The sequence below is a fragment of the Thiomicrorhabdus aquaedulcis genome, assembly GCF_004001325.1.
GTDB lineage: Bacteria > Pseudomonadota > Gammaproteobacteria > Thiomicrospirales > Thiomicrospiraceae > Thiomicrorhabdus > Thiomicrorhabdus aquaedulcis.
Map to the genome: position 1 here is coordinate 1,207,824 of NZ_AP018722.1, position 57,671 is coordinate 1,265,494.

Annotated in this window: 53 protein-coding genes, 4 tRNA genes and 3 pseudogenes (2 of these 60 cut by a window edge); 33 read left to right on the top strand and 27 right to left on the bottom strand. The window is 42.7% G+C overall.

Annotation, left to right across the window (positions count from 1 at the left end; all coding sequences use genetic code 11):
- On the bottom strand, window positions 1-796 hold the 5' portion of the coding sequence (asd, locus tag EP181_RS05565) for an archaetidylserine decarboxylase (protein ID WP_127470775.1). Its footprint begins 149 nt before the window's first position; only the first 796 of its 945 coding nucleotides appear in the window; its start codon is at window positions 794-796; the stop codon falls past the left edge of the window.
- Between the two features lie 113 nt (window positions 797-909).
- Here asd and EP181_RS05570 point away from each other — a divergent pair, with 113 nt between their 5' ends.
- The 5 genes from EP181_RS05570 to EP181_RS05590 all read left to right on the top strand — a co-directional run bounded on the left by EP181_RS05570 (window position 910) and on the right by EP181_RS05590 (window position 5,043).
- Window positions 910-2,136: an argininosuccinate synthase gene (locus tag EP181_RS05570; protein ID WP_127470776.1), complete on the top strand. Its 1,227-nt coding sequence runs from the start codon at window positions 910-912 to the stop codon at window positions 2,134-2,136.
- Between the two features lie 161 nt (window positions 2,137-2,297).
- Window positions 2,298-2,810 (top strand): phosphatidylglycerophosphatase A family protein, encoded by a 513-nt coding sequence (locus EP181_RS05575; protein ID WP_127470777.1) that lies wholly within the window; start codon window positions 2,298-2,300, stop codon window positions 2,808-2,810.
- Window positions 2,811-2,865: 55 nt separating this feature from the next.
- On the top strand, window positions 2,866-3,162 hold the full coding sequence (locus EP181_RS05580) for a rhodanese-like domain-containing protein (protein WP_127470778.1): 297 nt from the start codon (window positions 2,866-2,868) through the stop codon (window positions 3,160-3,162).
- A 167-nt stretch (window positions 3,163-3,329) separates the two neighbouring features.
- Window positions 3,330-4,592, top strand: a complete 1,263-nt coding sequence (locus tag EP181_RS05585) for a dicarboxylate/amino acid:cation symporter (protein ID WP_172959701.1) — start codon at window positions 3,330-3,332, stop codon at window positions 4,590-4,592.
- 79 nt (window positions 4,593-4,671) lie between these two features.
- Window positions 4,672-5,043, top strand: coding sequence for a hypothetical protein (locus tag EP181_RS05590; RefSeq protein WP_127470779.1), 372 nt, complete (start codon window positions 4,672-4,674; stop codon window positions 5,041-5,043).
- A 20-nt stretch (window positions 5,044-5,063) separates the two neighbouring features.
- Here EP181_RS05590 and EP181_RS05595 read toward each other — a convergent pair whose 3' ends face one another.
- The 3 genes from EP181_RS05595 to EP181_RS05605 form a co-directional block, all read right to left on the bottom strand.
- On the bottom strand, window positions 5,064-5,843 hold the full coding sequence (locus EP181_RS05595) for a UDP-2,3-diacylglucosamine diphosphatase (protein WP_127470780.1): 780 nt from the start codon (window positions 5,841-5,843) through the stop codon (window positions 5,064-5,066).
- Between the two features lie 274 nt (window positions 5,844-6,117).
- A complete protein-coding gene (locus EP181_RS05600; protein ID WP_127470781.1) occupies window positions 6,118-6,621 on the bottom strand; it encodes a peptidylprolyl isomerase in 504 nt (167 codons plus the stop codon).
- Window positions 6,622-6,739: 118 nt separating this feature from the next.
- Window positions 6,740-7,345, bottom strand: coding sequence for a peptidylprolyl isomerase (locus EP181_RS05605; RefSeq protein WP_127470782.1), 606 nt, complete (start codon window positions 7,343-7,345; stop codon window positions 6,740-6,742).
- A gap of 142 nt (window positions 7,346-7,487) precedes the next feature.
- On the opposite strand from EP181_RS05605, the gene cysS reads away from it, so the two are divergent.
- On the top strand, window positions 7,488-8,855 hold the full coding sequence (gene cysS, locus EP181_RS05610) for a cysteine--tRNA ligase (protein ID WP_127470783.1): 1,368 nt from the start codon (window positions 7,488-7,490) through the stop codon (window positions 8,853-8,855).
- Between the two features lie 219 nt (window positions 8,856-9,074).
- Here cysS and EP181_RS05615 read toward each other — a convergent pair whose 3' ends face one another.
- From EP181_RS05615 to EP181_RS05635, 5 genes are all read right to left on the bottom strand, one after another.
- A complete protein-coding gene (locus EP181_RS05615; protein WP_172959702.1) occupies window positions 9,075-11,033 on the bottom strand; it encodes a transglycosylase SLT domain-containing protein in 1,959 nt (652 codons plus the stop codon).
- Between the two features lie 20 nt (window positions 11,034-11,053).
- Window positions 11,054-11,413: a LysM peptidoglycan-binding domain-containing protein gene (locus EP181_RS05620; RefSeq protein ID WP_172959703.1), complete on the bottom strand. Its 360-nt coding sequence runs from the start codon at window positions 11,411-11,413 to the stop codon at window positions 11,054-11,056.
- Between the two features lie 65 nt (window positions 11,414-11,478).
- Window positions 11,479-13,017 carry a LysM peptidoglycan-binding domain-containing protein gene (locus tag EP181_RS05625; RefSeq protein WP_172959704.1) on the bottom strand — a complete coding sequence of 513 codons (1,539 nt, stop codon included), beginning with the start codon at window positions 13,015-13,017 and terminating at the stop codon, window positions 11,479-11,481.
- Between the two features lie 7 nt (window positions 13,018-13,024).
- Window positions 13,025-13,435, bottom strand: a complete 411-nt coding sequence (locus EP181_RS05630) for a hydroxyacylglutathione hydrolase C-terminal domain-containing protein (protein WP_127470787.1) — start codon at window positions 13,433-13,435, stop codon at window positions 13,025-13,027.
- On the bottom strand, window positions 13,387-13,818 hold the full coding sequence (locus EP181_RS05635) for an MBL fold metallo-hydrolase (protein ID WP_127470788.1): 432 nt from the start codon (window positions 13,816-13,818) through the stop codon (window positions 13,387-13,389). The genes EP181_RS05630 and EP181_RS05635 overlap by 49 nt, the downstream gene beginning before the upstream one ends.
- 75 nt (window positions 13,819-13,893) lie before the next feature.
- On the opposite strand from EP181_RS05635, the gene EP181_RS05640 reads away from it, so the two are divergent.
- Entirely contained in the window at window positions 13,894-14,754 is an 861-nt protein-coding gene (locus EP181_RS05640; RefSeq protein ID WP_127470789.1) for a class I SAM-dependent methyltransferase, read from the top strand.
- Window positions 14,755-14,929: 175 nt separating this feature from the next.
- Window positions 14,930-15,373 (top strand): ribonuclease HI, encoded by a 444-nt coding sequence (gene rnhA / locus EP181_RS05645; RefSeq protein WP_127470790.1) that lies wholly within the window; start codon window positions 14,930-14,932, stop codon window positions 15,371-15,373.
- A gap of 147 nt (window positions 15,374-15,520) precedes the next feature.
- Here rnhA and EP181_RS05650 read toward each other — a convergent pair whose 3' ends face one another.
- Window positions 15,521-15,724 carry a YgaP family membrane protein gene (locus EP181_RS05650; protein ID WP_127470791.1) on the bottom strand — a complete coding sequence of 68 codons (204 nt, stop codon included), beginning with the start codon at window positions 15,722-15,724 and terminating at the stop codon, window positions 15,521-15,523.
- Between the two features lie 277 nt (window positions 15,725-16,001).
- On the opposite strand from EP181_RS05650, the gene tig reads away from it, so the two are divergent.
- From tig to EP181_RS05695, 9 genes are all read left to right on the top strand, one after another.
- Window positions 16,002-17,315 (top strand): trigger factor, encoded by a 1,314-nt coding sequence (gene tig, locus EP181_RS05655; protein WP_127470792.1) that lies wholly within the window; start codon window positions 16,002-16,004, stop codon window positions 17,313-17,315.
- Between the two features lie 185 nt (window positions 17,316-17,500).
- Window positions 17,501-18,100 (top strand): ATP-dependent Clp endopeptidase proteolytic subunit ClpP, encoded by a 600-nt coding sequence (gene clpP / locus EP181_RS05660; protein WP_127470793.1) that lies wholly within the window; start codon window positions 17,501-17,503, stop codon window positions 18,098-18,100.
- Window positions 18,101-18,111: 11 nt separating this feature from the next.
- On the top strand, window positions 18,112-19,371 hold the full coding sequence (gene clpX / locus EP181_RS05665; RefSeq protein ID WP_127470794.1) for an ATP-dependent Clp protease ATP-binding subunit ClpX: 1,260 nt from the start codon (window positions 18,112-18,114) through the stop codon (window positions 19,369-19,371).
- Window positions 19,372-19,479: 108 nt separating this feature from the next.
- Entirely contained in the window at window positions 19,480-21,897 is a 2,418-nt protein-coding gene (gene lon, locus EP181_RS05670; protein ID WP_127470795.1) for an endopeptidase La, read from the top strand.
- A 92-nt stretch (window positions 21,898-21,989) separates the two neighbouring features.
- Complete coding sequence (locus EP181_RS05675) at window positions 21,990-22,277, top strand: HU family DNA-binding protein (protein ID WP_269471167.1); 288 nt, start codon at window positions 21,990-21,992, stop codon at window positions 22,275-22,277.
- A 138-nt stretch (window positions 22,278-22,415) separates the two neighbouring features.
- Window positions 22,416-22,491 (top strand) — tRNA-Val (locus EP181_RS05680).
- Window position 22,492: 1 nt separating this feature from the next.
- Window positions 22,493-22,569: transfer RNA gene (locus tag EP181_RS05685), tRNA-Asp, on the top strand.
- 100 nt (window positions 22,570-22,669) lie between these two features.
- Window positions 22,670-22,745 (top strand) — tRNA-Val (locus EP181_RS05690).
- A gap of 8 nt (window positions 22,746-22,753) precedes the next feature.
- Window positions 22,754-22,830, top strand: a tRNA-Asp gene (locus EP181_RS05695).
- Between the two features lie 187 nt (window positions 22,831-23,017).
- Here EP181_RS05695 and EP181_RS05700 read toward each other — a convergent pair.
- The 4 genes from EP181_RS05700 to EP181_RS05710 all read right to left on the bottom strand — a co-directional run bounded on the left by EP181_RS05700 (window position 23,018) and on the right by EP181_RS05710 (window position 27,053).
- The gene (locus EP181_RS05700; protein ID WP_127470797.1) at window positions 23,018-23,818 is read right to left on the bottom strand and encodes a hypothetical protein; all 801 of its coding nucleotides are present in this window, start codon (window positions 23,816-23,818) and stop codon (window positions 23,018-23,020) included.
- A gap of 172 nt (window positions 23,819-23,990) precedes the next feature.
- Window positions 23,991-26,207, bottom strand: coding sequence for an EAL domain-containing protein (locus tag EP181_RS05705; RefSeq protein ID WP_127470798.1), 2,217 nt, complete (start codon window positions 26,205-26,207; stop codon window positions 23,991-23,993).
- Window positions 26,208-26,229: 22 nt separating this feature from the next.
- Entirely contained in the window at window positions 26,230-26,388 is a 159-nt protein-coding gene (locus EP181_RS11910; protein ID WP_172959705.1) for a hypothetical protein, read from the bottom strand.
- Between the two features lie 194 nt (window positions 26,389-26,582).
- Complete coding sequence (locus EP181_RS05710) at window positions 26,583-27,053, bottom strand: Dps family protein (RefSeq protein ID WP_127470799.1); 471 nt, start codon at window positions 27,051-27,053, stop codon at window positions 26,583-26,585.
- Window positions 27,054-27,250: 197 nt separating this feature from the next.
- On the opposite strand from EP181_RS05710, the gene EP181_RS05715 reads away from it, so the two are divergent.
- The 4 genes from EP181_RS05715 (at window position 27,251) to dbpA (ending at window position 31,497) form a co-directional block, all read left to right on the top strand.
- On the top strand, window positions 27,251-27,691 hold the full coding sequence (locus EP181_RS05715) for a hypothetical protein (RefSeq protein WP_127470800.1): 441 nt from the start codon (window positions 27,251-27,253) through the stop codon (window positions 27,689-27,691).
- A gap of 188 nt (window positions 27,692-27,879) precedes the next feature.
- Window positions 27,880-29,550, top strand: coding sequence for a glutamine--tRNA ligase (gene glnS / locus EP181_RS05720; RefSeq protein WP_127470801.1), 1,671 nt, complete (start codon window positions 27,880-27,882; stop codon window positions 29,548-29,550).
- Entirely contained in the window at window positions 29,551-30,000 is a 450-nt protein-coding gene (locus tag EP181_RS05725; protein WP_232023335.1) for a DUF3010 family protein, read from the top strand.
- A 117-nt stretch (window positions 30,001-30,117) separates the two neighbouring features.
- Window positions 30,118-31,497: an ATP-dependent RNA helicase DbpA gene (dbpA, locus tag EP181_RS05730; protein WP_127470802.1), complete on the top strand. Its 1,380-nt coding sequence runs from the start codon at window positions 30,118-30,120 to the stop codon at window positions 31,495-31,497.
- A 108-nt stretch (window positions 31,498-31,605) separates the two neighbouring features.
- On the opposite strand, the gene EP181_RS05735 is transcribed toward dbpA, so the two are convergent.
- The gene (locus tag EP181_RS05735) at window positions 31,606-32,079 is read right to left on the bottom strand and encodes a peroxiredoxin (RefSeq protein ID WP_232023336.1); all 474 of its coding nucleotides are present in this window, start codon (window positions 32,077-32,079) and stop codon (window positions 31,606-31,608) included.
- Window positions 32,080-32,309: 230 nt separating this feature from the next.
- On the opposite strand from EP181_RS05735, the gene EP181_RS05740 reads away from it, so the two are divergent.
- Window positions 32,310-34,874 (top strand): CHASE domain-containing protein, encoded by a 2,565-nt coding sequence (locus EP181_RS05740; protein WP_172959706.1) that lies wholly within the window; start codon window positions 32,310-32,312, stop codon window positions 34,872-34,874.
- Entirely contained in the window at window positions 34,864-36,036 is a 1,173-nt protein-coding gene (locus EP181_RS05745; RefSeq protein WP_127470804.1) for a fused response regulator/phosphatase, read from the top strand. The genes EP181_RS05740 and EP181_RS05745 overlap by 11 nt, the downstream gene beginning before the upstream one ends.
- Window positions 36,037-36,059: 23 nt before the next feature.
- On the opposite strand, the gene EP181_RS05750 is transcribed toward EP181_RS05745, so the two are convergent.
- The 11 genes and pseudogenes from EP181_RS05750 to metG all read right to left on the bottom strand — a co-directional run bounded on the left by EP181_RS05750 (window position 36,060) and on the right by metG (window position 46,373).
- Window positions 36,060-36,569, bottom strand: coding sequence for an RNase H family protein (locus EP181_RS05750; RefSeq protein WP_172959707.1), 510 nt, complete (start codon window positions 36,567-36,569; stop codon window positions 36,060-36,062).
- A gap of 18 nt (window positions 36,570-36,587) precedes the next feature.
- Window positions 36,588-36,890 carry a hypothetical protein gene (locus tag EP181_RS05755; RefSeq protein ID WP_127470806.1) on the bottom strand — a complete coding sequence of 101 codons (303 nt, stop codon included), beginning with the start codon at window positions 36,888-36,890 and terminating at the stop codon, window positions 36,588-36,590.
- 60 nt (window positions 36,891-36,950) lie between these two features.
- Entirely contained in the window at window positions 36,951-37,382 is a 432-nt protein-coding gene (locus EP181_RS05760) for a DUF1841 family protein (RefSeq protein WP_127470807.1), read from the bottom strand.
- A gap of 59 nt (window positions 37,383-37,441) precedes the next feature.
- Window positions 37,442-38,098, bottom strand: coding sequence for an endonuclease III (nth, locus tag EP181_RS05765; RefSeq protein WP_127470808.1), 657 nt, complete (start codon window positions 38,096-38,098; stop codon window positions 37,442-37,444).
- Window positions 38,095-38,760, bottom strand: coding sequence for an electron transport complex subunit E (locus EP181_RS05770; protein WP_127471810.1), 666 nt, complete (start codon window positions 38,758-38,760; stop codon window positions 38,095-38,097). Before EP181_RS05770 ends, nth begins: the two co-directional genes overlap by 4 nt.
- Before the next feature lie 94 nt (window positions 38,761-38,854).
- Window positions 38,855-39,538 carry an electron transport complex subunit RsxG gene (rsxG, locus tag EP181_RS05775; protein WP_232023337.1) on the bottom strand — a complete coding sequence of 228 codons (684 nt, stop codon included), beginning with the start codon at window positions 39,536-39,538 and terminating at the stop codon, window positions 38,855-38,857.
- Between the two features lie 19 nt (window positions 39,539-39,557).
- A pseudogene (locus EP181_RS05780) lies at window positions 39,558-40,591 on the bottom strand (RnfABCDGE type electron transport complex subunit D).
- 12 nt (window positions 40,592-40,603) lie between these two features.
- Complete coding sequence (gene rsxC / locus EP181_RS05785) at window positions 40,604-42,958, bottom strand: electron transport complex subunit RsxC (protein WP_127470809.1); 2,355 nt, start codon at window positions 42,956-42,958, stop codon at window positions 40,604-40,606.
- Window positions 42,955-43,551, bottom strand: coding sequence for an electron transport complex subunit RsxB (gene rsxB, locus EP181_RS05790; protein ID WP_127470810.1), 597 nt, complete (start codon window positions 43,549-43,551; stop codon window positions 42,955-42,957). The genes rsxC and rsxB overlap by 4 nt, the downstream gene beginning before the upstream one ends.
- 57 nt (window positions 43,552-43,608) lie before the next feature.
- On the bottom strand, window positions 43,609-44,184 hold the full coding sequence (rsxA, locus tag EP181_RS05795) for an electron transport complex subunit RsxA (protein ID WP_127470811.1): 576 nt from the start codon (window positions 44,182-44,184) through the stop codon (window positions 43,609-43,611).
- Between the two features lie 33 nt (window positions 44,185-44,217).
- Window positions 44,218-46,373 (bottom strand): annotated as a pseudogene (gene metG, locus EP181_RS05800) (methionine--tRNA ligase).
- Between the two features lie 248 nt (window positions 46,374-46,621).
- Here metG and EP181_RS05805 point away from each other — a divergent pair.
- Window positions 46,622-46,924, top strand: a complete 303-nt coding sequence (locus EP181_RS05805; RefSeq protein ID WP_127470812.1) for an STAS domain-containing protein — start codon at window positions 46,622-46,624, stop codon at window positions 46,922-46,924.
- 31 nt (window positions 46,925-46,955) lie between these two features.
- Here the strand turns inward: EP181_RS05805 and apbC are convergent, their stop codons facing one another.
- Window positions 46,956-48,080: an iron-sulfur cluster carrier protein ApbC gene (gene apbC, locus EP181_RS05810; protein ID WP_127470813.1), complete on the bottom strand. Its 1,125-nt coding sequence runs from the start codon at window positions 48,078-48,080 to the stop codon at window positions 46,956-46,958.
- Between the two features lie 187 nt (window positions 48,081-48,267).
- On the opposite strand from apbC, the gene mutL reads away from it, so the two are divergent.
- From mutL to EP181_RS05855, 9 genes and pseudogenes are all read left to right on the top strand, one after another.
- Window positions 48,268-50,121: a DNA mismatch repair endonuclease MutL gene (gene mutL, locus EP181_RS05815; protein WP_127470814.1), complete on the top strand. Its 1,854-nt coding sequence runs from the start codon at window positions 48,268-48,270 to the stop codon at window positions 50,119-50,121.
- 43 nt (window positions 50,122-50,164) lie between these two features.
- Window positions 50,165-51,220: a tRNA (adenosine(37)-N6)-dimethylallyltransferase MiaA gene (miaA, locus tag EP181_RS05820; protein ID WP_232023339.1), complete on the top strand. Its 1,056-nt coding sequence runs from the start codon at window positions 50,165-50,167 to the stop codon at window positions 51,218-51,220.
- Between the two features lie 376 nt (window positions 51,221-51,596).
- Window positions 51,597-51,869 (top strand): RNA chaperone Hfq, encoded by a 273-nt coding sequence (gene hfq / locus EP181_RS05825; RefSeq protein WP_127470815.1) that lies wholly within the window; start codon window positions 51,597-51,599, stop codon window positions 51,867-51,869.
- Between the two features lie 169 nt (window positions 51,870-52,038).
- Window positions 52,039-53,334, top strand: coding sequence for a ribosome rescue GTPase HflX (gene hflX, locus EP181_RS05830; RefSeq protein ID WP_127470816.1), 1,296 nt, complete (start codon window positions 52,039-52,041; stop codon window positions 53,332-53,334).
- A 212-nt stretch (window positions 53,335-53,546) separates the two neighbouring features.
- A complete protein-coding gene (hflK, locus tag EP181_RS05835) occupies window positions 53,547-54,608 on the top strand; it encodes an FtsH protease activity modulator HflK (RefSeq protein WP_232023340.1) in 1,062 nt (353 codons plus the stop codon).
- Between the two features lie 157 nt (window positions 54,609-54,765).
- Window positions 54,766-55,626 (top strand): protease modulator HflC, encoded by an 861-nt coding sequence (gene hflC / locus EP181_RS05840; RefSeq protein WP_127470817.1) that lies wholly within the window; start codon window positions 54,766-54,768, stop codon window positions 55,624-55,626.
- A gap of 52 nt (window positions 55,627-55,678) precedes the next feature.
- Window positions 55,679-55,866: pseudogene (locus EP181_RS05845) on the top strand (DUF2065 domain-containing protein).
- A gap of 110 nt (window positions 55,867-55,976) precedes the next feature.
- Entirely contained in the window at window positions 55,977-57,164 is a 1,188-nt protein-coding gene (locus EP181_RS05850) for an ATP phosphoribosyltransferase regulatory subunit (RefSeq protein WP_127470818.1), read from the top strand.
- A gap of 205 nt (window positions 57,165-57,369) precedes the next feature.
- Window positions 57,370-57,671, top strand: the beginning of a protein-coding gene (locus tag EP181_RS05855; RefSeq protein WP_127470819.1) for an adenylosuccinate synthase. Its footprint extends 1,018 nt past the window's final position; 302 of the gene's 1,320 nt are visible here — the first part of the coding sequence; its start codon is at window positions 57,370-57,372; its stop codon lies beyond the right edge, outside the window.

A 57,671-nucleotide genomic window follows, 5' to 3' on the forward strand; every position in this document is an offset into this window, starting at 1 on the left:
CAGGCAGTTGGTTGTATGGGGTTAATAATATCACTGTCGACCCCATATTAAAGCGCCCAATTTCATCGCCTTTATCAAATGCTAGGTTTTGCTCGCTGTAATCCCAATGTGCCAAAACAGGTTCATATTCGGGAGTGATTTTTCCAGCCCAAACAGTTTCCATGCTGCCCACAAAGATTGCGCCAACCATAATTAAACAATAAATACCGTACTCGTTTTCAAAGCGAATAATCAAGCGTTCGTTACGCGCAAACAAACCTTCAACGTTACGAACGGTCGCTGGATTAACGGCAAATAAATCACCCGGTACATAGGTCATTGACACCAGTTTACCATCGGTTGGCATGTGCACACGGTGATAATCCTTGGGTGATAAATAAATGACCGCCGCGTCGCCATTGTAAAATTGTTTAGCGTAACTAATATCACCACCCAACAAGGCCTCTAAAGTGTAATCGTGATGCTTGGCTTGAATGATTTTGTTGTCATTTATAGAGGTTGATTGACTTAAAAGGCCATCAGCAGGACTTACCCAAACGTTTACATCGTTGTCAATAGGGCGTGCATCGGCTTTAAGGGCACGCGTAAAAAACGCGTTAAAATGAGCGTAGTTTTCAATGTTTTCATCGGCAGCTTCTTGTAAATTGATACCATAGATTTTAATTAATAATTTAATAACGTTGTTTTTAATCCAAGGCGTTTCAATTTGCATAAACCAATGCATGGCCGATGACAAAAAATGTTTAGGTATAAAGTATTGAGGCGCGACTTTAAAAAAGTCTATAAGTTTTGTCATTTTGGGATGGTTATCTCTTGTTAACTCATGGTTTGAGGTGTTTTAAACAACTAATTTTAATGTATAATTCGCGCAATTCATAGAAATTACAAGAAATTACAAGGAAAACAATCGTGTCTGAGGTTAAAAAAGTTGTTTTAGCTTACTCTGGTGGTTTGGATACCTCCATTATTGTCAAATGGTTGCAAGATGAATACCAGTGTGAAGTGGTTACGTTTACCGCAGACATTGGTCAAGGTGGTGAAGTAGAACCGGCGCGCGTAAAAGCCGCGGCCATGGGCGTTAAAGAAATTTATATTGAAGATTTGCGTGAAGAATTTGCACGTGATTTTGTTTACCCAATGATGCGTGCAAATGCAATGTATGAGGGTGAATACCGCTTGGGCACATCGATTGCGCGGCCATTAATTGCTAAGCGTTTGGTTGAAATTGCACAAGCTGTTGGCGCAGACGCGATTTCGCATGGCGCAACGGGTAAAGGCAACGATCAAGTACGTTTTGAATTAAATTCTTATGCGTTAATGCCCAATGTTAAGGTAATTGCACCTTGGCGCGAGTGGGATTTATTGTCGCGTGAAAAACTTATGGCTTATGCAGCCGAGCATAATATTCCGATTGAAAATAATAAGGGTAAAAAGTCACCTTATTCAATGGACGCCAATTTATTGCATATTTCGTATGAGGGCGGCGTGATTGAAGACCCAGCTAATGAACCCGAAGAAGATATGTGGTTGTGGACGGTTTCTATTGAAAATGCACCTGACGTACCGACCTATTTAGACATCGGTTTTGAAAAAGGCGATATTATTAGCATCAATGGTCAAGAAATGTCTCCGGCCACTGTAATGGAATACTTAAATAAAGTAGGTGGCGCAAACGGAATTGGTCGTGATGACATTGTTGAAAACCGTTTTGTCGGTATGAAAGCACGTGGCTGTTATGAAACGCCCGCTGGCACTATTATGTTAAAAGCGCATCGTGCTATGGAATCGCTAACCCTTGATCGAAATGCAGCGCATCTTAAAGACGATTTAATGCCACGCTACGCTGAGATGATTTACAACGGTTTTTGGTTTGCACCTGAACGTGAAATGTTACAGGCTTTAATTGACGAGTCGCAAACGTTTGTTTCTGGCAATGTGCGGGTTAAGTTGTATAAAGGCAATGTTGTGGTGGTGGGTCGTACTTCAGAAAACAGTTTGTTTGATGAAGCGATTGCAACGTTTGAAGAAGACGGTGGTGCATACAATCATAAAGACGCCGAAGGGTTTATTAAGCTTAATGCATTACGCTTACGGACAGCCGCTAAACGTCGAGCTAAAAATGCGTCTAAAGCTTAATTTTGTGATTTAAATATAAAATAGAAAAAAGCGTATGACCAGGCCTGGTCAAACGCTTAAAGCCTAAATTGCTTAGATATTTTAAACAGCGTTATATTAACGCTGTTTTTTATGTGGCGGTTTAACTGTGTGACTTACCGTGTAAAAAAAGAGATTGTTACATGTCAAAAAAATCACACCATTTTGTAGCCACACCCTCATTAAAACAATTGCTTAAAAATCCTATTTTACTATTAGGGTTTGGATTAGGTTCGGGCTTGGCAAAAGTAGGGCCCGGGACAGCAGGAACCTTACTGGGACTTTTGTTGTTTTTACCCCTGTTGCTCTGGAATGAATACTGGGCATGGGGTGTGTTTATAATGGCGTTGCTTGGTGGTTCTTACATTTGCGCCGAGTCGTCACGCTGGTTGGGTGTGCATGACCACGGCGGGATTGTGTGGGATGAGTTTGTAGGCATTTGGCTGGTACTGTTATGTCTGCCTGAACAAAGCTGGGTTTATTGGTTAGCGGCTTTTGGGTTATTTAGAGTGTTTGACATTTTAAAACCCTGGCCAATTAATTGGATTGATCAACGTGTTTCAGGTGGTTTTGGCATACTGTTAGATGACCTAGTGGCCGCTGTTTTTGCGTTAGGCGCGATTTGGATTGGGTTTTATGTTTTGGCATTTGTATAAAGTTAAGGTATATTACGCCAAAATACTGTGTAAATTTTGGGAGAGAGAATAAAAAATGTTTATTGCATGCGATGACGCTAAGCGTTTAATTAAAGAAAAAAAAGCCCAGTTGGTCGATGTCAGAACCCCGGAAGAGTTTGCTATGAGTAAATTGCCAGGCGCAATGAACATTCCTTTGCAAGACATTGATCGTGTGGGCGAAAGTTTATTAGATAAAGACATTCCAGTGATTGTATTTTGTCGCTCTGGACAACGGTCGCACATGGCCATGCAAATTTTACTGTCGCAAAATTTTGACGAAGTCTATAATTTAGGTTCGTTTATGGCCTGGCACCAATGCCCGGATGTTTAGCGTGCTTTTTATTCTAAGTTGGTTGCCAATTCAAAGAATATAACAAAGCTAAAACCAGTTTAATTGTGATTTAAAAGCGTTTAACACCCAGTGTTTAAGCGCTTTTTTGCTTTTAATACATTAGGGTTAAGCAAATATTACGTGCTCACCGTTTAAAGGATTAGACCATGCGAATTGCCTTGCATTTACAAATTTTTATAGCCTTAATGCTGGCCGCCGCCATGGGCGCTTACACCGGAACCGACAAAACCATTTTGGGTCTTACTTGGTTGTCTGTATACACCTTTATTGGCACAATGTTTTTAAATGCCTTAAAGATGATTGTTGTGCCTTTAGTGATGTCGGCCATTATTGTAGGTATTGCTAATATTGCTGGACACGGTCAGTTTGGACGAATTGGGGCTAAAACTTTTTTATATTACGTATCGACCACCACGATTGCAGTGTTGATAGGATTGGTGTTGGTAAACGCCATTCAACCCGGTGTCACCTCTAATGCCGCGCCTATTTTAGAAGCCAGTCAGGCAGTGCAGCAAGCGGTAGAAGGAAAAACCAGTGGCGATGTGGTGGATGTGTTCTTGCGAATGGTTCCTACTAATGTTGTAGCGGCTGCAGCCGAAGGGCAAATGCTAGGGCTTATTTTCTTTAGTTTATTGTTTGGTTACTTTATGGCCAAACTATCGGGTCGTCCCAAACGCACTGTACTGGATTTTTGGCAGGGTGTTTTAGATGTGATGATGTTAATGACCGCTTGGGTCATGAAGTTTGCACCCATAGGTGTTTTTGGTTTAGTGGCCGCTTCGATAGCAAAAACTGGCTTTGAGCAGTTTAGTCATTTAGCACTGTTTTTTGTCACAGTAACCCTTGCACTTGCCATTCACTTACTGGTGGTCATGCCTTTAATCTTGCGCTTTGTGGGCGGTATAAAAAATCCGTGGTTGCATTATCAAGCCATGTTACCAGCATTATTAATGGCTTTTTCAACCAGTTCATCGTCGGTTACTTTGCCTGTCACTATAAGTTCGTTAGAAAATCGAGCGGGCGTATCTAATCGTATTACCAGTTTTGTTTTGCCTCTAGGCGCCACTATCAATATGGATGGTACAGCTTTATATGAGTGTGTTGCGGTGGTGTTTATTGCGCAACTGTTTGGCATGTCACTTGATTTTTCTACCCAGTTGCTAATTGTATTATTGGCATTGCTTACGTCCATTGGGGTTGCGGGGATTCCGTCGGCCAGTTTGGTGGCCATCAGCATTATTTTACTGGCGGTTGGCTTGCCGGCTGAAGCCATAGGTTTGCTGTTGGTGGTTGATCGTATACTGGATATGATGCGCACTGCGGTTAACGTATTTAGCGATTCGGTAGGCGCTGTTGTGATTGCGCGCTCTGAAGGCGAGAACCAAGTTTTAACGCAAAAATTATTTTAAACGTAATGTTATTACGTAGTTTCAAAGTATTAAAATGACCAGGCCTGGTTAAATCATTTGAGCAAAAAGGAGGTCATAAATGCAGTGGAATTTTGACGATTTACAGGGTTTGACAGAGCGAGCAGCGCATCCTAATCAGTATTCTGAACACGAGAAAGCTCAAAATTGCGCCTTAATTTTGCAGGAGCTTAATCGTGAACTGCATCGGTTTGAGCAAGTCCTTGTTCAAGATTTGTCGCACATCAGCACGGCGGCTATATATGCCGGAAATTTGCGGCTAGAAGCGGTAGTGCATTTAAAAGACAATTTGTATCGCTGTGATTACGGTTACGATTGGCAAATTGGCTGGACGTGTTCGGGTTTGCAAGAGAATGGTAGAGTGTATGAAAAGATGCGTTTTAACCTTGCCAATAATGGTGAGATTATATTTAAGCCTTTGCAATTGGATTAAAGCGGATGAAAAACCGTAGATTACGGTTTAAATTCGATGAGTTCGGGACCGTTATCAGTGACTTTAATAATGAATGCTGCCGGACGCCAGTCGCCCAATACCCAGCGCTTTAACGTAGTATGAGGTGCTTCAATAAGGTGAAGACCTGGTCTGTGTGTGTGCCCATGAATTAGATGTTGGGCGATAGGAAAGGCTTTAAAAAGGTCGCACACCGCATCTTGAGTAACATCCATGAGCGTTTGAGGCTTTTGCAGGCTTGCGTCTTTTGAGCGTTGACGTAATTTTTGCCCCATTGCTGTACGGCGTTTAGGACTTAAGTGCAACATTAAGCGTTTAAACCACGGGTGTCTAAAAACGGTGCGCATACGTTGATAGCCTTTGTCTAGCGTACACAAGGTATCGCCGTGCAACATGACATACGGTTTGTCATATAACGTAACAAGATGGGGCTCATTAATATACTGGATGCCGGTGGCTTGCCAAAATGCATCGCCCATTAAAAAATCTCGATTGCCAAAAAGTAAGTAAAGCTTTACCCCTTGTGTACTGAGCTTTTTAAACTCGGAGATAATTTCCGGATACTGTTTAAGACTAATGTCATCGCCTAGCCAGACTTCAAACAAATCGCCCAAAATATACAAGGCGTCTGCTTTGGGGGCTAAGGTTTTTAAAAATTGCAAAAAGGCATGATTTATAGGGTGTTCTAAAGAGTTTTCACCCGTGTGAGGAAACGATTTAATACTGGGCTGTAAATGCACATCGGCAATAATAAGGGTATGACATGGAGTATGAGCGGTCATTGCAGATTAAACCCATATTAGCGTAAACGGTATAAAGCAAAATTAAGTTGCCTTTAAACAGATTCAAAATTAAACATAAAAGCTTTGCACGAGCGGGGACTGGAAAAAAAGTGAAAAAATTTTACCTAAATAAGTTTAGCGAAAAACATACAGATTAGCGGGCTATTCAACAGTTTTCAAACAAAAATTAGGCAGAATTTAACTATTTTTTTGGCCGTATATCCACACGCGCAACGGTCTCAATAGTATGTTTAAAGGCTTTAAAGGATTATAGTTAATCTTCGATTAAAGTGGTTTTAGTAATAATAATGTCTTCAACTGGAACGTCCTGATGACCGCGTTTGCTGCCAGTTTTAACTTTAGCCATTTCATCAACAATGTCCATACCTTCAACCACTTTACCAAATACAGCGTAACCCCAACCCTGCATGTCTTTTTTACTATGGTTTAAAAAATCATTGTCTTTAAGGTTGATAAAAAATTGAGCTGTAGCCGAATGAGGATCCATGGTGCGTGCATACGCCAAAGTACCGCGCTTATTTAATAAACCGTTGTCGGCTTCGTTTTCTATCGATTCCCCCGATGTTTTCTCTTCCATCCCCGGCATCATGCCACCACCTTGAACCATAAAATTAGGGATAATTCGGTGAAAAATAGTTCCTTTGTAAAAGTTATCCATAACGTAGTGAATAAAATTTTCAGTGCCTAACGGAGCCTTTTCGGCGTCTAATTCTACGGTAATGTTTCCTAAGGTAGTTTCAATAATCACTTTGGGCATGTGAAGTCCTTTTTATTTTGTTAAGTTATTTTTATTGGTGAAGTAAAAGATTCTTTAATAAATCTATGTCTTACATTGATGGCGGTGCATTACGCACAATTTACTATGCATAAATATTTTATTTAATTTGTGTCACTTTTAAAATGACAACTGGGTTAACAGGCACATCTTTAAAACCATTTTTAAAACCAGTTTGTTCAAGGCGAATTTTATTGACTACTTTCATACCATTGGTAACTTGACCAAAAACTGTGTAACCATAAGCGCTAGCGGTTTTTTCACGAAAGTCTAAAAAGGTATTTTGAGCCACATTAATAAAAAATTGAGCCGTGGCCGAATGGGGGTCATTGGTTCGAGCCATGGCGACCGTACCGATTCGGTTACGTAAACCATTATCGGCTTCATTTTGAATGGGCGCGTGGGGAATTTTTTGTTGCATGTCTTCGGTAAAACCACCGCCTTGAACCATAAAATCTGCAATTACACGATGAAAAATAGTACCGTTATAAAAACCTTCATTGACATAACGTAAAAAGTTTTCAACTGTTTTAGGCGCTTTGTCGGCATACAGTTCTAGCATGATGGTGCCATGATTGGTTTCTATTAATACTTGCGGATTGGAAGGAGTGGGGGATGTTTTGGTTTCTGCTTGGGCAAAACCTAAAGGGCTCAACAACGCAGTAAGCAGGGCAGCTTGCAAGTTTAAAAATAAACGACGGTTCATATTTACTCCAAAATTGAGGCATTAATTTAAGTTACAATATCACTATTCTAACACTTGAAAGGCATAATCTTAAGCCTTTTATCAAGTGCTCTTGAGTCAGTTTTGATTAATCAGCCGCTTGTCGCACTTTAAAGAGAACCTTATGAGCTTAAAAATTTACAACACCGAAACGCGTCAAAAAGAGACATTTACTCCAATTCATGCAAATAAAGTTGGCATGTATGTGTGTGGCGTGACGGTGTACGATTTGTGTCATATTGGGCATGCGCGAGTGATGGTGGTTTTTGATACCGTGGTTAGGCATTTGCGAGCCTTAAATTACGACGTGACTTATGTGCGTAACATTACAGATATTGACGATAAAATCATCAAGCGTGCATTAGAAAATGCAGAGTCTATACAGTCATTAACCACTCGCATGATAGCTGAAATGCACGCCGATGAAGCCGCCATGAACGTGGTTCGCCCTGATATTGAACCTAAAGCCACCGATTACATTGGCGAAATTGTCGCGATGATTGAAGTTCTTATAGACAAAGGCTTTGCCTACAAATCGGCCAATGGCGATGTGTATTTTAAAGTCAATTCATACCAAGATTATGGTCGTTTATCGGGTAAAAAGTTAGAAGATTTAGAAGCCGGAGCTCGTATTGAAATCAATGAAATGAAGCAAGATCCTATGGATTTTGTATTGTGGAAGGCTTCTAAGCCCAACGAACCAAGCTGGGACTCTCATTGGGGTCAAGGTCGTCCAGGTTGGCATATTGAATGTTCAGCCATGTCGACTAAGTGTTTAGGAAATCATTTTGATATTCATGGCGGTGGTATGGATTTATCTTTTCCGCACCATGAAAACGAGATAGCGCAGTCAGAATGTGCAACGGGTGAACATTATGTTAATACTTGGATGCATTGCGGTTTTGTGAGAATTGATGATGAAAAAATGTCAAAATCTCTTAATAATTTTTTTACCATTCGTGAAGTATTAAAAAAGTTTCATCCTGAAGTTATACGGTATTTTTTATTGGCAAGTCATTACCGCAGCCCTGTTAATTATTCACAAGAAAATTTAGAGCTGGCTAAAACCAGTGTTATGAAGCTTTACTCAGCCTTAGATGGATTAATGGTCGCTGAACCAAGCATGGATACCGAGTTTGAAGCCGACTTTAGAGCCGCAATGAATGATGACTTTAATACCCCGCAAGCCCTTGCGGTCTTGTTTGAATTGGCTAAAGAAATTAACACCCATAAGTTACCAGGCCTGGTTGGATTGCTGGTTAAACTTGCCAATCAACTTGGTTTATTAGAGCAATTGCCCGAGGTATTTTTTAAATCTCAGCCTACCGACTCAGAATTAACCGAACAAGACATTGAGCAGTTAATTGCCGAACGTAAACAAGCGCGTTTGAATAAAGACTTTAGTCGATCAGATGCAATACGCCTGCAGTTAACAGAGCAAGGGATTGAGTTATTGGACAGCGCGGAAGGAACACAATGGCGCAGAGCTTAAATGCGTTATTAAGCAGATTAAAGTAACTACGTTAAATTAAGTAAAGAATTAAAACTGGCGCTTGACTGGATAAGAAAGCGCTAATATAATCAGTTCATTCATGTTTCTTCAATGAGTATCCTCCTCTGATTATTTCTAATGAGATAATTTATTTAAACCTTAGTTGTCCACTAAGGTTTTTTTTTGCCTTTTTTTGTTACACAGATTGTTTGACAAGGTCTAAGGATGAGCAGGATCAGTGCTTTGAATGGCTTGAATGCCAATATTGGGCATTACATCGTTTAAGCGGTCGTATTGTTGATTCATTATCGACTTGAAAATAGTAGTGTATTCAAGCACCGCTTTAACGTAAGCACGGGTTTCAGAAAACGGAATTGAATCAATCCACTGATCAGCCGGTAAATTTTGATGATTAGCAACCCAAGAGTCAACGCGAGATGGTCCTGCATTATACGCCGCGGTAGCAAGAACTCGATTGCCATTGTATTTTTTGTAAAGCGAACTTAAATACGCGCTACCCAGCTCAATGTTATTGTCGGCTTGCGTTAAATGGTTTTGCAAATACTTTGGATTACCGGTTTTTTTACCAATGTAAGCCGCTGTTTTAGGCATAATCTGCATTAATCCTAAAGCGCCAGTCGGCGATTCAATATCAGCTGAAAAAGCGCTTTCACGGCGTATAATTCCATATACCCAGGCCGGATCAAGATTATTTTTAGCCGCATTTTGCATAACAGGTTCTTTATGAGGGGTTGGAAACCGTAGATCAAGTGCGTCCCAGTAATTGGCTTTTGCTAAGGTTTGAATGGCCTGAGCGTGCAATTGCCATTGATCGGCTAATACAGCAACGGCTTGCAATTCATTATTATCTGCTTTACTTAATAAACTATTCCATTCACGACGCGCACTTAGCGGCCAATCGATGGCTAAAAGTTCTTGAATACGCAATAATTCTGGATATTTTTGAATAAGTTTCGGCTTATCAAAAGGTTGTATGGGTTTGGGATTAAATTGATATTTTAAATTGAGTTTGTCTGCGGCTAAAAAGGCATAAAAATTACGTTGTTTAGCGAGTGATTCAAATAAGGGTTTGGCCAATATGGCTTGATTAGTAGCATCTAACGCGCGTGCTTTCCAATAAATCCATTGTGAGTCTTCACGTTCAGATTTATCCATAAGCTCAATGATGTCAAGCAGGCCTGGCCAATCCGAATTTTTTATGGCAATTTGTGCTTGCCACCGTGTAGTTTCTTCGGTCTTGCTACCCTGAGTGTTTACATCATTTAACAACGCTTTAGCTTCAGGTTTATATCGATAAGCTGTTCTAAGGGCAATTTTTCGTTCAAGAGTTTGATATTGTTCAGTGTTTAAAGCGTAAGTTTTGTGAAATTTATCTAAGGATTGTTTGGCCAAAATAGGCTCTGATGAGGCCAGCTGGGTTATGCCATACGAAAAAATAAGCTTTTTAACGGCGGGAGAAAACGTCTTAGGTAGGTTGTTGACAATTAGTTTTGGATCTTTATGCACCAACAGCCAATAGTCGAGCATTTTAGTTTCTTGAGCCGACAGATATTGAGCAAACGCTTTTGCCTGGGTAAATTGTTTTTTATTGATTGCTAACTCAATACGGCTCCACACCATTTTGGGTGTGAGTTGCTTTTGAGTTGTTAGAAGGGTATCTAATGGTTTACAGGCATTGCTTAAAGTAGTTGATTCTTGCCATATGCTTTGCGCTAATGGGATTGCAACAGTTGATTGTCTAGATGCGGCAAGAGCCTGAATGTTAAAGCATTGTAAATCTTGGCTTTTTTGCGGCGTATACGCTTTTAAAAAGGCATTCCATTGTTTGGTGTTAGCAAGATGCGCCAGCCATCGACGATTGAGTTGCTCACCTAAATGATTATGACCGTTGTCTTTGATAAAGCTTTCAATTAACGCTGGAGGGGTATTTTTAAAATTAAAACTGTAATCATGAAATAAAATGTATGGATACAGTACGTAATTTTTTAATTTAGCTTTATAACTTGCCACACTGGTTCGATCATTTTTTTTAATCGCTTCATAGGCGTCTAAAAAATCTTTTTGAGGTTGCGTTAGGGTGTCTGGATTAACTTGAGCTGCTGAGCTGTTTATTCCTAAACCCAATAGAACCAAAAAACCGATTATGCGTACAAACATTAACAACCTATAGGGCATTTTTAAGCCTGAAAAAATGAATTAAGAGAGTAAAAGCTGACTTCAAGCGGAATTCTAATAACTTGGCCAGGTTTAATTGGAGTATTAACAGTAAATTTATTATAAAGCGTTATTTGCTGAACAGACACACTGTGAGCTTGAGCAATATTCCATAAACTGTCACCCACTTTAACCGTGTATTGTTTGTCTTTTATTGTTTTTGCGGGTTTATTGGACGCAGATGCCACAACAACAGGCGCCGTGCTTGGTTTTATTGCAGGTTGTTGAGTATTTACTTTGCTAACAGGCGATTTAGCAGTGGACTTAATGGATTGAGTACTTTCAACCAATGCACTGGATAATTTGGGCGGTTTAGATTGCATTACGGTTAGTTTCATACCTGGTTTAAGTGGTTTTAAAACACTTAACTTATTCCATTGGGTAAGTTCTATGGTCGATACATTAAATTTTTGGCTAAAGAAGCCAATGTTTCGCCTTTTTTAACCTGGTGATTTACTTTGTAGCTTAATGGATTGCTACGAATTTCAAGTTTTTGACCGGCCTTAAGAGCGCTTTTTGAGCCTAGATTATTCCAAGAACTTAGGTGAGCCACTTCTGTATTGTAGTTATTAGCAATTGACCACATAGACTCGCCCGGCGCGACGGTGTGAATAGTTTTTAATCCAGCGTAGGTTTGCGTTGTTGCTGCCGCAGGTGTGGTTCTAATTTTATGAAAGACCTCAGAGTATTGACTTGGTAACGGAATTAATAATTGACTGCCAAGGGCAACGTTTTGATTTTTCATATTATTAAGCTGTTTTATTACCTGCTCTGAAACATGGTATTTTTTAGCAATTGATTTTAAAGATTCCCCATTACTTACCGCATGTTTAGCCCATTCAATGTTAAACGTACTTTTATCTTGAGCAATGGCGGTTTGAAATATAGCGGCATTTTTGCTTGGTAACAATATATTATGCGGCCCCGTTGGTGGCGTTGTTGGGCGCAAAAATCCAGGGTTTAGCTGTGTAATCATTTCATTGGATACTTGCGATAATTGAGCTACTTTGCTCAAAGAAATAGGCTTTGATAGTCTAACCTCTGAGAAAAAAGGTCTATTATCAATGGGTTCAAGCTCTAAGTTAAACTCTTTATAATGACTTATTGAGTGAGATACAGCGAGTAATTTAGGAACATAGTTTTGAGTTTCTTTAGGTAAATCGTCGCGTACGTTCCAAAAAGTAGCTAAAGAATTTGGATTTTTGTCTTGATATTTTTTTACTGCTTTTTGAATATTACCAAATCCAGCATTGTAAGATGCCAAAGCTAAGAGCCAATCGTTATTGTTAAGCTGATGCAGTTTTTGCAAATAATCTAAGGCGGCTTGCGTGCTCTTAATAACGTCTTGACGACCGTCGTACCACCAGTTTTGGTCTAAATTATATAAGTCTCCAGTGCCTGGAATAAATTGCCATAACCCTGCGGCACTCATGTGAGACCTTGCCTCGGGTTGAAATGCACTTTCAATAATAGGCAATAAGGCAATTTCGTAAGGCATTTTTCTTTTTTTAACTTCGCTTAAAATGTAGTGTAAATAAGGTCTTGCTCGTTCAGACACCTGACTTAAATGTTTGGTATTGTCGCGATAAAAATCGATGTAAGGTTCATATCGCCCAGCATTTTCAGCCGTTAATGGAAGTTGATTGTTGAATTCATCCCACAAAGTAGGTTGATATCCTCGATCATTTTCTGAAAGTATGGTGCTTAGTAATGGATTTTCATGCGTAATGTCTGGTGTATTTAAACGCGATTGATGTGAGCGAGTTTGTAATGAGTGTAACGATTCGGTTTGTGAGTCGTTTGATGAGAAACCTGATGGGTCATCTGTTTTTACCGTTTGTTCAAGACCCGCACAGCCAGACAGTAAAATGCTGAGTGTGATAAGACTGAGTTTTAAAGTAGGTCGGGGTGTTAGCAAACGTTTCATAGTTTTCTCAAATAAGGTTAGGTGCAGTATCAAATTCATCTTTCCATGCGCGTAAAACTGCAAATAAGCTGGCAGGAGAGTCCTTTGCACCACGTTTTAATAGCTGGGATTTAATGTCCGGACTGTCAAAACGTAAAAATGGATTGGTCGCAATTTCAAGCTCTAAAGTAGACTGCGATTGAGTATAAATACTCGGGTATTTAATGTTTGTTTCAGACAGGCGCTGTTTTAACTGAGCGTTATAGGGGTCAACTTTTTGAGCAAAACGTAAATTGTCGACGGTGTATTCATGCGCACTGTAAAACTTGAGTGTGTTTGGAAGATGGCGTAGCTTTAATATCGATTCACTAAACTGCTCGGGGGTACCACCTAAAAGTTTTCCTGCGCCTGCGCTAAATAAAGTATCCCCACAAAACAAAACTTCATTATTAAAAAGCTAATATGGTTCGGAGTATGGCCAGGCGTGTCTAGTACGTTTAATGTGTAGCCAGGGTAAAGCGTGATGCTATCTTTTTCTTGCAGCGCTTTGTATTGCGGATAATAAGCAGACAAAGGGCTGTTTTTAGGGCCATAAATGTTTGACTCTGGACAATGTTTTAACAGTTCACTCACTCCATGAGTATGATCTTGATGGTCGTGGGTGATTAAAATACCGTGTAAATTTAGACTATGCTGCTGTAAAAAGTCGATGACTTGCGATGATTCGCCAGGGTCTATAACCCAGGCCTTATCTTGATGATAAAGAATCCAAATTAAATTGTCATAACTTCCAACCAGTGCTGGTAGGCCAATGATAGTCATATTTTGCCGGTACTTAATTGTTATAATTTTGCCTATTCTAGCAAATAAACGCTTCAAATTTATAGGAAAAGCTCGATGAACCAGGGTTTCCAATCTTTTTTAAAGCAGTGGTACACCACGCAACCCGCCTCAAACCTGCTACGGCAGGAGAAAGTCTTGACTGAAAAAGCGTTGCAAAATTTATTTGGTTATTTTTTAATTCAGCTTGGTAATGCAGCGCCAATTTCTTTTTTAAATGAAAGTCGTATTAAGCATAAAGTCTTGGTTGACGACGCATTTGATACTAAAGACCCTAGTTTTGTGGGAATAAAGTATGTAAAAGCAGATTTAGATTTCTTGCCTATCGCTAATGAATCTACTGACGTGGTGTTTATGCCACATACCTTAGAGTTAGCAGAAGATCCGTATCTGCTATTAAGACAGGTGGACTCGATGCTAGTCCCTCAAGGTCATGTGGTCATTACTGGCTTTAACCCTTATGGATGTGCCGTTTTACGCTTTAGAGCGCAGTCACGAAACAAATGGTTGCGTCACGCTCACTTGGTAAGGTTAAGGCGCTTAAAAGAATGGCTCGAGGTGTTAGGTTATGACATTAAATGGCAAGTGCACGCTCCTGTATATTGTTTTGGTAAGCCTGGATCAGAACAACCAGGCCTGGTCATGTGGTTTTTTAAAGCACTTGAATGGTGTGAAAAAGTCTTGAGTAAAGTGGGTTTTGATTTTGGTAATATTTATTGTTTGGTTGCTCAAAAAAGAGTAGATGCTCCAAAGTTAGTGGGTAAACGCTGGCACACACCAAACTGGATGTCTATTGCCGCTAAAGGTGTGATGCCAATGCAAAATCGGTCACGTTTACCTGGATTTTTTCAGCGTGTTGTTTGCAGGTTAAGGCGATTAAAATTATTTAGTTTTTTGACTAAAAAAACGTGTGATTAAAGTTTTTTTATTAGAACGATAAAACCTTTGAACGTGTGAGTGTTGAGATAAAAAGCGGTGTAAACACCTTTGCCAACTAGCAAAATTAAAGGTGTTTTAGCCATTTTTGGCCGTAACTTTATTTATGCAAAGGTTTCACATTGACTGTAACCGTTAACTTTAAAAGAGAGTATGTGTGCAAGTAGTTAAAGTATTTACCGATGGCGGTTGTCGAGGAAATCCAGGGCCAGGTGGTTGGGGGGTTGTTTTAAAGTATGGTGAGCACGAAAAAGAGATGAATGGGCATCAATTAGATACTACAAACAATCAAATGGAGCTTATGGCGGCTATTCAAGCGTTTGAGTCTTTAAAGCGGCCGTGTAAGGTACATATTACAACGGATTCACAGTATGTTAAAAATGGCATTACAGTCTGGATAAGTGGCTGGAAAAAAAAGGGCTGGAAAACATCTGCCAATAAACCGGTTAAAAATCAAGAATTGTGGCAACGTTTAGATGCGGCGATTAAAATTCATCAGGTTGAATGGTTTTGGGTAAAAGGCCATAGCGGCCACGCCGAAAATGAGCGCGTAGATGAGTTAGCCAATTTGGCAATAGATGCGTTGCTGCGAGGTGGATAATTTATTACAGTATTTGTGTGCGTTTATATAATGCATTTATAAAAATTAAGCGCATTTTAGTTTAGATCCACATTGACCTAAATCTTACATATCTTCATAAAATATAATGAGACCTTTAACGGTCTCACTATAAACATCTTACAAATTTTATTTAAACGCAGTGCCGTGTTTTAAGCCAAATTTACGCAAGATTTTGACCATGGGGCAAAAACCAGTCAAGCCAGTAAATAATAAGTTTGCGCCCACAAAACCGGTTAAGAAAATCCAGTTTGGAGAGTGGTAAGCAGCCAAAATAGAAGAGGCCAACACCATAGTGCCCGCCGCTAGAAATACAATTTTTTCAATCGTCATACATAGAATCCTTAGATGTGAGTAATTTAGAAAATATTAGTTAAAGTAAAAAATTGAGCCATTCAAAAAATAATTTAGGCTATACATAAAATTTATAACAATTTTAGCACCTTACTTAAAATAAACAAGATACCGTCACGCTACGATGCGTGTTAAATTTGTTTTACTTTAAAAATTTACGTAAATTAAGTATAATCTTGGGTTTTATTTTTAGCTAGTTTAATCCCTTGATTAAACGTTAGCTTTCCTTTCAAACAATGAACTTTGAGAATACAACATGCAAGTAACTGTAGAAAAGCCAGAACAAGGTCTTGAACATAAAATGACTGTCACATTTCCTTCTGCCGATTTAAACAGCAGTGTGGAAAAACGTTTAAACGAAATTCGTCGCAGCGTTAAGATGGACGGTTTTCGCCCTGGCAAGGTTCCGTTAAATGTGGTTAAAAAGCGCCATGGTGCACAAGTAAACCAAGAAGTAATGGGTGAGGCTCTACAAAAGGCATTTTATGATGCTGTTGATCAAGAGTCATTGAATGTGGCCGGAATGCCGATGTTTGATGAGTTAAATGACAAAGATGGTTCGGTAACCTTTACAGCTCGCTTTGAGGTCTATCCTCAAATTGCTTTGCCTGAATTTAGTGCCATTAAAGTAGACACCATCGTAGCCGAAGTAACCGATACTGATGTTGAAGAGATGATTACTCGTTTACGTGAGCAACGTGCTGCTTGGAAGCCTTCTTCTAGCGCGGCTAAAAAAGCCAACAAAGGCGAACAAGTCATTATTGATTTTGTAGGTAAAATTGATGGTGATGTATTTGAAGGTGGTTCTGCCGAAAACGTTCCATTAGAATTAGGCAGTGGACGTATGATTCCTGGTTTTGAAGACGGCATTATTGGCATGAAAAAGGGCGAAACCAAAACCATTGAAGTGACCTTTCCTGAAAACTATCATGCGGACAGTTTAAAAGGCAAATCGGCCGCATTTGATGTGACGGTGCACTCGGTTTCAGCTAAAGTTTTACCAGAAATTGATGAAGAGTTTGTTCACGCCTTTGGTATTGATGACGGCAAAGAAGAAACTTTGCGTCAAGAAATTAAAGACAGCATGGTTAAAGAATTGTCTCGTGCAGTTGAGAACCATAACCGCACAGAAGTGCTTAATGCCTTGGAAGAAATTGTTGATGTTGAAATACCTAAGTCATTAATTAATCAAGAAGTTAAAGGTTTGATGGACCGCGCAGTTAAAAACCTTCAGCAACAAGGTGTTAACCCACAAGAAGTAAATATCGAAGCCAGTCATTTTGAAGTAGAAGCTAAAAAGCGTGTTAAGTTAGGCTTAATTTTAGGCGACATCATTAAAGCCAATAAATTGCACGCTTCAGATGAGGAAATTAACACGTTTATTTCTGAGCAAGCGTCTTCTTACGAAGATCCAAAAGAAGTAATTCAATGGTATGCTCAAAACCCAGGCGCAATGCATGAAATTCGTTCTATTATTGTCGAGAGTCAGGTTGCGCAACGCATTTTAAATGAAGCCACTGTTAAACAGGTGACTAAGTCATTTAAAGACGTTATAAACCCTGCCGCTTAGTATTTATTAATCGGTTTTGTATTAAAAGCCATTGTAAATCGCACAAAAGCCCTTAAAAACTTAATTCTGGCGATGAATCTGCTATTTGTCGTTAGGGTTAAGTTTTTTTTTGCCTAAGAAAACGCTAAGATACTAATTGTTTAATAAAAGCGTAATAAAGCCAACAAGAGGAAGCAACAAAGAATATGGACAACACAATTCACAATGTACTTGTACCAATGGTTATCGAACAGACCAGTCGTGGTGAGCGCTCTTATGATATTTATTCTCGCTTATTAAAAGAGCGTGTTATTTTTTTGGTGGGACAAGTAGAAGACCATATGGCCAACCTTATAGTGGCGCAAATGCTGTTTTTAGAATCGGAAAACCCCGAAAAAGATATTCATTTATACATTAATTCACCAGGCGGCAGTGTAACAGCTGGTATGGCTATTTATGACACTATGCGTTTTATCAAACCAAATGTAAGCACTATGTGCATAGGTCAAGCGGCCAGTATGGGTTCTTTTTTATTGTCAGCAGGCGCTAAGGGTAAGCGTTTTGCCTTGCCTAATTCACGCGTTATGATTCATCAGCCGTTGGGTGGTTTTCAGGGTCAAGCCAGTGATATTCAAATTCATGCCAAAGAAATTATGCATATAAAAGACAAGCTAAATCGTGCCCTTGCAGAACATACAGGACAAGACTTAGCCACCATTGAAAAAGACACCGATCGTGATAACTTTATGAGCGCGCAAGCGGCTTGTGATTATGGGTTAATTGATCAAGTTTTAACCAGTCGATAAGGTTTGATGTTATGAGTGTAGATAAAAAATTATATTGCTCGTTTTGCGGTAAAGGGCAAGACGAAGTTCGTAAACTTATTGCTGGCCCCTCAGTGTATATTTGTGATGAGTGTGTTGAGTTATGCAATGACATTTTGCGTGAAGAATTTGGTGAGGAAGCGACCGGACAGTTTGAGTTGGATAACCTACCAACACCGCACGAAATAAGTGCTATTTTAGACAATTATGTAATTGGTCAAAATAAAGCCAAAAAAGTTTTATCGGTGGCAGTATACAATCACTACAAGCGCCTACAAAACTCGCACGTTAAAGATGATGTGGAGTTGACTAAAAGCAATATTTTACTGATTGGGCCAACGGGTTCTGGTAAAACATTACTGGCGCAAACTCTAGCCCGTTTACTTGATGTACCGTTTGCCATTGCCGACGCCACCACATTAACCGAAGCCGGTTATGTAGGCGAAGACGTTGAAAGCATTATTCTAAAACTATTGCAACGCTGTGATAACGATCCAGAAAAGGCCGAGCGTGGCATTATTTATATAGATGAAATTGATAAGATTACCCGTAAATCTGAAAATCCGTCCATCACCCGTGATGTTTCGGGAGAGGGTGTTCAACAGGCTTTGTTAAAGTTAATTGAAGGCACGCAAGCGGCTGTTCCTCCGCAGGGTGGGCGTAAACACCCTAACCAAGATATGATTCACGTGGACACATCAAAAATCCTGTTTATTGTGGGTGGGGCGTTTGAAGGTTTAGACAAAATTATTGAACAGCGAACTGAAACAAATGTGGGAATTGGTTTTTCTGCCGACGTCAAAACTAAAGAAAATAAGCTGAGCATGACGCAAAAGCTGAAAAAGATTGAACCTGAAGATTTAATTAAGTTTGGTTTAATTCCTGAATTTGTGGGTCGTTTACCGATGATTGCAGCACTTGAGGAGTTAGACGAGTCGGCTTTAATTCAAATTTTAACCGAACCTAAAAATGCTTTGGTTAAGCAGTTTCATAAAATGTTTGAACTAGAAGGCGCAGAGTTACAGTTTAGAAAAGACGCTTTAAGCGAAATTGCCAAACTGGCGATAGAGCGTAAAACGGGCGCCCGTGGTTTGCGTTCTATTTTAGAACAAATATTGTTAGATACAATGTACGACTTACCTAGCTTGAAAAATATTGAGACGGTCATTATTAACAAAGCAGTTATTCAAGGCAAAAAACCACCTATGTTGGTGTACAAAGAAGACGAGCTTAAAAAAGCGTCAAGTGAATAATGGTATAAACTGCGCCAATTTAATGCGTTAAGCATGGCTTATGTTTTAAAACCCAGCGGTGTCTGGGTTTTTTTAAGGTAAATTTGACCTTTATAACAGAGGGAAAGTATGGATATTGATCAAGTAAGTATGAAAATGAATGTGTTGATCTTACCGTTAAGAGACGTGGTGGTATTCCCCGGCAATGTAATGCCTTTATTTGTGGGCAGAGATAAATCCATTCAAGCGCTTAATGAGGCGATGAAAGGTGATAAACAGATTTTCTTGATAACGCAAAAAAGTGCTGAGTTGGATTTACCAACGTTAGAAGACCTTTATTCTGTTGGTACTATGGCCAATATATTGCAACTATTAAAACTTCCAGATGGTACGGTTAAGGTTTTGGTTGAAGGCATACAACGTTTTGAGTTGCTGGGCTTACATACTGAACAGAGTATTTTATTAGGGGATATTCAAGCATTGGCCAGTGAGGATGATAATACCGTCGATACCTTAGCGCTTATGCGTGCGTTACGTGAACGTTTTATGGTGCTTGCGGAGTTTAAAAAGAAAGTACCTTCAGAGGTAAAGGCCTCTATAAAAAAAGAAGATAATCCAGACAGAATGGTTGATTTAGTCTCAGCGAATGTTGATTTAACAGTAGTCGATAAACAGCAACTGCTTGAACTTACATCTGTGAGTGCTCGTTTAGAACGCATGCTGGCCATTGTAGAAACAGAATTAGAGTTATTAGAGTCCGAAAAACGTATTACCACGCGTGTAAAAAGTCAGATGGATAAAACACAGCGAGAATACTACTTAAATGAAAAAATCAAAGCCATTCATAACGAACTAGCCGAAGGCGACAACTCGGTGGTGAGTGAGCATGATCAGTTGCTTAAGCGCATTGAAGAGGCGGGCTTAACCGATCAAGCTAAAAGCAAAGCCAGTGCCGAGCTTAAAAAACTTAAAATGATGCCTGCACAGTCATCAGAAGCGACTGTGGTGAGAAATTATTTAGACTGGTTGCTCGACATTCCATGGAAAAAACGCAGTCGAGTTTCAACCGACTTGAAAAGAGCACAAGAAATATTAGATGCGCAGCATTATGGCCTAGAAAAAGTAAAAGAACGCATTGTAGAGTATCTAGCCGTTCAAAAAAGGGTGCGTAAAATGAAAGGGCCTATCTTATGTTTGGTAGGGCCTCCAGGAGTAGGTAAAACGTCTTTGGCGCGTTCGATTGCAGAAGCGACTAATCGCAAGTACGTTCGCATGTCGTTGGGCGGTGTTCGTGACGAGGCCGAGATTCGTGGCCATCGTAAAACCTACATTGGTGCATTGCCTGGTAAAATTATTCAAAAAATGCAAACTGCTGGTACAAAAAATCCCCTGTTTTTGCTGGATGAGATTGATAAGATGTCAAGTGACATGCGCGGTGATCCTGCCAGTGCGTTGCTAGAAGTATTAGATCCTGAGCAAAATAGCGCCTTTAACGACCACTATCTTGAAGTAGATTATGATTTATCAGATGTTATGTTTGTTGCCACCTCAAACTCCATGGATATTCCAGAGGCCTTGTTAGATCGCATGGAGGTTATTAATTTATCGGGCTATACCGAGCCTGAAAAATTAAACATAGCAATCAAGCACTTACTGCCCATCGCCAAGAAAGATCATGGTTTAAAACCCAGTGAGTTGATGGTAACGCAAGAGTCTATTAAAGAGATAATTCAGTTTTACACTCGTGAAGCAGGCGTTAGATTGCTGGCAAGAGAGTTGGCTAAATTATGTCGAAAAGCGGTTAAAAAAATAGTTACTCATGAGGTTAAAGCCCCTATCACTATAACCCCTGACATGCTTGAGGCTTATTTGGGTGTGGCTCGATATCGAGTAGGGTTGGTGGATGAAAAAAATCGAATAGGCCAAGTAGCAGGTTTGGCTTGGACGAAGGTAGGGGGTGATTTGCTCCGCATTGAAGCCACAGCCATGCCTGGTAAGGGCAAATTATCCAGTACAGGGCAGTTAGGCAGTGTAATGCAAGAATCGGTGCAAACGGCTATGAGTGTTATACGCAGCCGTTCAGACGCTCTGGGTTTAAAACCAGGATTTTATGAAGAGTTTGATTTGCACTTGCACTTCCCAGAGGGCGCCATTAAAAAAGATGGCCCCAGCGCAGGAGTTGCTATTTGCACAGCAATTACTTCGGTGTTGACAAATATTCCAGTCAGAGCTGATGTAGCCATGACGGGTGAAATAACTTTGCGTGGTGAAGTATTGCCTATTGGTGGTTTAAAAGAGAAGCTGCTGGCGGCGTTACGTGGCGGTATTAAAATGGTGCTAATACCAAATGAAAACCTTCGCGATTTAGCCGATGTTCCGGATGAAGTAAAAAACCAGCTTGATATTCGTCCTGTAAGATGGGTGGAAGAAGTGCTGGAATTGGCTTTATTAGAGGCTCCAAAACCATTAGAGAAACTGGAAGAAGCGGTCGCTTTTAAAGAGCAAGTCGCACCAAAAACCCAAGAAAAGGTAACTAAACGTCATTAATCAATTAAATTGACCTTTTTTACTTGACACCATTTGCCAAGGATTGCTATAAATGCTTAAGCCAAAGCTGGTGAACAACAATACGACAACAAATCACGGAGAATAAAATGAATAAATCTGAATTAGTGAGTGCAATTGCAGAACAAGCCGGTTTAACCAAAACAGATGCTGCAAAAGCATTGGACGCGACGGTTGCCGCAATTACTACCGCGATGAGCAAAGGCGATTCAGTTGCAATCATCGGCTTTGGTAGCTTTAAGGTAGGTGAACGTTCTGCACGTACCGGTCGCAATCCGCAAACAGGTGCAGAAATGCAGATTCCTGCTGCAAAAGTACCTAAGTTTACAGCTGGTAAAGCATTGAAAGACGCAGTAAATTAATTTTTTGCTAAAAATAATCAAAAAATGTCATTTCTTTTATTGACAACTTCTCTTAGAACTCTATAATACGCGACATCAATTAAGCAACGTACTTTACCTAGCCAAAGCGGTGTGGTTAAGGGGTTTAAGAGTTTGATTGGGTGATTAGCTCAGCTGGGAGAGCATCGCCCTTACAAGGCGAGGGTCACTGGTTCGAACCCAGTATCACCCACCACGGAGCGGTAGTTCAGCTGGTTAGAATGCTTGCCTGTCACGCAGGAGGTCGCGGGTTCGAGTCCCGTCCGCTCCGCCACATTTTAAAAGTTGTTTATAACAGCTTTTTTATTGCAAATCTTCAGGAGTTTGCAATAAGTTTTACTAAAGTGTATTCCCATTACATTTTAAAATATCCTGGGTGATTAGCTCAGCTGGGAGAGCATCGCCCTTACAAGGCGAGGGTCACTGGTTCGAACCCAGTATCACCCACCATACAATTAGGAGCGGTAGTTCAGCTGGTTAGAATGCTTGCCTGTCACGCAGGAGGTCGCGGGTTCGAGTCCCGTCCGCTCCGCCATTTAATAAAAAAAGCGAATCCAGTTTACTGAGTTCGCTTTTTTTTGTCTAAAATTTAGCACTCTTTCTATTGGAGACCTTAGCATGCAAAGGTTTCTATTAATGTTATTAATGCGGCACGCATTTTATAAGTGATGCGTGCAACATTAATAAAGCCACTTGTTTATGCAATTTTAAACGGATAATTATTACAACAAGTTAAGTGGTAAAGCCGATTTTTTATAGGTCTTTGGAACGCTAAATTCGGCTGGCTTAATGTCGCTGTTAGTCACCTCGGCTAAATAAGACTTCGCGTTGGCCATGTTGTAATACACCGGCACTACTTGACCAATCGTAGCAAAATTAACGCTTTGATCTTGTCCAAATTGCGACGCCAGTTTTTCTATTGTGTTCATCAATCCTGCCATCATGGAGTACTCGACTTGACTGATGTCTAGCTGAGCGTAGTTAACCACGCAAAATTCACCACTGGCTTTGCCTTCAACTGTTCGTTTAACCGGCTGACAAGTGTAGCCATAAAGTTTTTGCATTTTCCCCGTCTTGCTGTATTGCGGGATTGACGTGGCTTTTGGCAGTACGCTATTTACAATGCCTTGCATCATAGCGCGCATTTTTTCTTGTTGGTCGGCGGGAAGTTTGGCCAGTTGTTTTTCAAGCACGTCGTCTATTTGTTGACTGGCGTTGGCCAGCTTTTCTATTTCAGTGTGCGTCATCAGTGTGTAAGAGCGTTCATCGTGATTGATGAGCGTATAGGTTTGTTGGCTTTGATTAAACAACACATCGACATTGGCTTGGGTTTTATTAGCGATTTTAATCCACTCTGGCGTGATTAAAATGCGATTGGCTTCACCACCCGTAGTGTGGTGATAAATTAAGGTGGTATCGGCTTTGCTGGCCGCTGAAAAAGAGAGTAATGCAGTGGCTAAGCTAATACAAATGCCTAGGTTTAAGGGTTTTAACTTGGGTGTTGTTAGGTTTTTGGGTCTCATGCATAAGCTCGCGACGTCTAAAGAAAATAAAATTACTTTTCTTATAGTAGGTTTAAGACGAGCTGTTTAAAAGGGATAACGCATTTTTATTTGCAATTGGCTAAGGCGCATTATTAGTTGAAATCAAGGCAGCAAGTACAAAACTTGTTTTGTGCAAGTTCCCAGGCCTATTTCACTGCAAAGTAACGCGGTCGGCTAATTGCTGAATGGACAGCGGTATAAATGAAAATTCTTTTGGGGTGGTGGGGTAGCCTAGATAGTAACCCTGGCCTTCGTCGCAGCCCATTTTTCGCAAAAGGGTGAGTTGTTGAGCGGTTTCGATGCCTTCGGCCAATACTTTTAAGCCAAGGCTGTGTCCCATGGTAATAATGGCCGACACGATGCTGTCAGACTCTTCATTTTGTCCCAGATCGTTAATAAAGCTACGATCGATTTTAATGCGATCCACTGACAAGTGTTTGATGTAGGCAAGCGATGAGTAACCTGTGCCAAAGTCGTCAATTGAAATTTCGATGCCTTGGTTTTGCAAGACTTCGAGAGCAGTTTTGTGTTGTTTTAGATTTTCCATTAACACGGTTTCGGTGATTTCTAAATCAATTTGGTGGGCATGAATGTCAGAGTTTTTAAGGGCGTGTTCAACATCGGCGACAAAGCTGTGCAAACTAATTTGAGCCGAAGAGACGTTAATGGCCATTTTAGGCAGCAATAATCCTTGTTGTTGCCAGTGTGCTAGTTGTTGAATACTGGTGCGCATTACAAACTCACCAATGGCGTGTATAAGGCCAAACTTTTCAGCCAACGGTATAAATTCGGCAGGGGAGACTGCTTTACCCAGATGCTGCCAACGAACTAAGGCTTCGGCACCAGTAAGCTGTCCATTTTGCAGGTTGTATTGCGGCTGAAAATGAATGTTTAGCTCATGGTTGGTTAGGGCTGTTTGCAAATTGTGTTCCATGTCATATAAATAATGAATGCGTTCATTCATCGCCTCTGAAAAAAAGCAATATTGATTTTTACCCTGTTCTTTAGCTTTGTACATAGCAAAATCGGCGTGGCGCATTAGGGCGGCTTGCGTTGTGCCGTCTTTAGGATACGAGGCTACGCCAATGCTGCAACCAATCGATTTTGAGTATTGATTAATTTGATTAACTTGCGCGCAGCAATTTAAAATTTGGTCGGCCATCATTACGTGACAGTTATCGTCACAGTTTTCAACCAAAACGGCAAATTCATCACCGCCTAAACGACAAACCAATACTTGGCGATTGGTTTCAAAGGTATTGGCTAATTGGGTTGCAATTTGCAATAAAAACTGGTCGCCAGAGCCGTGTCCTAACGTGTCGTTAATCCATTTAAAGTTATCTAAGTCAATGTAAAATAAGCTAAATTGCTCAATTTTTTCATTAGAAAGCGCGCGGCTTAAGTAAGTTTGAAAATAGTGACGATTGGGCAGTTGAGTAACAGGATCAAAGTTGGCCAAATGCTCAAGATGCTGTTGAGTGGTTTTGAGTTCGCTTACGTCAGTCAGCAGTAAGGAAATATAGCGTTGGTCTAGTTGTTCATCGTTTACACAATAAATATCAATAAAATAATGGCACGCTCTGGTGTCTATCACCAACTCACATTCGTGGCGCGTATAGCCATACTCCCCCAACGATTTTTTTATGGACTCAATAGACAGAGCGGGTAAAAGTGTTTGGATGACTTGCCAAAGGTTGTCGCAGGTTAGGTTTGCGGACGAGAGCAGTTGATTAAATTTTTGATTGGTTTTGACCATGTCGCCTGTGCAACTGGCCACTGCGACGGCTTCATGAATATTATGTAAAACACTGCTGTCCAGATGCAGTTCGAGGGTGCGTTTTTTAACTTGGGTTTCAAGCGTTTGTTGAAACAGGGTTTGCGCTTGACCAAGCTGGCGTAAACGCTTAAGGGTAAACAAGCTGATTATCAATAAGCTTATGCCAAATACAAGCGATAAGCTTATCCACAACACTTTATTAGAACTAAGATAACCGTGCATTTTTTGTTCGGCCAAATTGGCCTTGGTGTTGAGCTCTTCTTGAAACAACGTCAAGATTTCAAGGGCTTGCTCTTGAACGGGCAGGGTTACGTCAACTAAAAATTGCCGTGCGTTATCGGCATTTTCTTGCGTCATTAGATTGTAAACGTGACTTTGATTGTCACGGTTTTGGGTGGTAATACGAAAAAGTTGTTTTAACCAGGCCTGGTGGTCTTGATCGGTAACCCGTTGGCTAATCTGTTGTGCGGCTTGGGTAATGGACAAGGCTACAATATCCATCTCTCGTTGAATATCGTCTATTAAAAAAGGATCGGTGGTGGCAATCATTCTTAACAAAAGCACGCTGCGATCACGCGCACCGCGAATCATGACTGCCGCATCGTTTTGCTGTTCACGTATTTAGTTGCAACTGGGTGGTGGTTTGCTGAATATTACGTTCTAGTGTAAAAAAGAATGCGCTGGACAGGCCAATTAAAGCCAATAGCAATGCATATCCCCACGCTACCACGCGCACACTGGTTTGACTTGAAAGTTTATTGTCTGCGAACACCGCATAATCCTAATTAGGCTTGAGTGCGTTCATTCTGCATAAAAAATTTAAATAAACAACGGCAAGGGATTGAATGGACTTATTACTTAACTTAATGAGGTGCGTTTTGAGTTGATTTGATGTTAATAAAAACCCTTGCACGCCTTAAATCATGAGTTGATTAAAGGCGCATAAAAGAGGACAGTCTTAAGCGTTTATTGACACAGTGCGCGCAACATCCAAGCAGTTTTTTCGTGAAGACGCATGCGATCCGACACCAAAGCCGCGGAAGATTCGTCGTTACCGTCTTGTGCCAACTTTAGGGCAAGACGGGCGGTTTTAACCACTTGTTCGTGGCCATGCAACAAAATAGTCACCATGTCGCTGGCGGCTGGAATGGTTTCAATTTCTTTGATGGCGCTCAGTTGTGCTAAGGCTTTGTAGGTGCCTGGTGCAATAACGTCCAATGCGCGAATGCGCTCGGCAATGTCGTCAACGGCAACGGCCAGTTCGGTGTAGTGTTCTTCAAACATTAAATGCAATTCTCTAAATTGCGGGCCGGTCACGTTCCAATGAAAATTGTGTGTTTGCAAATACAAAGTATACGAGTCGGCCAGTAGGTGCTTTAAACCTTCAGCAATGTGCAAACGGTTTTTTTTATTAATGCCAATATCAATGGTGCTCATAGGATTTTCCTTAGTATTGAGAAGAGGTACGCCTTTTAATCATAAAGGATTGCATGGGTTTATAAAACATTTATGAGCAATTGATGCTGTCTCTTTTATAAGAAGCCTAAACTATGCGACCTGCTAATAATAAATGTGAATTTTTTCCATTTAGTGTAATATGCTCATGAATTCTCGTTAAAACAGGAACATTAAGCATGAAACGAATTTTATGGGTTACCGCGTTTGCGGTGTTGTTTAGCACTCCTAGTCAAGCAGCCGATGTGGGCGTGTCTATAAGCGTTGGCCAGCCAGGGTTTTATGGACAACTTGAATTAGGTGATTTTCCACGTCCGCAACTGGTTTATTCAGAACCGCGCTACATTGAGCGTATTGTGCATCACCGCGCGCCGGTTTATTTGCGAGTACCGCCCCGACACATGAGCCACTGGAACAAATATTGTCATCGTTACCAGGCCTGTGGAGAACGCGTGTATTTTGTTAAAGACGACTGGTACGAGCGTGAATACATGCCGCGCTATAAAGAAAAGCATCGCATAAAATACGATTCGCATCCTGGGCGTGGCCATCACCACGACGATCGTCGTGATGAGCGTCGTTACGACAGTCGTGATGAACGCCGCGATTACCGCGATTAAACGACACAAGATTTGCATTTGGCTTAATAGCGCAATAACACACGTTTAAATCGGCTTTAAATCCGCTTCAACCAGGCCTGGTTAGATTAATTAGTGCTATAATTTGCGCTCTTTATTTTTGACCAGGCCTGGTCGTTTGTATCAGGCGGTATGGTTGTCTTTTTAAGCAGGTGAGTGGGTTTTAAAGCATGAGCAAAGTTGACACAGTGGAACGTCCCGTAAATTTTATTCGCAATATCATTGATGACGATTTAGCATCTCATAAACACACGCAAATTCAAACGCGCTTTCCACCCGAACCTAATGGTTATTTGCACATTGGGCACGCCAAATCCATCTGCTTAAATTTTGGTTTAGCGCAAGATTATAACGGTTTGTGCAACCTGCGTTTTGACGACACCAATCCTGCCAAAGAAGACCTAGAATACGTCGATTCCATCAAAGCCGATGTGGCGTGGTTGGGCTTTGAATGGAGCGGTAATCCGCGTTATTCGTCCGACTATTTTGAGCAGTTTTACCGCTACGCCGTTGAGTTAATTGAAAAAGGTTTGGCGTATGTCTGTTTTTTAAACGCCGAAGAAACCCGTCAATACCGTGGCACGCTCAAAGAGCCTGGGCAAAATAGCCCGTATCGCGATACTGCGGTGGCCGAAAACTTAGCCCTATTTGCTAAAATGCGCGCCGGTGGTTTTAAAGAGGGTGAATGCGTGTTGCGCGCCAAAATAGACATGGCGTCGAGTTTTATGTGCATGCGCGACCCTACGTTGTACCGTGTGCGTTTTGAACACCATCACCAAACCGGTGACGCATGGTGCATTTACCCTATGTACGATTTTGCCCACTGTATTTCTGACGCGATTGAAGACATTACCCATTCGTTGTGTACGCTTGAGTTTCAAGACAACCGTCGTTTGTACGACTGGGTGTTAGACAATCTTAACGACTTTAACAAACCCGATCGTCCGCATCAGTATGAGTTTTCGCGTTTAAATTTAGAATACACGGTCATGTCCAAACGCAAACTGCATCAATTGGTGGCCGATAAATTGGTATCGGGCTGGGACGATCCACGCATGCCAACCATTTCTGGGCTGCGTCGTCGCGGTTATACCCCGGCCTCGTTGCGTGATTTTGCCGAACGCATTGGTATCTCAAAAGTAGACAGCGTAACCGAAATGAACATTTTAGAAGCTGCCATTCGCGACGATTTAAACGTAAACGCCCCTCGCAGCATGGCGGTGTTAAACCCGCTAAAAGTGGTGATTGAAAACTACCCCAATTCGCAACCCGAATCGATTCAAGCGCCGGTGCACCCGCAAAATGAAGCGATGGGCAAGCGTGAAATTTTCTTTGGTCGTGAGTTGTACATTGACCGCGCCGATTTTGAAATGGTCGCCCCCGACGCTAAGTTTCAGCGTTTGGCGTTAGACAAAGAGATTCGCTTGCGCAACAGCTACATTATTAAAGCTCTGCGCGTTGAACACGATGCACAAGGACAAATCAGCACGGTTTATTGCAGTTACGACCACGATACCCTGGGCAAAAACCCAGCCGACGGTCGCAAAGTAAAAGGGGTGATTCATTTTGTTGAAGCCAGCCATGCGCTGCCGGCCGAGTTTAGACTGTATGATCGGCTCTTTAGTGTGGCCAATCCGGGTAAAAGCGATGATTTTGAAAGCGTTATGAACCCAGATTCTTTGGTGATACAACACGGTTTTATCGAACCAGGCCTGGTGAATTCTCTGCCTGAACAGGCGTATCAGTTTGAGCGCGAAGGCTATTTTTGCCGCGACAATCAAGCCGGTTCGGCGCAAATTTACAATCGTACGGTCGCGCTACGCGACACTTGGGGAGCTTAAATGGGAAGCGTAAACATGCGAGTCTGCGGCGTAGAAATCAGCGGCAACGATGCCATTATTAGTTTGTTGTCACAAAACGACGGAATTTTTAACATTCCCGAGTGCCGAGTGAGCCGAATTACCTGTCAAAATCCGGATCGGGTGGAAGATTTACGGTACTTGCAAAAGACGTTTTTGCAACTGGTGCAAGACTATAAAGTTGATTTGGTGGTGATTCGTGAGCGCCTAAAAAAGGGCAAGTTTGCCGGCGGTGCGAACGGCTTTAAAATTGAAGCGGCGTTGCAGTTAACCCCCGGTTTAAGCTCAATGCTTATGACCAGCACCGATTTAAAAGCGCATTTAAAGCACTACCCCATGCCTATTTCATTTGTTGAAACCGGCCTTAAAAAATTTCAAGAACCTTCGTTTACCACCGCCTTTGCCTATTTTGCCAGTAAACACAAATGGTAAATGCGCACGCGTAAACGGCACAAATTAACTAAACTAATTTGACCAGGCCTGGTCAAGTTTAAATGGCTTTATTGTTCACTTTGTTACACTAATTATTTTATTAAATGAGTACCCCGCATGTCCCGCACCTTTGAACACCTGGATTTACCGCTTAGCGCGCTAGAGAACTTAACCCAATTGGGTTATGAGTTTATGACGCAAATTCAAGAAGAGGCGTTGCCACTGGCGTTGGGTGGGCACGATTTGATTGCACAAGCCAAAACCGGCAGTGGAAAAACCGCCGCGTTTGGGATTCCCATGCTGAATAAAGTCGATGTCAAACGCATGGACATTCAGGGTTTGGTCATTTGCCCCACGCGTGAACTCAGCAATCAGGTGGCCGAAGAGTTGCGTCGTTTGGCGCGTTTTCAACCCAATTTAAAAGTGGTGGTGTTAAGCGGCGGCATTGCGTTGCGTCCGCAAATTGCCTCGTTAGAATACGGTGCACACATTGTGGTGGGTACGCCAGGGCGTTTGCAAGACCACATTGACAAGGGGCATTTAAACCTAAGTCACATTACCACGTTGGTGTTGGACGAAGCCGATCGCATGCTTGAAATGGGCTTTAAAGAAGCGATGATTTCGATTATTGGCGATTTGCCTAAAGAGCGCCAAACGCTGCTGTTTTCGGCGACTTTTCCGGCTGACATTGAATACATTAGCCGTCGTTTTCAAAAAAATCCCATGCAAATCTCGGTTGAATCGCATCACAGTATGGACACGATTGACCAGCAATTTTACATTTGTCACCATAAAGACAAACTACCAGGCCTGGTTAAGTTGCTTAATCACAACGCGTTTGAACACGGTATGATTTTTTGCAACACCAAAGCTTTGGTGACCGAGGTGGTAGATTTTTTAAACGAAAAAGGCATTCATGCCGTAGGTTTGCATGGCGACATGGAGCAGCGCGAGCGCGAACAAATTTTAATTCGCTTTAAACACCACAGCGTAAGCTATTTGGTGGCCACTGACGTGGCGGCGCGTGGCTTAGACATTGAAGCCTTACCCATGGTTATAAACTACGAATTGCCGCGCAACCAAGACACCTATGTGCACCGCATTGGACGCACCGGACGCGCTGGATTAGACGGCGTGGCGATTACGTTGTTTACCGAAAAAGAGCGTTATAAACTTGCTCAATTGGGTGAGTTTCAGGGGCATCCTTTGTCGTATGAGTCAATTGACATTGTGCCTAGCGCCCGCGCGCAGCGCATTGAGCCCAAATACATTACCTTGTATATCTCGGGTGGACGTAAAGACAAAGTACGTCGTGGCGATGTCTTAGGCGCGTTAACGGGAGAGGCTGGGATTGACGCCCAGCACATTGGTAAAATTGACGTGGTGGAGCATTCAACCTATTTTGCAATTGAAACCCCCTTTGCCGCGCAAGCAGTAAGCCGGTTAAATCAAGGTAAGATAAAAGGTAAAAAGTTTAAAGTAGGGCGGGTTGAGTAAACATGTTTAGTAGGTCTTTTAGCAGGTCGTTTTGAATGTTAAGCAGAACTTAAAAAAATGACACCCTTGGGTGTCATTTTTGTTTTAAGTCGTAAAAGTGTCAGTGTTTTAAACGCCCAGCGCCTTAACGCGCGCTAACATGTCGGCTGCATGACCTTCTGGGCTTACACCGTACAATGCGGCCTCTAAGACACCGTTTTTATTAATTAAAAACGTCGAGCGTACAATGCCCATTTTTTTCTCACCATTTTTCTCTTTTTCTTGCCAGACATCGTATGCCGCACAGACCGATCCGTCGGTGTCGGCCAATAAATGCAGTTGCAAATTAAACTTGTTAATAAACGCTTGATGGCTCGCGCAATTGTCTTTACTGACGCCAATCACCACGGCATTGGCTTCGTTAAACGCTGGGCTTAAGGTGCTAAAATCGTTGGCTTCAATGGTGCAACCCGGGGTGTCATCCTTGGGGTAAAAATACAACACCACGTGTTGCTTGCCTATAAAGTCGCTTAATTGCACGGTGTGTTGGTCTTGGTTTACGCTCTTAAAATGGGGAGCGGTTTGCTGGGCTTGTAACATCATGGAGATTCCTTAAAGGTAAATTGAGTTAAATTGGCACGCTAATTAGGTTAATTTCCGATAAAATGATACGCTATTTTTAAACCATTTTGACTCAATTATACGTTTGGAAACCCCCTCTTAATGCTTATTTTGCTTGCTTGTTACACTGCGTTGCTATGCTGACCCCCTTTTTACAGGCTCGATCTTTAATAGGGCTTACGCTCGTATCTTTATTGATATTGGTCTTAGGAGTGGGGCTTACAGGGATACTCTTTAAAGCACAAGAAGCTGATAAAATTCGTGCGTTGGAAGGCGCATTTGAACAACACAGCCATAAGGCCGAAGTTGCTATTAGACGTGCGTTAAGCCATCAACGCGACCGTTTAAAAAGTTTAGCAGTGGTCTTTGAGGTATCTAAAAATATATCACGCGACGATTTTAATCAATACGCTAAGGTTTTAATGGCCTCAAAAAATGCCACTCAAGCGTTGGAGTTTTTAAAAATTGTACCTCATGCCGATCGTGATTTTTTTGAGGAATCGGTTCGTGCCGAAGGTTTTAGTGACTTTAATATTACCGCTATGAGTCATGGTGTTTTGGTTAAAGCACCCGTGGCCGATGAATACGCAGTGGTTAAATATGTATACCCGTTTAATGAAAATAAAATGGCATTTGGGTTAAACGCGTACGCTAACGCCAGTCAAAAAGCCGCCATGCAAGAAGCGTTTGAGAATAAAGCCATGGTGGTTACATCTCCGCAAAAACTAGTGCAAGCAGCACAAACTAAAAGCGCAGTTATTTTTTATTTGCCGGTATTTACCGATGACACTAAAGTGCATTTAAAAGGCTACGCAGCCTTGTTATTGCGTATGGATGAATTTGTGGATTTTATTCAAGAAAAACATCTTTTAGACGCATCGCTGTTTTATCAATTAGAAGATCCTATGAGTTCCGATAGTGGGTTTATGCAGCTAGGTCCGCATTACAACGCGCAAACCAATCCCAATGTAAGAACATTTACTCGAGACTTTTTGGTGGCTGGACGCACCTGGGCACTTACCACGCAGGTTGATTTATTGCGTTTACCGCAGGCTCAAATGTATGCCAAACAAACCCCCTTTAAACAAATGTTACCAGGCCTGGTCATTAGTGTATTTATGGCTTTATTGGTGTTTTTTGTGGGGCGTTCGTATAAAGAAAAACAACTTAAACGACAAGAACTGTTCAAACAAGAGAGTCGTTATCACGACTTAATTGAACAGAGCTCGGACGCGTTCTTTTTGCTTAATTGCGAGGGTTGCATCTTAAACGTCAATTCACAAACTGAGCGCTTGCTGGGGTATAAAAAAAGCGAATTAATCGGCATGAACCTAGCCAAAATTGATGTTAAATATTCTAAGTTGCAAATTTCATCCATGTGTCAGACCATTCAAGCTGGCGAAAAACTGTTAATTGAAAGCCTACACCGTCGTAAAGACGGTACTACTTTGCCTGTTGAAATCAGCGCCAATAAAATATTATATGGTGAAGAAATTGTTACCAGCGCCTTTGCGCGTGATTTAACTGAACGCTTATCTTTTAGAGCTTTAAGCGTGGGTAACCTTAAATTGCAAGCGTCCATTACCCAAACTACGCAAGCGTTAGAGGCACAAAAAGCCGCATTTGAAACCATTTTTAACCAGTCGGCTGACGGATTTTTTATTACCGCTGGGCGCACAGTATTAGACTGCAACGAAGCCGCTGTAAGATTGTTGGGCTATTTTAGTAAAGATGCCGTGTTAAATCGTTCAAATCGCTTGTTTTCACCCCGCTTTCAACCTGATGGTGCACGCTCTACCCGCAAAGGCTTAGAGATGATTTTGTTGTGCCATAAGAACGGTTCGCACACCTATGAATGGGTTAATTTGCGCGCAAATGGTGAGCTTTTTTGGAGCGATGTGGTGCTTACTCGGATTGATTGTTTCGGCAAGCCGGCCATTTTAATTGCGTTACGTGATATTTCACAACGCAAGTTGTTGGAAGCACAAATGCAGGCCGCACGCGAAACCGCCGAAAGGGCGCATCAAAGTAAATCTGACTTTTTGGCCAGTATGTCACACGAAATTAGAACGCCGTTGCATGGCATTTTAAGCTATGCGCAAATGGGGCAAACACGAGTGGATAAAGTGAGTTTGGATGAGCTAAAACGTTACTTTGAGTTAATTAACACCAGTAGTAATCGTTTAATGAGCTTGTTAAACGATCTACTGGATTGCGCCAAGTTTGAGTTTGCACAAATGTCCTTTAGCTTTGCATTGCACGATGTGCGTGCCATTTTAAATGAAACCGTGCACGCGCAATCTGCGGTACTGCAAAGCAAAAACATAAAAATGGTGGTGCCCAATATAGGGCAAATGGCCTATGTAGATGCTACGCGTATGGGGCAAGTGTTTACCAATTTATTAAGCAATGCCATACGCTTTACCCCGCAAGGCAATGTGATTGAAGTGGTGTTTGAGGTACAAGACAACGCCACCTTATGCGTTTGGGTCATGGATTCGGGCTCGGGCATTGCCCAAGATGAACTGGTGAGTGTGTTTGATAAGTTTTTTCAAAGTCGCCATTCATCAAGTCAACACGGAAGTACTGGATTAGGTTTGGCTATTTGCAAAGAGATTATTCAAGCCCATCAAGGAGAAATTTGGGCAGAACCCCTTATGGACGGACTCACGTTGCGCGGCACAGTATTTAAGTTTACTTTGCCGCTGCATAGCGATAAACAAGTGGATAAATTGATAAAAAATCACGCAAACGAGACTCATCAGCATGCGTCTTGAAATGGCTAATTTTAATCAAGCTTGTGTGAAAGCAACCAGGCCTGATCAACGCCCTTATGTGTTGGCGGTAGACGATGAATATATTAATAGATTGATATTAAACGATTTATTGCAAGTTCATTTTAAACTCACGTGTGTGGACAGTGGCCAGGCCTGTTTAGATGCCGTGAATCAAAGTCCCCCTGATTTAATTTTATTAGACATTAATATGCCCACCATGAATGGCTTTGAAGTTTGCCAATGGTTAAAAGACCAACCGGCGTTTAATGCCATTCCGGTGATTTTTTTAACCGCTAAAATCACCGAACAAGATCAGCATCATGGTCTGGCTTTAGGGGCAGTGGACTATATAACCAAGCCTTTTAGCGAATCGATATTATTGGCGCGCATTCAGACACATTTGAGCTTAAGTTTAAACGCCAAAATGATGGCGCATGTCAACGCGCAACTGCAATCTGAGCGCCACACCATTGAGCGCATCATGCATAAAATGCAACACGACGCACGCTTTGTCACACAATCATTGCGCACCTTGCACATGCCTATGACCGACACCAGTGCGGATGTCATTCTTTCGGCGCGTACACCCGACGGACGGCGTCAAGTGTTAATGGGTGACTTTACTGGACACGGCTTATCAGCGGCCATTGCTGCACCAATGGTGTCGGCATTGTTTTACGCTCAAGCGGCTAATAATCAAGCCTTATGCGATACTGCGCGCTTGCTCAATCAAGAGCTGTGTCAGCGTTTGCCAACTGAGCTCTTTATGGCGGCGGTGTTTATGGAGTGGTCAGACCAAGCAAATACCATTACGTTATGGAATTGCGCCATGCCCGATGTGCAAGTATTTAGGCAAGGAAAACTCTTGCAAACGGTGCCTTCAAGTGCCCTTGCATTGGGTATTGTGGATGCTTTTTACGATCAAGCTTGTCCTTTAACATTACATGTTCGCAGTGGCGATGTGCTGTTTGGTTTTTCGGACGGTTTACTCGACGCGCGCTCAACACAAGGCGAGGTTTTTGGGGCGCAGAAATTGTCAGGTGTGTTAAACGATATGCTCACTTTAGGATTGCCATTACGTTATGTACAAAATCAGCTATTTGAGTTTGTGGGTGAAATTGGAGTGCAAGACGATGCCAGTGTATTAGAGTTGCGTATATAAAACGCATTGGGGCATTATGTGTTTTACACGCTAAGCTTTTTTAAAACGGCTTGACGCGCCAATCCATCGGCTAAGGTGTTGCCCGGGTTGCCGTTATGACTTTTGACCCAGCACCAATGCACATTGTGATGCAGACTAAGAGATTCAACACTTTCCCACAAGGTTTTAAACACCACCTCTCGTCCAGACTTATTTAACCAGGCCTGGTCACGCCAACGCGCTATTTTTTTGGTTAAGCCTTCCATTAAAATACGTGAGTCGGTGTAGAGCGTAATGCGAGTGGCTTGACCCTTTAAAGATGTGAGTAGGGCGGTTAGCTCTGGTGTTTGCAGTGCCAACAGCGCTTGCTGTGCGGCCAGCAGCTCCATCTCTAAACTTGAGTGACTGGTTTTAGCGTGCGCAGCGCGTAAGATTTCTTGTTGATTTACAAACATCACCCAACCCCAGCCACCGAGCTGATGCTGGCGAAAATAGCCGCCGTCGGTGTAAATTTCAATGACAAGCGGGGTACTTGCAAAAGGCGATTTACTCAACGATTGCACTGGGTAACGTTAGCTTTTTGGATGGCTATTTGATTGATTATGATCGTCTTTATGATCGTCTTGGGTCTTATGATTTGCTTGAGCTTCGGCCAATGCCGATGATTGGCTGTATTTTTGGGCTATTTTCGCCGTCCAGCGATACGACAACCATAAGGCCGGAGTAATGATAATTAAACTGTAAAAACCGGCAACCGCCGCGGTAGTCAGTTTAAGGGCAGCGTCCATCTCTTGATAGTAGCTTAAGCCAGCTACCACTAAACTAAGCAATAAACCGTTGCGTAAGGCGCGTTTTAAAGGGTTGTCGTAAATCATAAAAGTTCTCGTAGTGTGTGATAGTAAGATTGCTTGGTTTGGTTGTTTATCGGACTTAACTTATAAAATCAGCAGGTTTTGCAAACAGCGCAAATAGGCGGCTTCGTCGGGTTCTATTTGGTCGCGTTGTGCCACCCATAACGATTCGGCCAAGCAGTCCATCATGGCGTGTTCGGTGGCGTGTACATCTCGCAAGCGTGCGCCCAATTGTTGATAGACCGCTTGAATGCCAATCGGTCGATTCATAGAGACTTGTTCTTGAAGCCCTAAATGCATGCCCATATGCAAAAACGGATTGGTTTGACCGTCTTCGGGTTTGTATTCGTTACCCAGGTGTTTTTGGTTGCTGAGCATGGCGTGGTATTCGGGATGCAGTTCAATCACACGCGCCACCATGGTTTCCATCGCGTCTAATGGCAAACCGTGGCGCGCTTTGTGCCAAGTATCCACGTAAAATTGGCGTAATTTATCGCGTTCAGAAGTGTAAAACATAGCAGGCCTGGTGGTTATGGTGGTTGTATTGAATATATTGGTAAGGGGCTGGAATTGTCTCAATCATTAGAATCATCGGAATCGTTATGAGTTTTTGCCTTGTATTCGCATAAATCGTAAATACAACACGCCTCGCAGCGCGGTTTGCGGGCAATGCAGGTGTAACGGCCGTGTAAAATCATTAAGTGGTGTGCGGCAATTAAATAGTCTTTGGGTACAAACTTAAGCAGTTTGTGCTCAACCTCTAATACATTTTTTCCAGGTGCCAGTTTGGTGCGATTGGCCACTCTAAAGATGTGGGTGTCCACCGCCATAGTGGGGTGACCAAACGCGGTGTTAAGCACCACATTGGCAGTTTTTCGACCCACACCGGGCAGCGCTTCTAACGCCACACGGTCATCGGGCACGATTGAGCCGTGTAATTCAATTAACATTTTGCAGGTTTTAATAATATTAGCGCCCTTGGTGTTAAACAGGCCAATGGTTTTAATGTACTCTTTTAAGCCGGTCTCACCCAGTGCAAAAATGGCTTCGGGTGTGTTGGCGACCGCAAATAATTTGTCGGTGGCAATGTTTACCCCTTTATCGGTGGCTTGCGCCGACAGAATCACCGCGATCAACAGTTCAAACGTTGATTGATAGTGCAATTCGGTTTCTGGGTTGGGAATGGCTTGGCTTAGGCGCTCAAACATCATTAAGCGTTTTTGTTTGTTCATAGAGGCTTAACCACGGCAATTGGAATCCCCAGCGCATTGGTTTGCTTGGCGATTTTTTTGGCGTCCATTGCGTTTTTTAGGGCAATTAACAGCCCTAAACCAATAAACGCTCCAGGGGGTAAAATCGCGAGTAATACGCCTTGATAGTTGTCGCCCAAGTGAATCGTCCAGCTGCGTGCGCTTTCGCCAAACATTAAGTAGGCCTGGTCAAACAGCGTGCCGTTGCCAATGAGTTCGCGCAGTGCGCCCAATAATACCAATACAAATAAAAAGCCAATGCCCATAAAGAAAGCGTCCACCAAGGCTTTGTCCAGTGGGTTTTTAGACGCGTAGGCTTCGGCGCGGCCTAAAATGGCACAGTTGGTTACAATCAGCGGAATAAAAATGCCTAAGATACCGTGCAGCGTATTAAAGTAGGCGCTCATTAATAGGTCAATAATGGTAACCGCCGTAGCGATGATGGCAATAAACACCGGAATGCGAATCTCGTCCGAGACGTGATTGCGAATCACCGAAACCAAACTGTTTGAAATCAGTAACACTAATAAAGTCGCCAAACCCAAGCCTAAGCCGTTAACCGTATTGTTAGAGACCGCCAATAACGGACATAAACCCAATAGCGCGACGAGGGCTTGGTTATTCTTCCACAGTCCGTTTTGCATAATGCCACGGTAGTCGTGCAAACGACCCTTTAGCCACCCAGATGAGGCGGGCGCAGACGTATTATTAATGTCATTAATGTCACTGATACTGGCATTACTCATAAAGCACTGCTCCTTGTTGATTGACCCAAGACAAGGTCTGTTTAACCGTTGCGACCACCGCCCGAGGGGTGATGGTCGCACCAGTAAATTGATCAAACTGGCCGCCGTCTTTTTTGACCGCCCAGGTGTTAACATTGTCTTGGGTTAAGGTTAAGCCATTAAAACTCAAAATCCAATCGTGTTTGTCGAGCTCAATTTTATCGCCCAACCCTGGGGTTTCTTTATGGCTTAAAACGCGCACCCCTGAAACCGAACCATCGGCTAAAACAGCCATTAATAAAGTAATGTTGCCACTGTAACCATTGGGTGCGGTGGTGGTTAAAATAAGCCCAACGGGTTGGTTGTTTTTGCGTGCTCGATAGACAGTAACAGGTGATGACGCGCCTAACGCGGCCATTTGCTCTGGCGTATCAAGCAATAATGTATCTTCAAGTAAGGCGTTGTCGTATTGCTGAGCGGGCAACACTTGGTTAAAACTTGACAATAAAGTGTTGCGTTGTACCTCGGCAATCATCGGTTCGGTGAGGGCGCGTGTCAGCAATAACAACACAACACTGGTGACGACAAACAGGGTCAGTTTACCGGCCGAACGCGCCATCGAAACCACTAAAAACTGAGCGGAAGAACGATTGGCTTGACTGGTTTGGTCGTCTTGGTTAAGCGTGGGTTTTGACATATAAGTTCCTAGCGAGTTCCTAGCGCCGATGACCATAGACTCTGGGTTGAGTGTACTGGTCAATTAAGGGCACGGCAATGTTCATTAACAAAATCGCAAACGCAATGCCGTCTGGAAACGCGCCCCAGTTACGAATCACATAGACCAACACCCCAATGCCACACGCATACACCAATCGACCCCGTGGAGTGGTGCTGGCGCTGACGGGGTCGGTAATAATGAAAAAAGCCGCCAACATAGTGCCACCCGACAACAATACAAAATCAATGGGCGGGTAGGTATTGGGGTCAAAGGCATGAAACCCCCACGCCATCAGCGTCAACGACCCTAAAAACCCTACCGGAAACTGCCAACGAATAGTGCCCTTAAACAGCATCCACACCCCACCCGCAATAAAGGCAACGTTAACCCATTGCCAGCCATTTAAACCCCAATACAAACCATTGTGTAAGGTGCTGGTGGTAGCGTGCAAGGTATCAGTGATGCCAATGCCTTGTGACAGAGCAATACGCACTTCGTTAAGGGGTGTGGCACCGGTAATCATGTCCATATTCAGGCCGGGTATCGCGCCGGTAAAAATAAGGTAAATCGAGTCCATTAAGGTCAGCGTATGACCAGAAATGGCCGTGGGTAAAGTCCACTGAGTCATTTGAATAGGAAACGAAATGAGCAAAAACGCATAGCCTAGCATGGCTGGATTAAAGGGGTTATAACCCAAGCCGCCGTACAAATGTTTACCAAAACAAGCGCAAAGGCGCTGCCCGACACCACCACCCACCAAGGTGCTTCGGGCGGAATGCAAAATACCAGGCCGGTAATGGTAATTAGCGCACTCATGTCGGTCATAAAGGGTGCCACCGGACGGCCGCGCATTTTGAGCATAATGTATTCAACGATTAACGCCGTAGCCACCGCCAAAAACCATTGAATAACAATGCCATAGCCAAAAAAGAACACGTGGGCAAACAGCGCCGGAAACGCTGCAAGCTGCACTTGCAACATTACTTTGCGCACAGTTTGATTATTGTGGGTAAACGGGGACGATGAAACCATGTTTGGGATCACTTAGTGCGGCTCCTGTGATTGGGTTTTGCGTTGAGCTGCGCGCAAACGTGCGGCCGCCACGGCTTTATCGCGCTTGCTTTCTGGAGAGTCTGTGGGTGCCAGCGTCGGTTCAATTTTTGACGCAATTGTCGATGCGTCGGCAACCGAGTCGATGGCGTTTAAGTCGTTTGAGGATAGGTCAGTTGGCGCTTGGGTTTGAATAGGCGGTTTAGCGGCACTCACACTGGCTTTACGTTTTTGAGCCGCATCGCGCGCCGCTTGCATGGCCGCGTTGCGCGCATTCTCTTTGTCTAATGCCGCCGAACTCGAATTAGTAGTGTTAGAGCTCACCGATGCTTGCGTTAAATCGATTATCTGTGGTTGAGATGCATAATTATCTGGTGTATCAGCCTTTTGTACTGACTTGTGCGCTGACTTGAGTGCCGCTTTTTGAGCGGCTTCTATGGCGCGCCGACGAGCCGGGGGCATGGCGCTTAAATCGAGTACCGTGGGTTCAAGACTTGGTGGATTGCTTGGCGCAATGTGAGGCTCAACATGATTTTCAACATGACGTTCAACATTGGGCAATGCTTGATTATGGTTACTGGGGTCAATGCTGGGATGGTTAAACGTCACAGCAACGGCGTCTATTTCATCCATTTTAGCAGCGGATTTTTGTGCAGCACGTTTGGCTGCCGCAGCTTTAGCGGCGGCCGCGGCAGCAGACACCGGTTTTGGTGCAACTTGCATGGTGGTGTCTTGCGTGCTGGTTATTTCTTGAGCGGGCGGTTTTATAGCTTGTTTTACAGCGGCTTTTTTGGCGTTTAAACGCGCTTCACGCTCTTGCTTTTCGCGCTCAATGCGAGCCAATTTAAATTCGTGACGCTGTTTGGCTAAATCAATGGCGTGAGCTTGGACGTGCAACTCTTTGATTTCGGCTTTGGCGTGACGGTAGTATTGCACCAAGGGAATGTGGCTTGGGCAAACAAAACTGCAACAGCCGCACTCTATGCAATCAAAGACATTGAGTTTTTCGACTTTATCGTATTCATGCGCCTGCGCGTGCCAATACATTTGCTGGGGCAATAAATTAATAGGGCACGCGTCCATACACTCGCCACAGCGAATGCAGGGCATTTGCATCTCGATGGGTTGCGGTGGGTTGGCTAAAATGCAGTTTGAAGTTTTTGTTACTGGTACTTGATTGTTTTTTACTTGATAGCCCATCATTGGACCGCCCACAATTAATGGGTAGTTTAACGGTGTTTTAGGTTGGGCGGCTTGCGCTAATACATCAAAAGGTGTGCCAATCAGGGCTTGAATATTAAACGGTTTATGCAGTCCTAAGCCGCTCACGGTAATTAAGCGCGAGGTAAGGGGTTCGCCGTAGGTTACTGCACGATAGATGGCGGCAAAGGTGGCCACGTTCATCATCAGCATGCCCAAATCAACCGAGTGGGTTTTTTTAGGGACTTCTACGCCGGTTAACTCTTGAGTAAGTTGTTTTTGACCGCCCATGGGGTAAACCGTGGCGACACTTATAATTTGTACAATCGGGTCATCGGTAAATTTTTGTGCGGCGTTATTGGCGGCTATTTGAGCGGCTTTAATCGCTTCGGGCTTGTTGGTTTCAATGCCAAATAGAATTGTCACAGCACCCAAGGCGTGCGCGGTCATTATGGCGCCTTGAATAATTTCGTCACTGCGCGTTTGCATTAACAAATCGTCGCAGGTAATAAACGGCTCGCATTCGGCTCCGTTAATCATTAAGGTGTGAATTTGACCTTTTTGCGCCGGAATTTTAGCGTAAGTCGGAAACCCAGCACCCCCCATACCAATAATGCCGGCGTTAAATAAGATGTCCTTAAGCGCTTGCGGAGTTTTTGGCACAGAAGCATCGACGTGTAAGACGTTGTTAATGGCCACGTCAAGTTGGTCGGGTTTTAAAATAACGCACAAATCGGTTAAGCCCGAAGGGTGCGGCAAGGTAAAGGGTTCAACTGCAATAATGGTGCCCGAAGTAGGGGCGTGGATGGGTACCACCAAGGCTTTAGTCGCGTCTTTATTGGAACGAGCAATCAGTTGATTTTTTTTGACGTAACTGCCCACTTTTACCAACAGCTCGGCCGGTTGCCCAACTTGTTGTTGCAAAGGCAAAATCAAGCGTTCTGGAATAATCGGTGCGTGAATTGGCTGTTTGGCCGAAAGCGACTTGTTGTATTGCGGAAAAATTCCACCGTGAAAGCGGTATAACCCGCGCTTAGCCGCTGGATAGAGTCGAGCTAAACCCTTTAGGAATGACTGAAGCACTGCGCTAAACCATTTAGAGCGTTTTTCATTAGCGGAATGAGCGGGGTTGTGCACTTTTGAGTTCATAACACCTCCTGCGCTTTTTGGGTTGGCGCATCACTTGAAGTAATGGGGTCTTGAACCGTCGGAACTACGGGGTCAGGCCATTTCCAGTTTTTGGTGGTGATTGTTTCAGGCCGCATCTCAATGCAATCCACCGGGCAAACGGGGACGCAGAGTTCACACCCTGTGCACTCTTGTTGAATGACGGTGTGCATTAATTTGGTGGCGCCCAAAATGGCGTCCACCGGGCAGGCTTTAATGCACAGCACACAGCCAATGCACAAATCTTCATCTATAAACGCGGTGGTTTTCGGTTTGGTTTCAACGGCGGTGGCGTCCATCGCTTTGGGTTCGCGATGGGTGATTTCAGAAATTTTAATCATGACCTCTGTGCCACCTGGAATGCACAAGTTAACTTCGGTATTGCCTTGTGCCAAGGCTTCGGCGTAGGGTTTGCAGCCTGGAAAACCACATTGCCCGCATTGTGTTTGTGGTAGTACTTTGTCAATTTGCTCGGCGATTGGATTGCCTTCAACCTTAAAGCGTACTGCAGCGTAGCCCAGTAATAAACCAAACAACAGGGCTAACAGGGTAAAAATAATAATAGCTTCTAACATGACCAGGCCTGGTCAATGTAAGTTAAGGTTTTTGATGATTTAAATAATGCGTTCATGTTAAACCAAGCCGCCAAAGCCCATAAAAGCCATGGACATTAAACCGGCTGTAATCAGGGCGATGGGCGCGCCTTTAAACGGCGTAGGCACATCGGCGGCGTCAACGCGCTCACGAATAGAAGCAAACAAAATCATCACCAACGTAAAGCCCACGGCCGCACCAAAACCATACACCGCCGATTCGATAAAGTTGTTTTTTTCACCGACGTTTAACAACGCAACGCCCAGTACCGCGCAGTTGGTGGTGATTAACGGCAGATAAATGCCCAACACTTGATACAGCGCGGGGCTGGTTTTGTGAATGGCCATTTCGGTAAACCCGACCACGGCGGCAATGGCTAATATAAAGCCGATGGTTTGCAGATATTCTAGGCCAAACGGTTGCAGTAAATAGGTGTAAATAATGTAACTGAGCACCGACGAAAGCGTCATGACAAACGTGGTCGCCAGTCCCATTCCCAGTGCGGCATCAGTTTTTTTAGACACACCCATAAACGGGCACAAGCCTAAAAATTTAACCAATACAAAGTTATTAACTAACACCGTACTGATAAGAATGAGAATATACTCTTGCATGCTTAGCCTATTTAACATATTAAAAAGTTAGGATTATTTAACTCGCATACCGGGTTGCGCGCCATCGCCTGGCGACAAAATGTAAAAGTCGCCTTGACCGTCACTGGCCGCCAACACCATGCCTTGAGACACCCCAAAACGCATTTTACGTGGCGCTAAATTAGCCACCATCACGGTCAATTTACCGATTAAATCTTCCGGATTGTACGCCGATTTAATGCCCGCAAACACCTGGCGTTGTTCAAAGCCAATGTCTAACGTTAGCCTAATAAGTTTATTGGCTTCTGGCACGGCTTGCGCGTCGATAATTTTGGCGATTCTAAAGTCAATTTTAGAAAAGTCATCAATGCTTATTTCAGCCGCAAGGGTTTCATATTCGGCTTTAGCGTCTATTTGACGCTCAGTATCAGCGATAGTCACCGTATTGGCAGTTGCTGTATTCGTCACCACTTTTTTATCGCCCTTTTTGCCATCCGGGGCGGCGTTAGGGTTAAGCGATTGAGCCGAATTGTTGACCATTTTTTCAATAGGCTCAAGCTCTAAACGCCTCATTAACGGGCTAAAGGTTTCAATACGGTGGTTCATTAATGGTGTGGCCACCGCATTCCATTGCCAATCGGTTACGTTTAAAAATGCGCGGGCTTTTTCGGCTGTGGCCGGCAATACGGGGGTCAAATAGCTCATTAATACTCTAAATAAATTAAGGCTTAGACTCACTACTTCATGCAATTGCGCTTGTTGGTCTGCTTGTTTGGCTAACACCCAGGGCGCGTTTTGTGCAATGTATTCATTGGCTTTGTCGGCCAGCGCCATAATTTCACGCATGGCGTGACCGTATTCGCGCGCTTCGTAATGCTGAGCAATCTCTTCACTTTTAGCGCTAAAACTGGCGTACAACTCGGCAGATTGATCCGACCATTGGTTGCACAGTTGACCGTTAAATTGTTTGGTGACAAAGCCCGCACAACGGCTGGCGATGTTGATGACTTTGCCGACTAAATCGGAGTTAACGCGTTGGGCAAAGTCTTCTAAATTTAAATCTAAATCGTCAATGCGGCTGGTTAATTTAGTGGCAAAGTAGTAACGCAGATACTCTGGGTTTAAACCTTGTTCAAGATAGGTTTTGGCCATAATAAAGGTGCCGCGTGACTTGGACATTTTTAACCCATTGACCGTTAAAAAGCCGTGCGCAAAGACGGCAGACGGGGTTCTAAACCCTGCGCCAGACAACATGGCGGGCCAAAATAGCGCGTGAAAATTAATGATGTCTTTGCCAATAAAATGATAAAGCTCGGCGGTTGAATCGGGTTTCCAGTAGTCGTTAAAGTCTAGATCGGATTGCTCACAATGGGCTTTAAAACTCGACATATAGCCAATGGGTGCGTCCAGCCAAACGTAAAAATATTTATTGGTTTCACCCGGGATTTCAAACCCAAAATAGGGTGCATCGCGCGAGATGTCCCAACCACGCAAGCCGCTTTGCAGCCATTCGTTAAGTTTGTTGGCTATTTGCGGCTGCAAATGGCCGGCGTGCGTCCACTCTTTAAGCATGGTTTCAAATTGACCTAACTCAAAAACAGGTGATCGGTGTCTTTTTCAATGGGTGTTGCCCCCGAAATAACCGATTTTGGGTCAATTAAATCGGTCGGGCTGTAGGTTGCGCCACAAGCTTCGCAATTGTCACCGTATTGATCTGGGGTTTTGCATTTTGGGCAGGTGCCTTTAATAAAACGATCGGGCAAAAACATTGCCTTTTCTGGATCGTAAAATTGCGAAATGGTCTTGCGTGAAATGTAACCTTTGTCTTTTAACTGGGTGTAAATGTAACTGGCCAACGCTTGGTTTTCGAGTGAATGCGTGCTGCCGTAGTGGTCAAACTCAATGTTAAATCCAGCAAAATCCGCTTGGTGTTCAATGGACGACTTAGCAATGAGCGCCTCTGGGGTAATGCCCTCGGCCGCGGCTCTAAGCATAATAGGCGTGCCGTGCGCATCGTCGGCGCAAATGTAGGTGCAGTGATGTCCACGCATTTTTTGAAAACGCGACCAAATATCCGTTTGAATGTACTCGACCAAATGCCCTAAATGAATAGGACCATTGGCGTAAGGCAGTGCGCTGGTAATTAAAATCTTTCTGGGCGACTGCGCAACAAGGTGAGTGTGCGAATGATTGTGTGACGTTTCTGACATTGAGGATTCCACATTTAGACGATGGTTTTGTGCGTAATATACCGGCGGCTAAGCCAGTCAAGCCCGATATTATAGCTATTTTGCGGGTCAATGTGCGCTTTGTTGAAGCGCCATTTTAGGTAAAAAATAAAATTTTGAGTAATGCCTTTAATGTTAATTAATATTAAAGGCTGATGCTTTGACCAGGCCTGGTGAAAGCTTGTTTTAGCACTTATAATTAATGTCTTGTTATTTTGGAGCACGCTAGGATGAGTTTAAACATTAAAGAAAAAAATAATGTGGTGACCATCGCCATTGAAGGCAGTTTTGATGTTAGTGGTTACCAAGCATTTAAAGAGGTTATCGAAACCCACAATGACCCACAAACGCACTTTATTGTAGAGTGCAAACACGCTTCTTACCTTGATAGCTCTGCGCTAGGCATGTTACTGCTGTTGCGAGAAAAAACGGCCGGTGATCAAAAACGTTTAAAGCTGGTAAATGTGCACGGTGATGTAGCGAGTATTTTAAAAATTGCTCAGTTTGACCGATTGTTTAGCATCAACCCTTGAGACATTTGCATAGGTAATTGTGCAAAGGTCTTTAGGTATTTTGAATCACAATCTTTGGAAAAACATGGTTGTAACTGCGTTTTTGAATACCGATTTTACTGCTTATTTTATGCGCCATGGTGCGGTACTTAAAGGCAATCTCGCTATTAGGTTCGGCGGTAACCGTAGGGTTTCCGGTATCAGCTTCTTCACGAATTCGTTTATCGAGCGGTAAGCTGCCTAAAAAATCAACTTGATAGGTTTGCGCCATTTTTTGTCCACCATTCTCTCCAAAAATAGCCTCTTCGTGACCACAATTTGAACAAATGTGTGTACTCATGTTTTCAATAATACCTAAAACAGGAATGGCAACTTTTTCAAACATTTTCAAGCCTTTTTTAGCGTCAATAAGTGCAACTTGTTGCGGGGTGGTCACAATGACGGCTCCCGTAACCGGAATTTGCTGTGACAATGTAAGCTGCACATCACCTGTTCCGGGTGGAAGGTCAATGATCAAATAATCCAAATTGCTCCAATTGGTCTCTTTTAAGAGTTGCGTTAAGGTTTGCGTAACGATTGGGCCACGCCATATCATGGGCGAGTCTTCTTCAATTAGCGCGCCAATTGACATTACTTGTAAGCCGTAGGCCATTAGCGGCTGCATGCTTTTACCATCGGACGATTGTGGTTTGTCTTTAATATTTAGCATAGTGGGAATGCTAGGACCATAAATGTCGGCGTCTAAAATGCCAACATTAGCACCTTCTTGCTGCAATGCTAAAGCCAAATTAACGCTGGTGGTCGACTTGCCAACGCCGCCTTTGCCAGAAGCCACGGCAATAATGTTTTTAATGTTTGGTAAAGGGTTAATGCCTGCTTGAGCGTCATGCACCACAATACGAGTTTCAAAATGAATCTGTACGCTTTCAATTTCGGTAATTTGTGTGAGTGAATGACTTAAGGTTTGCAGCATGCTCGGCCAAAGACTTTTGCACGGATAAGGCAACGCTAAGGTAAAGCTAAGTTGCTTTTTTTTAAGCTGCAATTGACTGATGGCTTTAAGGGCTAAAAAGTCTTGCTGACTGGTTGGTTCAAGACAAAGTTTAAGTTGATGTTCAATTTGGGTTTGTAAGGTTTCAGAGATTCCATTACCAAAAAGCGTGTTTAAAATGCCCATAATTACGATTTACCTTATATGTCTGTTTTATATTGGTGCCCAGTTTAGCAGTTTTAGTTCTTTTTAGCCTGGTTTGCCGTTAACGCATTTGCCTTATGGTGGGTTGTTTGCGCAAAATCTATCCAAACACAACCGGTTGCGGTGCTATAATTTTGTTCTTTATTTTTAGAGTATTTATTGCGTTTTTATGTTCAATCGTCAACCCATTGCTCAATTACCGTCGCATTTAGCCGACCAAATTGCCGCCGGCGAAGTGGTCGAACGCCCGGCTTCGGTGGTAAAAGAGTTACTTGAAAATGCTTTAGACTCTGGCGCTACGCTTATAGAGATTCACATTGAAGAAGGTGGCGAAAAGCGTATTCAAGTGACCGATAATGGCAGCGGCATTCCTAAAAATGAGTTGCTGCTGGCAGTAAGTCGTCACGCTACTAGCAAAATACAAACAGCCGCCGATTTAGCTTGCGTGACTACGCTTGGGTTTAGAGGTGAGGCCTTGGCGAGTATAAGCTCGGTTTCACGATTTGAAATTACCAGCCGAGCCCATAACGATGTGGCGGCATGGCAATTGCAAAGCGAAGGTGATGCACAATGGAGCGCGCTAAAACCAGCCGCCTGCCCAGAAGGTACCCGCGTAAATGTGAGCGACTTGTTTTTTAACACGCCGGCGCGAAAAAAATTTTTACGCTCTTCTAAAACAGAGTTTTTACAAATAGAACAACTGGTTAAACGAGTAATGTTAAGTCGTTTTGAGGTTGGCTTTAAACTCTGGCATAATCACAAGCTGTTGCGCCAGGTGACTCCCGCGTTGGACAATAAAGCCATTAATCAGCGCCTATCCATCTTACTAAGTGATGCATTTGTCGAACAAAGTGTAGAGATTTTGTTTGAATCTCAAGAGTTAGTCGTCAAAGGCTGGGTTGGATTGCCAACCTTTAATCGCAGCCAAACCGATATGCAATATTTATTTGTAAATGGTCGCATGGTGCGCGATCGTTTACTGTCTTACGCTGTAAAACAGGCGTATGCCGATGTGATGTATCACGGTCGTCATCCAGCGTATTTATTATTTTTAGAACTGCCAAGCGATTGGGTGGATGTTAATGTTCACCCCGCCAAGTACGAAGTTCGTTTTGCCAATGGTCGCTGGCTATACGATTTTTTACGCCGCAGTGTGCGTGACGCGGTAGCCAAGCCATTAATGGCACAACACGGCAGTGGTACGGCACTTGAGGCAAGTGGACAAACCTCCCAATCTGGTTATGTAAATCAAAATACGCCCTTATACAATCAAAATCGCAGTCTAGACATAGTTGCAGCACAGCAGTTTCAGCAACCGCTTGGCGGTATGTTTAATGCGCCAAATTATGCGAATTATTCGCACTCACCAGGCCTGGTCACATTACATGAGCCCAATGCAACGTATACCACTTATAATAATACCCCGTCTAGCGATGTAACGCCGCGCTTGGGGTTTGCTAAAGCACAAATACATGGTGTGTACATCTTAGCCCAAAATACACAGGGCTTAATATTGGTGGATATGCATGCCGCACACGAACGCATTGTGTATGAACGCATGAAAAAGCAATGGAACAATGAACGCATTATCAGTCAACCGTTATTAGTGCCTATTGCTATGGGTGTAGAATCTCTAGCGGTGGATGTATGGCATGAGCAGCGCGATTTATTTACCCAGCTGGGTTTTGAAATCGAGCCTTTGGGGCCACAGCAACTAAAAATTATGGCTGTGCCTGCAATGCTGGTTAAAAGTAATGTGGTAGGATTAATAAACGATATGTTGGCCGACTTAGCTGTGACCGGGCAAACTCAGCGCAGCGAAGAGCGCATTAATGCAATTTTATCGACCATGGCTTGTCATGGTTCAGTGCGTGCAAATCGCACATTAAGCTTGCTCGAAATGGACGCATTGCTAAGAGAAATGGAAGTAACTGAGCGTTCGGATCAGTGCAATCATGGTAGGCCTACTTGGGTAGAGCTTTCGATGGGACAATTAGACAGCCTTTTTATGCGAGGCCAGTAACTGCTTTACATTACAAAGATACATAAGAGATTGCTTTAACGTTATGAAGTTAAAAGATAAAGAAATAAATTTAAATATACGAAACAACTTTAAAGTAGCCCCGGGCTTATTTAGCACTGAACAACTTAGTCAGTGGCTTAAAATGGCTGAGCAATGCATTGCTCAAAAAACCTGTTTGGCTATTATGGGGCCAACCGCTTCGGGTAAAAGTCAGCTGTCTATGGATTTAGCTCGTGTACTTCCTATTGAAATAATTAGTGTAGATTCAGCACTTATTTATCGACAAATGGACGTGGGAACTGCAAAGCCTACGGCACAAGAGTTGGCCACAGTGCCTCATCATTTAATCAATACTCACGACCCGTTGCAAACCTATTCAGCCGCTGAGTTTGTTGAAGACGTGCACGGTTTGGTTGCCGACATATTAGGGCGAGGCTGTTTGCCCGTATTGGTAGGGGGAACAATGATGTACTTTAATGCACTGCAACAGGGCATGTCCGACTTGCCCGAAGCTGATAAATCGGTGCGTGAGGCATTACAAGCATTGTGGGTACAAGACCCAAGTCAATTGCACGCTCAGTTGCACGACATTGATCTGGTGTCGGCGCAGCGAATTCATCCTAATGACCCGCAACGACTGATTCGCGCGTTAGAGGTTTTCAAAACGTCAGGCAAGACTTTAACCGAGCTGCGGGCTTTACCCAAGCCATCCTTAAGCGCCTTTAAGTTAATTAAGGTGGCGTTATTACCCCAGGATCGCTCTAAATTGCATGATCAAATTGGGGTGCGCTTTGAACAGATGTTGGAAAAAGGTTTGTTGCAAGAAGTTAAGCAATTAATGCAGCGAGGTGATTTGCACGCCGATTTAACCGCAATGCGCAGTGTTGGATATCGCCAGGCCTGGTTGTTTTTACAGGGTGATTACGATTACCCAACGTTTATAGAAAAAGGATTGGTGGCGACACGCCAATTAGCAAAGCGCCAACTAACATGGTTGCGTAAAGAACCCGATTTAGAACTTTTTGACCCGTTTTCGACAACACGAATTGAACGTTTGGAGGGGGTTTTAAATTTAATACAGAGTCATGTTCGCCATTAAAATACATGTTTTTTTAATAAAGCCAATAAACTCTATTGATAAAACCGCGTGTGGCCGCTATGGTATGCTTTAAACAAACGGCGACATTAATAACTCGTATAAATAACAAGAAATCTTTACACCTGTAAAATTCTTACTAAAAGCGTGAGCGATAAACTAACAATATGAGACCTTTGCACGAGTGGGGTACGAGAAAAAAATGCGAAAAAACTTACCTGATTGAGTGGGAAACTTGTGAATAGTTGGCTATTCACAAGTTTGCCAACGAAAAGCAGGAAAAATTTAACCATTTTTGGCCGTACATCCACTCGTGCAAAGGTCTCAATATACTCATGAAGCAACATAAACATCTCTAAAAATAAAAACAGGAAAAATCATGGAGAATAAAAAATTGGTTAAGGCATTGCCCATTCAAGACCCATATTTAAATGCGTTACGCAAAGAAAAAATCAGTGTGTCTATTTACTTGGTTAATGGCGTAAAGCTTCAAGGGCGAGTGGATTCATTTGACCAGTTTGTAGTACTGCTTAGAAGCAATGTTACTCAAATGGTTTATAAGCACGCTATTTCAACCATTGTGCCAATGCGCGACCCTAAGCTGTATGAAAACAGCAGTGACGAGATTGGAACGGTTGACTTACCAGAATAACTTTATTGTGGTCGCATAAATAATAATTGCACACAATAAGGTTCTTAAACTGATGTTAAAGTCAGTTCATGCTCAACCTGACATATCCAAACTTGTATATGCCATAAATTTTGCCTTTACAGCAAACCTTCTTATCTTGCTTTGTTGCATAATTTAACGAGCCCCCTAAATGGAATTATTTGATCGTCTTGAACGACGAGAGTTAGAACGCGCTGTGCTGGTGCATGTTGATTTGCATGACGAAGCTGATCGTGAAGAGTTAGATGAATTATATGAACTAGTCGACTCGGCTGGAGCGCAAGCTTGTGCACTATTAACCACCAAGCGCAGCAAGCCAGACCCTAAATTATTTGTAGGTAAAGGTAAAGCTGAAGAAATTAAGCAGGCCGTTGAATTATACGAAGCCGACGTTGTCATTTTTAATCACGCATTGACGCCTGCTCAAGAGCGTAATTTGTCCAATCTATTAGAGTGTCACGTAATAGACAGAGTGGGTTTAATCTTAGATATCTTTGCGCAACGTGCACGTTCTCATGAGGGAAAGTTGCAAGTTGAGTTAGCGCAGTTAAAACGCATGTCAACCCGATTGGTTAAAGGCTGGTCGCATTTGGATCGACAAGGTGGCATTGGTGCGCGCGGCCCTGGTGAAACTCAGCTTGAAACTGACAGACGACTTATTCAAGCTAAAATCAAGCAGTTAGAGCTGCGTATTGATAAAGTACGTCAACAGCGTGGTTTAGGGCGTCGTTCACGAAAACGCTCGGATGTGCCCACAGTAACTATTGTGGGATACACCAATGCAGGTAAATCAACGCTGTTTAATCAAATGACTAACGCAGGGGTGTACGCTGAGGACAGGTTATTTGCCACACTCGATTCTACCTTGCGGCGCGTACATTTACCGGGTGCTGGTTCGGTTATTTTTGCCGACACCGTTGGTTTTATACGTCACATTCCACACGATTTGGTTACCGCGTTTCGTTCGACATTAGAGGAGACCAGTGAAGCTAATCTATTGATTCATTTGGTCGACGCTGCAGATATTCACCGTGAAGAAAAAATGCAAGACGTCTACGAGGTTATTAAAGAGGTAGGGGCTGATGGCGTGCCTCAACTGTTGGTCTTTAATAAAATAGATGCGTTAGAGCCCGCGGTTGAACCTAAAGTTGACTTTAATGAAGATGGCGTCCCGCAGCGCGTATGGATTTCGGCCAAAAGTGGTTCGGGCATTGATTTACTTATGAATTCGGTCGCCTCGTTTTTTAAGGGAACCTTCTTTACTGTGTCCATTACCTTAAGTATGCAAGCCGCTAAAAAACGTTCTGAGCTTTACAGTTTAGGCACTATTTTAGAAGAAGGGTTTGATGAGTTCGGCAACAGTCTGTTCAAAATGACTTTAACCGCTCAGGAATGGGATTCAATTAAAAGCTGGCCGGAACTTCTAGAGGCTAAAATCTTAGAGTGAAGCTGACAAAAATTGAGGTTTCCAGGCCGTTTATGAAGGCGTTTAATGAGTAACAACCTTTGTAATATGAGCTTTTTACGCACACAACGACTCGTAAATGGCCTATAAATTGTATTAATAGATGACTTTTTTAACCTTTATCACTAGAATAGTGAGCTTAATGTCCGCGCTCAGTGGACGTGTCAAGATGCCCAATGCATGGAGAATTTTAAATGGCTTGGAATGAACCAGGTAAACCCGGACAAGACCCTTGGGGTAATTCTGGAAATAACAATGGTGGCAATCAGCCGCCTAAGAAGCAAAATAATGACCCTGATTTAGACGCTTTATTAAAAAAAGCACAATCTATCTTGGGCGGTGCCGGCAATCAATTTAATAATGCAGGCAATCGTTTTGTCGGTATGATTATTTTTGCCGTTATTGTGGTGGTTTGGTTGCTATCGGGTATTTATATTGTTGACCCAGCTGAGCGTGGCGTTGTAACGCGCTTTGGAGCGTTTGTAGAAGAAACCAAAGCCGGTCCGCATTGGCACTTGCCTTACCCTATTGAAGCGGTTCGCGTTGTTAACGTTGACCAAATTCGTACGGCCGAAATTGGATACCGCTCCGATTCTCGTAGCAAGGCTGGCAACGTGACTGAAGAATCACTTATGTTGACCAAAGACGAAAACATTATTGATCTTAAGATTGCTGTTCAGTATCAGGTTCAAAGTGCCAATCAATATTTATTTGAAACGGCTGACCCTGATGAAACCTTGCGTTCAGTGGTAGAGAGTGCTTTGCGTGAAGTAGTTGGTCAAAGCACTATGGACTTTGTTTTAACTGAGGGACGAAATGAAGTAGTGTCTCGTTTACAAACTTTGGCCCAAGAGCGTCTAACGTCTTACAACAGTGGTTTATTAATTACCAGTGTAAACTTGCAAGACGCTCAACCGCCAGAACAAGTTCAGTCAGCGTTTGCCGACGTTGTTAAAGCTCGTGAAGACCGTGAGCGTTTAATTAATGAAGCAGAAGCTTATTCTAACGATGTTATACCAAAAGCTCGTGGTGCAGCAGCACGTGAATTAGAAGAAGCCAGTGCGTATCACGATCGAGTGATTGCACAAGCAAAAGGGGAGTCAGCACGTTTTACCAGTATCATGGTCGAATACCAAAAGGCACCTGAAGTAACGCGCAGTCGTTTATATATTGACGCTGTGTCGAATGTATTAACCAATACCACTAAGATTTTGTTGGCTCTGAAAGCGGTAATAATTTACTGTATCTGCCTTTAGACAAAATGGTAGGAGGTCAAGCGGTTCCGTTTGCTCCAGCACAGGGTGTAGCAACAGGCACTCCAGCCAGCGCAACACCTTCAGGCGCATCGACTGATGCAAATGGCGGGCAAAGAACCAATATCAGAGATTACTTAAAAAATAGGGAGCTACGTTAATGAAATCTGTATTTTCAATTTTAGTGGCGGCTATTTTATTTATTGGCAGCAGCTCGGTTTACGTTATTAATCAATGGGAAACCGGTGTTGTATTGCGTCTAGGTGAGATTGTCAAAGCTGATGTAGAACCAGGCCTACATTTAAAAGTTCCTTTTATAAACAATGTGCGTACATTTGATGCACGTTTACAAACTTTAGATGCACAAACCGAACGTTATTTAACCAGTGAAAAGAAAAACTTAGAAGTGGATTCGTTTGTTAAATGGCGTATCAAAGATGTGGCATTATTTTATACCACTATGAACGGTGATAATCGTCTTGCTGGATTGCGTTTGTCGCAAATTGTGAAAGATGGTTTGCGTGCTGAATTTGGTAACCGCACGGTAAATGAAGTTATTTCGGGTGAGCGTGTTGAGATTGCCAATCGCATTCGCAACAGCACAGCCGAGGCCGCTAAGTCTTTTGGTATTCAAATTGATGACGTACGTATCAAACGTATTGATTTAGCCAAGGACATTAGTGAGTCTGTCTATCGTCGTATGGAAGCAGAGCGTAACCGTGTTGCTAAAGATCTACGCTCTAAAGGCGCAGAGGCCGCTGAGAAAATTCGTGCCGATGCTGACCGTCAAAGGGTAGTTATATTGGCCGATGCATACAGCGAGGCTGAAATTTTACGCGGTAAAGGCGACGCGACTTCAGCAGAGATTTACGCTCTGGCTTACAGCAAAGACGCTGAGTTTTATAATTTTTACCACAGCATGAATGCATATCAAGCCGCGTTTAATGAAAAGTCAGATGTAATGTTGGTTGATCCAAAGTCAGACTTCTTTAAATACTTTAATAAGTCTGCAGAACAATAAGCTGTAATTTATATGAGAAAAGGTGGGGTTAACCCACCTTTTTTATGGAAGCATGATAGAGAATGCCTTAATTGTTGCAATTGCGTTAGTCTTTATTTTGGAAGGACTTTTACCGTTTGTTTTTCCAAATTTTGGCGAAAATTGATGCTTGAGGCGGTTATTTTGACCGAAAAGCAACTTAGATTAATGGGTCTATTCGCAATAACTGTGGGTATGACCTTGCTGCTATTTTTTAGTTAAGACGGCTAAATTGATTTACAATATCTGCGCAAATTTATTTTAGAGTAATACAAACGTTTGACATAGGCATTGCTTATGCAAGGGTTTCAATACAAAAAGAAGTTTTTATAATGCAACAATCCACATGGTTTACGCCGGAAGGTTTAGAGGATCTCTTACCGCCGCAAGCGCAAAAATTAGAATATTATCGACGCAAATTAATGGATGGTTTTCAATCATCTGGTTACGATTTGGTTTTACCTCCATTGGCAGAATTTACAGATTCATTGTTGACAGGTACCGCCAGACACACAGCCATTGATACGTGTCGTTTTACCGATCAAGAAAGTGGCAGAATGATGGGCGTTCGTGCCGATATGACCCCACAAGTAGCGCGTATTGTTAGTAACCGCCTTAAGTCAAAAGACATTATTTCACGTTTGTGTTATGTGGGTGAAGTTCTTAAAACACGTAATAACAAAGCCAAAGGTTCGCGTAGTCCAATTCAAGTAGGCGCCGAATTATTTGGTCACGCAGGCGTGGAAAGTGACATTGAAATCATTGAATTAATGCTTGAGAGCATGCACTCTCTAAACCTACAAGACATTAAGATGAGTCTTGGGCATGTTGCTGTGGTGGATGAGTTAATTTCTTTAGCGGGTTTAGACGCGGCACAGTCAAGTGAGTTAATTGCTATTCTTGAAAGAAAAGCGATACCCGAATACGCTGTTTTTTTAACTCAAGTAAACTTACCTGAAGCAGTTAAGTCGGCATTTAATCATTTACCCATGCTGTGTGGTGATGCAAAAAGTGTATTGGTTCTCAGTAAAAGTATTTTGCTTGGTTTATCAACAATCTTGGATCAAGCATTAGAAAATATTCAAGGTGTAATGGATTATGTAGAAGCTCATTATTCACTGCCTATTCATCTTGATCTTGCTGATATTCGTGGTTACCAATATCACACTGGAATTATTTTTGCATGTTATACCACCGCTGGAAAACTGCAACCACTGGCAAAAGGTGGGCGTTATGACAATATTGGTTCTGAGTTTGGCTTGGCTTTGCCAGCCACAGGTTTTAGTTTAGACTTACGGATTGCATTAGATTTGCTTGCACCGTTAATATCTACCTCAAAGGGCACTGTTTATATGCCTTTAGTTACCGATACCTCGACAAGTCAATCCTTAAAAAGTAAGGTTAACGAGCTCAAGGAACAAGGTTATCAGGTTGTTAAGTCGTATGATTTAGCGGCACTTAACCCAGGTAGTTTTCGATTAGTAGAAGTTTCAGGTCAGTGGATGGTTGAAACGGTTTAAGAACTGTTTTAATCTTGTTTTAAATTTCAAGAGGCTTTTGTGCATGCTTGAATTGCGTTAAAAATGTGGAAAATTGCACGCTTTGTGACACAAAAACCAAACAGTGTATTTTGGTTTGTTTACAAATAAACAGCGAAATTTTAACCCTTTTAAAACAGCAATCGGCTCATGCAAAGCTCTCTCTAAGTTGTTAAGAAGCAGTTTTATGACAAAACGAAATATTGTAGTGGTGGGTACCCAGTGGGGTGATGAAGGCAAAGGTAAGATTGTTGATTTACTAACCGACCGCGTGGCCGCGGTGGTACGATTTCAAGGTGGTCACAATGCGGGACACACTTTGGTTATTGATGGTAAAAAAACTGTATTGCATTTAATTCCGTCGGGTATTTTACGTGAACATGTTGAATGCTTTATTGGCAATGGTGTTGTGTTAGCCCCAGACGCTTTGGAAAAAGAAGTTACTCAGCTTGAGTCAACTGGCCTAAAAGTTAAAAGTCGTTTAAAAAT

Coding starts and splice junctions, on each gene's coding strand:
- EP181_RS05640 (WP_127470789.1), top strand. CDS start 13,894: ATGAACCAGGGTTTCCAATCTTTTTTAAAGCAGTGGTACACCACGCAA.
- dbpA (WP_127470802.1), top strand. CDS start 30,118: ATGTCCCGCACCTTTGAACACCTGGATTTACCGCTTAGCGCGCTAGAG.
- EP181_RS05595 (WP_127470780.1), bottom strand. CDS start 5,843: ATGACCGCTCATACTCCATGTCATACCCTTATTATTGCCGATGTGCAT.
- mutL (WP_127470814.1), top strand. CDS start 48,268: ATGTTCAATCGTCAACCCATTGCTCAATTACCGTCGCATTTAGCCGAC.
- rsxA (WP_127470811.1), bottom strand. CDS start 44,184: ATGCAAGAGTATATTCTCATTCTTATCAGTACGGTGTTAGTTAATAAC.
- EP181_RS05805 (WP_127470812.1), top strand. CDS start 46,622: ATGAGTTTAAACATTAAAGAAAAAAATAATGTGGTGACCATCGCCATT.
- hflK (WP_232023340.1), top strand. CDS start 53,547: ATGGCTTGGAATGAACCAGGTAAACCCGGACAAGACCCTTGGGGTAAT.
- clpX (WP_127470794.1), top strand. CDS start 18,112: ATGAGTGTAGATAAAAAATTATATTGCTCGTTTTGCGGTAAAGGGCAA.
- EP181_RS05615 (WP_172959702.1), bottom strand. CDS start 11,033: ATGTTTGTACGCATAATCGGTTTTTTGGTTCTATTGGGTTTAGGAATA.
- EP181_RS05575 (WP_127470777.1), top strand. CDS start 2,298: ATGTCAAAAAAATCACACCATTTTGTAGCCACACCCTCATTAAAACAA.
- EP181_RS05620 (WP_172959703.1), bottom strand. CDS start 11,413: ATGCAATCTAAACCGCCCAAATTATCCAGTGCATTGGTTGAAAGTACT.
- EP181_RS05605 (WP_127470782.1), bottom strand. CDS start 7,345: ATGAACCGTCGTTTATTTTTAAACTTGCAAGCTGCCCTGCTTACTGCG.
- EP181_RS05770 (WP_127471810.1), bottom strand. CDS start 38,760: ATGCAAAACGGACTGTGGAAGAATAACCAAGCCCTCGTCGCGCTATTG.
- EP181_RS05650 (WP_127470791.1), bottom strand. CDS start 15,724: ATGACGATTGAAAAAATTGTATTTCTAGCGGCGGGCACTATGGTGTTG.
- rsxB (WP_127470810.1), bottom strand. CDS start 43,551: ATGTTAGAAGCTATTATTATTTTTACCCTGTTAGCCCTGTTGTTTGGT.
- EP181_RS05710 (WP_127470799.1), bottom strand. CDS start 27,053: ATGAGCACCATTGATATTGGCATTAATAAAAAAAACCGTTTGCACATT.
- EP181_RS05735 (WP_232023336.1), bottom strand. CDS start 32,079: ATGATGTTACAAGCCCAGCAAACCGCTCCCCATTTTAAGAGCGTAAAC.
- EP181_RS05745 (WP_127470804.1), top strand. CDS start 34,864: ATGCGTCTTGAAATGGCTAATTTTAATCAAGCTTGTGTGAAAGCAACC.
- clpP (WP_127470793.1), top strand. CDS start 17,501: ATGGACAACACAATTCACAATGTACTTGTACCAATGGTTATCGAACAG.
- miaA (WP_232023339.1), top strand. CDS start 50,165: ATGAAGTTAAAAGATAAAGAAATAAATTTAAATATACGAAACAACTTT.
- EP181_RS05600 (WP_127470781.1), bottom strand. CDS start 6,621: ATGCCCAAAGTGATTATTGAAACTACCTTAGGAAACATTACCGTAGAA.
- EP181_RS05850 (WP_127470818.1), top strand. CDS start 55,977: ATGCAACAATCCACATGGTTTACGCCGGAAGGTTTAGAGGATCTCTTA.
- EP181_RS05580 (WP_127470778.1), top strand. CDS start 2,866: ATGTTTATTGCATGCGATGACGCTAAGCGTTTAATTAAAGAAAAAAAA.
- lon (WP_127470795.1), top strand. CDS start 19,480: ATGGATATTGATCAAGTAAGTATGAAAATGAATGTGTTGATCTTACCG.
- cysS (WP_127470783.1), top strand. CDS start 7,488: ATGAGCTTAAAAATTTACAACACCGAAACGCGTCAAAAAGAGACATTT.
- glnS (WP_127470801.1), top strand. CDS start 27,880: ATGAGCAAAGTTGACACAGTGGAACGTCCCGTAAATTTTATTCGCAAT.
- hfq (WP_127470815.1), top strand. CDS start 51,597: ATGGAGAATAAAAAATTGGTTAAGGCATTGCCCATTCAAGACCCATAT.
- EP181_RS05760 (WP_127470807.1), bottom strand. CDS start 37,382: ATGTTTTACACTTCTGAACGCGATAAATTACGCCAATTTTACGTGGAT.
- EP181_RS05700 (WP_127470797.1), bottom strand. CDS start 23,818: ATGAGACCCAAAAACCTAACAACACCCAAGTTAAAACCCTTAAACCTA.
- EP181_RS05715 (WP_127470800.1), top strand. CDS start 27,251: ATGAAACGAATTTTATGGGTTACCGCGTTTGCGGTGTTGTTTAGCACT.
- rsxG (WP_232023337.1), bottom strand. CDS start 39,538: ATGTCAAAACCCACGCTTAACCAAGACGACCAAACCAGTCAAGCCAAT.
- apbC (WP_127470813.1), bottom strand. CDS start 48,080: ATGGGCATTTTAAACACGCTTTTTGGTAATGGAATCTCTGAAACCTTA.
- EP181_RS05625 (WP_172959704.1), bottom strand. CDS start 13,017: ATGAAACGTTTGCTAACACCCCGACCTACTTTAAAACTCAGTCTTATC.
- tig (WP_127470792.1), top strand. CDS start 16,002: ATGCAAGTAACTGTAGAAAAGCCAGAACAAGGTCTTGAACATAAAATG.
- EP181_RS05635 (WP_127470788.1), bottom strand. CDS start 13,818: ATGACTATCATTGGCCTACCAGCACTGGTTGGAAGTTATGACAATTTA.
- EP181_RS05755 (WP_127470806.1), bottom strand. CDS start 36,890: ATGATTTACGACAACCCTTTAAAACGCGCCTTACGCAACGGTTTATTG.
- EP181_RS05725 (WP_232023335.1), top strand. CDS start 29,551: ATGGGAAGCGTAAACATGCGAGTCTGCGGCGTAGAAATCAGCGGCAAC.
- rsxC (WP_127470809.1), bottom strand. CDS start 42,958: ATGAACTCAAAAGTGCACAACCCCGCTCATTCCGCTAATGAAAAACGC.
- EP181_RS05585 (WP_172959701.1), top strand. CDS start 3,330: ATGCGAATTGCCTTGCATTTACAAATTTTTATAGCCTTAATGCTGGCC.
- hflX (WP_127470816.1), top strand. CDS start 52,039: ATGGAATTATTTGATCGTCTTGAACGACGAGAGTTAGAACGCGCTGTG.
- EP181_RS05590 (WP_127470779.1), top strand. CDS start 4,672: ATGCAGTGGAATTTTGACGATTTACAGGGTTTGACAGAGCGAGCAGCG.
- EP181_RS05705 (WP_127470798.1), bottom strand. CDS start 26,207: ATGATTCGCGGTGCGCGTGATCGCAGCGTGCTTTTGTTAAGAATGATT.
- nth (WP_127470808.1), bottom strand. CDS start 38,098: ATGAACAAACAAAAACGCTTAATGATGTTTGAGCGCCTAAGCCAAGCC.
- hflC (WP_127470817.1), top strand. CDS start 54,766: ATGAAATCTGTATTTTCAATTTTAGTGGCGGCTATTTTATTTATTGGC.